We start from the raw sequence: 57,671 nt of genomic DNA on the forward strand, positions 1-57,671 counted from the left end.
ACTAACGCGGAGTTTTATCATGCCCACCGACATTTCACCGGCGCCAGCCGCCATCCCCTTGTTAACGCTCGACAACATCGGCAAGTCCTATGTCGGCCCCGTCCTCGGTGGCGTGGGCCTGCGCTTTGCCCCTGGCCAGGTGCTGGCGCTGACGGGCGAGAACGGCGCGGGCAAGAGCACGCTGTCGAAGATCATCTGCGGCCTGGAGCAAGCCACCACGGGCACGATGCTGCTTGACGGCAAGCCTTACCAGCCCGCCTCGCGCGGCGCCGCCGAAGCGCTGGGCATCCGCATGGTGATGCAGGAACTCAATCTGATTCCCACCCTGTCGATCGCGGAAAACCTGTATTTGAAAAACCTGCCGCAGCGTTTCGGTTTCATCGACCGTACGTGCCTGGAGCGCGACGCGCGCGAACAGATGGAGAAAGTGGGCCTGGGCGGCCTCGATCCGTGGACTTTGGTCGGCGAACTGGGCATCGGCCACCAGCAGATGATCGAGATCGCGCGCAATCTGATCGGCGCCTGCCGCCTGCTGGTGCTCGACGAGCCGACGGCCATGCTGACGCACCGCGAAGTGGAATTGCTGTTCCTGCAAATCGAACGCCTGAAAGCCGAAGGCGTGTGCATCATCTATATTTCCCACCGCCTGGAAGAACTCAAGCGCGTGGCCGACCGCATCGCCGTGCTGCGCGATGGCCAGCTCGTGTGCGACGACGATATCGCGGGCCACTCCGCCGCCGACCTGGTCAGCCTGATGGTGGGCCGCTCGGCCGACGATGCCGTCGACTTGAGCGGCCGCACCATCGGCGCGCCGCTGCTGCGCGTGCGGGGCCTGGCGCGCGGCAAGGTCGTCAACCCGACCTCGTTTGACTTGCGCGCCGGCGAGATCCTCGGCATCGCCGGCCTGATCGGCTCGGGCCGCACGGAATTGCTGCGCCTGATCTTTGGCGCCGACCGCGCCGATGCGGGCGAGGTGTTCCTCGGCGACAGCGCGACGGCCGCCGCCTTGCACTCGCCGCAGGCAGCAGTGAAAGCCGGCATCGCCATGATCACGGAAGACCGCAAGGGCCAGGGCTTGTTGCTGCGCCAGTCGATCGCCGTCAACACGACCCTGGCCTCGCTCGATACCGTCAGCGGCGCCGGCTGGCTCAACGATACGGCCGAAGCATCGGTGGCCGACGACTATATCCAACGCCTGGGCATCCGCTCGCGCAACAGCGCGCAAACGGTGGCCGAGCTGTCCGGCGGCAACCAGCAAAAGGTGGTGATCGCCCGCTGGCTGTACCGCGACTGCCCCGTGATGCTGTTCGACGAGCCCACGCGCGGCATCGATATCGGCGCCAAGTTTGATATTTATCAGGTGCTGGCCGAACAGGCGCGCCAGGGCAAGGGCCTCGTCATCGTCTCGAGCGACTTGCGCGAACTGATGCTGATCTGCGACCGCATCGCCGTCATGAGCGCGGGCAGCATCGTCGACACCTTCGAGCGCGGCGCCTGGAGCCAGGACGCCCTGCTGTCGGCCGCCTTCTCCGGCTATTTGACCCCCACTTCCACTCCAGCTGCGGCCTGATCGCCGGAAAGATTCCCATGACCACCAATTCCTCTCCTTCGTATCTGCAGCGCAGCCTGGCCGACCTGAAAAACTATGCGGGCCTGATCGGCGCCCTGGTCGCCATGTGCGTGCTGTTCTCGTTTGCCAGCGAAAACTTCTTTACCCTGGCCACCTTGAGCACCCTGTCGAACAACATCCCGACCCTGGTGGTGATGGCTGTCGGCATGACGTTCGTGCTGATCATCGGCGGCATCGATTTATCGGTCGGTTCCGTGATGGCGCTGGCCGCTTCCGTGCTGTCGCTGGCCGTCGTGCACTGGGGCTGGCCCGTGTGGAGCGCCGCCCTGCTGGGCATGTTCGTCGCCGCCCTGTGCGGCGCCACCACGGGCTTGATTTCCGTCGGCTGGCGCATTCCCTCGTTCATCGTTTCCCTGGGCGTGCTGGAAATGGCACGAGGCCTCGCGTATCAAGTGACGAATTCGCGCACGGAATACATCGGCAGCGCCGTTGACGGCATCAGTTCGCCGATCGCCTTTGGCCTGTCGCCCGCTTTCATCGCCTCGATCGCCATCGTTGTCATCGGCCACCTGGTGCTCACGCGCACGGTGCTGGGCCGCCACTGGATCGGCATCGGCACGAATGAAGAAGCCGTGCGTTTGTCCGGCATCAATACAAAACCGTCGAAAGTACTGGTGTTTGCCTTGATGGGCTTTCTCGCCGGCGTGGGCGCGCTGTTCCAGGTGTCGCGCCTGGAAGCGGCCGACCCGAACGGCGGCGTGGGCATGGAATTGCAAGTGATCGCCGCCGTCGTGATCGGCGGCACGAGCCTGATGGGTGGGCGCGGTTCCGTGATCAGCACCTTTATCGGCGTATTGATTATTTCCGTGCTGGAAGCGGGCCTGGCGCAAGTGGGCGTGTCCGAACCCGTGAAACGCATCGTCACGGGCCTGGTGATCGTCGCGGCCGTGGTGCTCGACACCTACCGCCGCCGCGGCGAACGCGCGTAAGCGCCACATCGCCCATGGCAACCATCAAGCAAGTGGCGCAGGCGGCGGGGGTGTCGTTTACCACCGTCTCGCACGTCCTCAACAATACCCGCCCCGTCAGCGACGAGGCGCGCCGCGCCGTGCTGGCGGCGGCGGAGCAATTGCATTACGTGCCCAGCGCGCTGGCGCGTTCCCTGCGCAGCCGCAGCACGGGCACCATCGGCCTGATCATTCCGAATAATACGAACCCGTATTTTTCGGAAGTGGCGCGCGGCATCGAGGATAGCTGCTACGCGGCCGGCTACAGCGTGATCCTGTGCAATTCCGATGACGACCCCGTCAAGCAGCGCGACTACCTGAACGTGCTCCTGACCAAGCGCTGCGACGGCCTGATCCTGTCCGCGCTGGCCGACAGCGATGGCGAATTGCTGCGCAAGATGAAGGTGCCGGCCGTGCTGCTCGACCGCGCGCCCAGCGACCTGTCCATCGATGCGGTGGCTGTCGACAACCGCGCCGGCGGCGTGCTGGCCGCGCGCCATCTGCTGGAGCTGGGACGCCGGCGCCTCGCCTGCATCGCCGGTCCCCGTGAAGTGAGCATCTCGAATGACCGCATAGCCGGCGTGCGCAGCGCCATGGCGGACGCGGGCGTGGCTCTGGCCGATACGCTGTGCCGCCATGGCGATTTTACGAGTGCGGGCGGCTATGCGGCCGCGCTGGACTTGCTGGCGCTGCCGCCAGGCCAGCGCCCGGACGCCTTGTTCTGCTGCAATGACTTGATGGCCTTCGGCGCCTTGCGCGCCGCCGCCGAGCGCGGGATTGCCGTGCCGGGCGAACTGGCCGTCGTCGGCTTCGACGATATCGACCTGGCCAGCTTCGTGCATCCGGCCTTGACCAGCGTGGCGCAAAATACGCGCGAACTGGGCCGCATCACGGCCGCCTGCCTGCTGGCGCGCATCGCCGATCCCGCCTTGCCGCGCCAGCAGCGCAGCATTGCGCCCGCACTGCACGTGCGCGGCTCCAGCGTGGCTGCCGCTGTAACTTCTTCCGCACCTACTTCTTCACCTGCAACTGAACTGATGGGAATGACATCATGATCGTGGTTATCGGCAGCATCAATATGGACCTGGTCTTGCGCGTGCCGCGCATGCCCCTCCCCGGCGAAACCCTGACGGGCGGCGCTTTTCGAACCATTCCTGGCGGCAAAGGCGCCAACCAGGCCGTCGCCTGCGCGCGCCTGAGCGGCAAAGTGGCGGGCGCCCAGCAAGTGGCCATGGTCGCTTGCGTGGGCGACGACGCGTTCGGTGTGACCTTGCGCGCGGCGCTGGTGGGCGACGGCATCATCGACAGCCACATCACCACCTTGCCGGGCGTGGCGTCCGGCATCGCTTCCATCCTGGTGGACGACAACGGCCAGAACAGCATCGTGATCGCCGGCGGCGCCAACGATCTGCTCAGCCCGGCGCACATCGACGCGGCGCAAGGCTTGATCGAACAGTCGGATATTGTCGTGCTGCAGCTGGAAACGCCGATGGCCACCGTCGTGCACGCGATCAAGCTGGCCCGTTCGCTGGGCAAGACCGTGGTGCTGAACCCGGCCCCGGCCGCCAGCCTGCCGGAAGGCGTGCTGGAACTGGTTGACTACCTGATCCCGAATGAAATCGAAGCGGCCATGCTGGCCGGCGTCAGCCCGGAAGGCGCGGATGCCAAGGCGCTGGCCGCCGCGCTGCAAAAGCTGGGCAGCGACAACGTCATCATCACCTTGGGCTCCAAAGGCGTGCACGCGGCCCTGTACGGCGGCGACTTCACCTTCCCCGCCGAAGTGGTGAAAGCCGTCGATACGACGGCCGCCGGCGACACCTTCATCGGCGGCTTTGTGGCAGGCCTGGCATCCGGCATGGACGAGGCGGAAGCCATCCAGCAAGGCCAGCGCGCGGCTGCCTGGAGCGTCACCAAGCCCGGCGCGCAAACGTCGATCCCCCACTTGCACGAGCTGTTCTAACGACACCACGCCCATGAAAAAATCACCGCTGCTCAATATCGCACTGTCGCAACTGATCGCGTCGCTGGGCCATGGCGACATGCTCGTCATCGGCGACGCGGGCTTGCCGTCGCAACCGGGCGTGCCCCTGATCGACCTGGCCCTGACGCGCGGCATCCCCGGCTTCATCGATACCGTCAACACGGTATTAAGCGAAATGCAGGTGGAATACCATTTGCTCGCCAGCGAGTTGCCGCAGCATAATCCGGCCATGGCGGCGCAGGTGGCGGCCCTGGCTTTGCCCGATGCGCGCCAGGTGACGCACGACGAGTTCAAGCAATTGAGCAAGGGCGCGCGCGCCATCGTGCGCACGGGCGAGTGCAGTCCGTACGCCAACGTGATTTTGGTGGCCGGCGTCGTGTTCTAGCGCAAACAAACGCGAAATTGTTTGCCAAAAACATCAACGCTATTGTCCTCACTGAAATAATTATCCATCGGCAAAAGGGGCGGCTACAATAGCCTTACCCCTGCCAGCTCGGCAGCTTCCTGTGGTGTTCCGCCATGCCGATGAAAGCCCCCGACGCTTTCCGCTTTGTCTTGCCGCTCGCCGGCAGGCTGGCGCACGGCTGGCGCGGCTTTTTCCTCCTGCTGCTGTGCCTGGCCACACCAGCCCGGGCGCTGGAACCCGTTACCCTGCAACTCAATTTCACACACCAGTTCCAGTTTGCCGGCTATTATGCGGCCATCGAGCAAGGCTATTACCGCGAGGCGGGGCTGGAGGTGAAGCTGGTCGAAGGCGGTGGCGGACGGCTGGCCGAGGCGGCCGTGCTGGCGGGCCAGGCCGAGTATGGCGTGGGCAACAGCACCTTGTTGCTCAGCCGGCTGGCGGGCAAGCCCGTGGTGGTGCTGGCCGTGGTGTTTCAGCATTCGCCCAGCGTGCTGCTGATGCGCCAGCATGGCGGCGCGCCCGACGTGCGCAAGCTGGTGGGGGCGCCCGTCATGATCGGTGCGGCCACCGACGTGGCGCTTGCGGCTGATGAAGTGTCGCTGTTCCTGGCGAAAATGGGCGTCGCGCCGCAACAGATGCGCCACTTGCCACCCAGCTACCGTATCGAGGATTTGATCGATGGCAAGGTCGATGCGATTGCCGCATATTCCACCAACGAACCGGATTACCTGGACCGGGCGGGCTTTTCCTACTACCAGTTTACGCCGCGCACGGCCGGCATCGATTTCTACGGCGACAACCTGTTTACCAGCGAGCACGAACTGCGCCGCCATCCCGAACGGGTCAAAGCGTTCCGCGCGGCCAGCTTGCGCGGCTGGCAATATGCGATGGCGCACCGCGAGGAAATGGCGCGCGTGATCCTTGCCAAGTACAGCCAGCGCCACGACCGCGCGCACCTGCTGTACGAGGCGCAGCAGATGGAATTGCTGCTGCAGCCCGTGCTGGTGGAGCTCGGCTACATGAATCCCCAGCGCTGGCAGCACATCGCCGACACGTATGCCAGCATGGGCGTGCTGCCGCGCAATGCCACGGACAGCCGCGTCTACAAGGGGTTTTTGTACCGTGCCGTGCCAGGCGCCGACCTGGGCTGGCTGTACCTGTCGCTGGGCCTGGCGGGCAGCTTGCTGGCCGTGTCGGCCGCCTTTCACTTCAACAACCTGGCGCGCGAGCGCCGCCGCACGGAGGACACCATCCGCCAGGGAGAATTGCGCTTTCGCACCATGTTCGAGGAAGCGCCCATGGGCATCGCCCTGATCGATACCGTGAGCGGACAGTTTCTCGACATCAATCCGCGCTACCTGGCCATCAGCGGGCGCAGCCTGGAACACATGAAGCAAACGAGCTGGATGGAAATCAGCCATCCCGACGATGTGGCCGGCGAGCAAGAGCAGGTGGCGCAGTTGCTGGCGCGCAGTCTGCAGGGCTTTCGCCATGCCAAGCGGATCGTGCGGCCCGATGGCGGCGTGGTGTGGGTCGACGCTTCCGTGACGGCCATCGCCACGGCGCGTCACGGCGGCCCGCACCACCTGTGCATGCTGGAAGACGTGACGGACAAGCGGCAAACGGAAGCGCTGATCTGGCAGCAAGCCAATTTCGATACCCTGACGCAATTGCCGAACCGGCGCATGTTCCACGAGCGCTTGCGCCAGGCGCTGGCCCAGGGGCGGCGCGATGCGAGCCGCGTGGCCATCCTGTTCATCGACCTCGACCACTTCAAGGAAGTCAACGACACCCTGGGCCACCACCAGGGCGATATCTTGCTGATCGAGGCGGCGCGGCGCATCCGCGTGGGCGTGCGCGAGACGGATACGGTGGCGCGCCTGGGCGGCGATGAATTCACGGTAATCCTGTCCGACCTTGATGATCTGCAGCAAGTTGACCGCATCGCGCGGCAGATACTCGACGGCTTGCTGGCGCCGTTTCTGCTGGGACAGGAGCAGGCGTTCGTCTCGGCCTCGATCGGCATCACCCTGTATCCGGACGACGCGGGCACGATCGAGGACTTGCTCAAGCAGGCGGACCAGGCCATGTATGTGTCGAAAGGGGCGGGGCGCAACCGCTACAGTTACTTTACGCCTGCCATGCAGGTGGCGGCCGTCAACCGCATGCGCATGGGGGCGGATTTGCGCACGGCCCTGCGGGAACAGCAGATGCAGCTGTATTACCAGCCCATCGTCGAGCTGCATAGCGGCAAGCTTGCCAAGGCGGAAGCCTTGCTGCGCTGGCACCATCCGCAGCGGGGTGTGGTCTGCCCGCCGGATTTCCTGGCGCTGGCCGAAAGCAGCGGCCTGATCGTGGAGATCGGCGACTGGGTGCTGCACACGGCGGCCGCGCAACTGCTGCACTGGCGCGCGCAGGGCCATGCCATCGGTTTGCCGGGCCTGCAACTGTGCCTGAACCAGTCGCCGCTGGAGCTGCAGCGCGAAGTGGAGGCGCCCGGCACCTGGCTGCGCCAACTGATGGCGCTCGATGTGCCGGCCTCGGCCATCGTGCTCGACATGCGCGAAGATGTACTTTTACCTAGCGGCAATAGCATGGCGCCCCGCCTGCAGCACTTGCGCGAAGCGGGCCTGCAGATCGCCCTCGACGACTTCGGCAGCGGCCATGCCTCGCTGACGCAGCTGCAGCAGTGCGGCATCGATTACCTGAAGCTCGATGGCGTGCTGGTGCGCAAGCTGGCGCCCGGTGCCAGCGAACTGGTGCTGTGCGAAGCCATCGTCACCATGGCCCACAAGCTGGGTTTGCAGGTCATTGCCGAAGGGGTGGAGACCGAAGAGCAGCGCGCGCGGCTGCTGGAGATCGGCTGCGATTTTGCGCAAGGCGAGCTGTTTGCGCCGCCGCTGACCATCGAAGCGTTCGATGCCCTGCTGCACGCACAGCGGCCCTTGCACCCTTGAAACAGGCGTCGCCGGCCACCAGATCTGACGCAAGCCTGCGGGACAGGGCTCCCGGCTTGAACGGGCTTATACTCGACGGGCTGGCGCCTGCGCCCGGCTTTGCTGTCACCGGTACCTACACCGGGTGCGCAGGCAATATTTCTTCCATTCACTCAACTCGAGGTGACCTCATGGGCATTTTCAGCAATATCTACAACAAGATCTTCCACCATTCGTCCGACGCTGCCCCGGCAGCCACGCCGGCCGCCGCCACGACAGCACCTGCCGCAGCACCGGCGGCCGCACCTGCACCTGCTGCGCCAGCGGCTGCCGTGCCCGTGGTGGACGTGGAAGTGGTGCTGGTCGACCTGGCCAGCAAGAACGCGGAAAAACTCAATTGGCGCACATCCATCGTCGACCTGATGAAACTGCTTCAACTCGACAGCAGCCTGGCTTCGCGCAAGGAACTGGCGCAAGAGCTGCATTTCACGGGTGACACCAATGATTCGGCCAGCATGAATATCTGGCTGCACCGCCAGGTGATGATCAAGCTGGCGGAAAACGGCGGCAAGGTACCGGACGAACTGAAGAACTAAACACCTGGCGGCGGCAGGGGTATCCACTGTCACCGCTATCCAATCCCGTGGGAACTGCCTATCATGGAGTTCCCATGGCGTCGTGATAGCTAAAACTAATTGAAACTATTGTGACAATCAATTTTGCATATGGAATAAAACCCCTTACACTAGGGTCTTACTGATTCACCACACGAGAGGAAATGACTATGTCGCTCATCAATACCCAAGTTAAACCATTCAAGGCAACCGCATTCCACAATGGCAAATTCGTCGACCTGACGGAAGCGTCGCTGAAAGGCAAGTGGTCGGTATTCGTGTTCTACCCAGCCGACTTCACCTTCGTTTGCCCAACCGAACTGGAAGATCTGGCCGATCACCACGCTGAATTCCAGAAGCTGGGCGTCGATGTCTACGGCATCTCGACCGATTCGCATTTCGCGCACAAAGCATGGCACGACACCTCGGACGCGATCAAGAAAGTGCAATACGCACTGATCGGCGACCCAACCGGTACCCTGTCGCGCAACTTCGAAGTCATGATCGAAGAAGAAGGCATGGCACTGCGCGGTACTTTCGTCATCAACCCGGACGGTTTCATCAAAGTACTGGAAGTGCATGACAACGGCATCGGCCGTGACGCATCGGAACTGTTGCGCAAAGTTAAGGCAGCTCAATACGTTGCCGCTCACCCAGGCGAAGTTTGCCCAGCCAAATGGACGGAAGGCGCAGCAACCCTGACCCCATCGCTGGACCTGGTTGGCAAGATCTAAGTCTCGATGCAGCACGTAGCAAACAAGTAGTTACCGCGATGCCGGACCGGGCGTCCGGCCCGGCATTCGCCTAAATATTTGTAAAGGAAGAAAAAATCATGTTAGATGCAACCCTCAAAACCCAACTGAAATCCTACCTGGAAAAAGTGGTGTATCCGCTTGAGCTGGTCGCCTCTCTCGATGACAGCGCAAAAGCCCGCGAGATGAAGGAATTGCTCCAGGAGATAGTCCTGTTGAGCGACAAGATCACGCTGGTCGAGCGCCTTGACGCTGGCGTACGGGCCCCGTCGTTCAGCATCAACCGTACCGGCTCCGACATCGGCGTGCGTTTCGCCGGTGTGCCGCTGGGCCACGAATTTACCTCGCTGGTGCTGGCGCTGCTGCAAGTGGGCGGCCACACCATCAAGTTCGACGACGCCGTGATCGAGCAGATCCGCAACCTCGACGGCGATTACGAGTTTGAAACATTTATTTCGCTCTCCTGCCATAACTGCCCGGAAGTGGTGCAGGCATTGAATGCCATGGCCGTGATCAACCCGCGCATCAAGGTCACCACCATCGATGGCGGCGTGTTTCCGAAAGAAGTGGAAGCGCGCCAGATCATGGCCGTGCCGATGATGTTCCTGAATGGCGAGCACTTTGGCCAGGGACGCACGAATGTCGAGGAAATCCTCGCCAAGCTCGACACCAACGCCGGTGCACGCCAGGCGGAAGCGTTGAACAAGAAAGACGTCTTTGATGTACTGATCGTCGGCGGCGGCCCTGCCGGCGCGGCAGCGGCCATCTACGCGGCCCGCAAAGGCATCAAGACGGGCGTGCTGGCCGAGCGTTTCGGCGGCCAGGTGCTCGACACCCTTGCCATCGAGAATTTTATTTCGGTCAAGGAAACGGATGGTCCGAAGTTCGCCATGGCGCTGGAACAGCACGTCAAGGAATACGAAGTCGACATCATGAATACCCAGCGCGCCGCGAAATTGACGCCAGGCAAGTTGGTGCAGATTGAAACGGCCAATGGCGCCATCTTGAAAGCCAAGACCGTCATTCTGGCCACGGGTGCCCGCTGGCGCGAAATCAACGTGCCGGGCGAGAAGGAATACCGCAACCACGGTGTCGCCTACTGCCCGCACTGCGATGGTCCGCTGTTCAAGGGCAAGCGCGTGGCCGTGATCGGCGGCGGCAACTCGGGCGTGGAAGCGGCGATCGACCTGGCCGGCCTGGTGAAGCACGTGACCCTGATCGAATTCGGCGCGGAACTGCGCGCCGATGCGGTGCTGCAACGCAAGTTGCACAGCTTGCCTAACGTGACCGTGATCACGTCGGCGCAAACCACCGAAATCCACGGCGACGGCAAGATCGTCAATGGCCTGAGCTACACGGACCGGGTCAGCGGCGAGTCGAAAAAGGTCGAGCTGGAAGGCGTCTTCGTGCAAATCGGCCTGGTGCCGAACACGGAGTGGCTGAAGGGCACGATAGCGTTGTCGCGCCACGGCGAAATCGAAGTCGATGCACGCGGTCAGACCTCGATCCCCGGCGTGTTTGCGGCCGGCGACGTCACCACGGTGCCGTACAAGCAGATCATCATCGCCACCGGCGAAGGCGCCAAGGCAGCTTTGTCCGCCTTTGACCACCTGATCCGCTCGGATGACGAGGAAGTGGTCGAAGAGTCTGCCGCCAAGGAAGCACTGACGGCGTAACTATTAGCCGTATCAAGAAAAACCGGAACTGCCGCAAGGTGGTTCCGGTTTTTTTATGCATAGAAGAAACTTAGCTGCCCGCGTACAGCGGGTTGCCGGCCACATACACTTGAATCCCATCGACGGGCATGTCCTTCGGCGCGATCTCGGCCAGGGCGAAGACGGTCTTGTTGCTGAAGGTTTGCACGTGCCACGTAAAACGCTGGCCGGCGCGCGCGATGGTGACGGTTTCGCCGTGCGTGACGTTGATGTGGCGCGTGTCGGGCTGCAGGTCGATGCTGCGCTGGGCGGCGGCGTGCGGGGCGCTGCTGCCATAGTCGGCGGCCGTGCCTGTCGGACCGGCCGCGATGGCCGAGGCGGCGAAGGCGGCGCACAAAATCGCCAGGGCGCTGCGGTGGGTGTTCAACATAGTAATCTCCAAGAATAAGCCTGGCGCGGTGAATAAGCGCGCCGTGTTATGGGTAATGGCTGCACCGGGATCGCCGGATTTTGCAACACGGCATCGTAAGCTGTCCTTGGTCGATCTGCAAAGCTGTATTTCCTGTCTATATTTCCACCGTGGCCGCCAGCGGCACGTCCGGCGCCAGGTGGCTGGTCAGCACGATACACTGGCGCGCCAGACGGGCCGGATCGGCCAGGCGCGCGCGCAGGTGCAGCATGGCCGCCGCATCGAGGCCGTTGAACGGTTCATCGATCAGCAGCAGGCGCACGGGCAAGGCCAGGGCCAGCGCCAGTTGCAGTTTTTTATGCTGGCCCAGGGACAAGGCGTTGATGCTTTGCTGCAAGGTCGACGTCATGGCAAACGCGCTCAGCTCGTCGTTCAGCAGGGCCTGGTCGCTGCCCGGATACAGGGCCAGGTGCAGGTCGAGAAACTCGTGCACTTGCAGCCAGGGCAGGGCGGGGGCGTCGCCGCCGCAATAGAACGCTTGCGCGCGGTAGGCCAGCGGCATGAAGCCGCTGTCGATACCGTCCAGGCGGATGGCGCCGCGCGCGGGCAGCAGGGCGCCGCCTGCCAGCTTCAGCAAGGTCGTCTTGCCGGCCCCGTTCGCGCCGCGCAGCCAGGTGATGCCGGAGTCGAATTGCTGGCTAAAACCTTGAAACACGCTGTGCGTGGGGAAGTGGAAATCGAGGTGTTCGATCTGCAGGGTGGGGGACGACAGGTTCAATTCCATAATTCGCTTCCGATGGCGCTCAAGGCAAGGATGGACAGGACGACGAGGGCGACTCGGCCACGCGCCGTGAGGCGGGGCAGGCCGACGATGGCCAGCAGGGCCAGGCTGGCGGTGATGGCGTACACGCTGGTGACGCGCTGCCGCAAGGCGGCGGGATCGGTGGCGTACAGCAAGACGGCGCCTGCCAGCAGCACGGCAAACGGCGGCAGCAGGCTGGCCGTGCAAGCCAGGCGCGCCAAGGCCGTGCTGGCCATGGGCCAGGCGTTCAGCGTGGGGCGCAGCACGGCGATCTGCTCGCGCACGGCCTTGTCGCCCCGGTCCGTCAGAATGACCAGGCTGGCGCTGGCCAGTAAACTCAGCAGTGGCGCGGGCACGAGCGGCGCGCGCAGCAGCCAGGCCAGCATGCTGGCGCCAGCCGTGGCCAGCAGCACGCTTTGCTGCAGGCCGATTACATTGTCATTGCGCCAGAACGGCAGCCAGAACAGCTGGCGCCACAGGAAAACGGTGCGCCAGCGGGGCCGTTGCGGCACATACGCAGTCATCGTTGGCGGGCGCGCCCCTGCTGCGGGCCGCGGCGCGCGCAGGCGCTGCGCCACGATGAGCGTTGTCAACAGCCAGGCCAGCAGCCAGACGGCGATGGTGGCAGCGATGCCGGGTGCGGCAATCGGGCGCAGCCAGGGAGGCGACTGCGCCAGCCAGATGCTGGCCGAGATGGCATAGGCGAGGCCCAGCGGCAGCATCAGCAGGCCGGCCACGGCGACGTCCGCTTGCCAGCGCAGGCGCGGCGGCAAGGGCAGCTGGCGCAGCCAGGCGGCGAGGGGGGCTGGCAACAATCGCTTGCGCAGCAACCAGGCGGGCAGGCATGTGAACAACGCTTGCCCGCCCAGCAGGCCCAGGGCGGCGGGCCAGGGCAGGCCCACGGCGAGAAAGCCGGGCAAGGCGATGACGCTGAGCAAGCCCAGCAAGACGGGGCCGGCCAGGAAAAAGAAGATTTCCATGGAACTGGTCAGGCTGGCGGCAAATTGCAGCAAAGCATGATGGGCCAGGCGCAGGCGCAGAGCGATATAGGGATGAGTACTACGGGGCAAGCGCATCGAGGCAGGAGCGGCAGAGTCAGCAGGAGCGCTGATTCTAGAGCATTTGTGGTCCCGGAATGGGAAAAGCCCTTCGGTTCTAGGAACCAAAGGGCTTTTCTTTTATTGGCGGAGCGGACGGGACTCGAACCCGCGACCCCCGACGTGACAGGCCGGTATTCTAACCAACTGAACTACCACTCCAAGCTCGTATGATCTGTGTTGCTGATCCATGAAGCACTGGATAATTTTCTGTATTGGTGGTGGGTGCTGAGAGGCTCGAACTCCCGACCTACGCCTTGTAAGGGCGCCGCTCTACCAACTGAGCTAAGCACCCGCATACCCAGAAAACTATCCCGACGTTTGTCACCACGTCTGGAAGAGGCACTATTATAGGGGGCGCTTTCCCCCTTGTGCAACTATTCTTATGGGATAAAAGCTTTTTTTTGCTGAAAAACGCAAAAATATTCGGGGCGAGGGAGGGCTGGCGCTTTTTCTGCTTCTGAAATGGGAAAAGCCCTTCGGTTCAGAGAACCAAAGGGCTTTTCTTTTATTGGCGGAGCGGACGGGACTCGAACCCGCGACCCCCGACGTGACAGGCCGGTATTCTAACCAACTGAACTACCACTCCAAGCTCGTATGATCTGTATTGCTGATCCATGAAGCACTGGACAGTTTTCTGATTTGGTGGGTGCTGAGAGGCTCGAACTCCCGACCTACGCCTTGTAAGGGCGCCGCTCTACCAACTGAGCTAAGCACCCGTTGCTTGTCTCAGAAAACCATCCCGACGTTTGTCACCACGTCTGGAAGAGGCGCTATTATAGGACGGGCGAAATCCTTCTGCAAGCGCTTTTTTTCACTTTACTCTGTAATACCCCATTGCGACAGCATCCACGCCATATTGAACGCATTCTCGGCGATGGCGTTATAGCGGCCCGAGGCGCCGCCGTGGCCGGCGCCCATATTCGTTTTCAGCAGCAGGGGATTGCCATCCGTTTTGTACGCGCGCAGCTTGGCCACATACTTGGCCGGTTCCCAGTACATGACCTGGCTGTCGTTGAGGCCCGTCGTCACCAGCATGGCTGGGTAATTCTTGCGCGCAATGTTGTCGTACGGCGAGTAGCTGAGCATGTAGTCGTAGGCCGCCTTCTGGTTCGGGTCGCCCCATTCCAGGTACTCGCCCGTCGTCAGCGGCAGGCTGGCGTCCATCATGGTGTTCATCACGTCGACAAACGGCACGGCCGCATGCACGGCGTGGAACAGGTCCGGGCGCATGTTGACGACGGCGCCCATCAGCAAGCCGCCCGCGCTGCCGCCCTGGATGATCAGGCGGTTCGGGCTGGTCCATTTTTCGCGCACCAGGTAGTCGGCGCTGTCGATGAAGTCATTGAAGGTGTTTTTCTTCTTCATCAGCATGCCGTCTTCATGCCAGGCTTCGCCCATGTCGGTGCCGCCGCGGATATGCGCCTGCGCATAGATGACGCCACGGTCCAGCAGGCTGATGCGGCTGATGGCAAAACTGGCTTCCGTGGAAATGCCATACGAACCATACGAGTACAGCAGCAGCGGCGCGGAACCGTCGAGCTTGACGCCTTTCTTGTAGACGATCCACAGCGGTACTTGCACGCCATCGCGCGCCTTCACCCACAGGCGCTGCGTGGTGTAGCGGCTGCCGTCAAAGCCGCCGACGATTTCCTGCTGCTTCAGCACCGTGCGCTTGCCGTCTTGCATGCTGACGTCGATGACGGTGGGCGGCGTGACGGGCGACTGGTAGGACATGCGAAATTGCGTGGAGGAAAATTCTGGCGTACCGACGGATGTCGCCAGGTAGACGGGGTCGTCGAACTGCACCGTTTTCCAGTTTTTATGCGCGAAATCAAGGATGCGCGCGCGGTTCAGGGCACGGGCCTTTTCCATCACCACCAGGTAGCCCTGGAAGACGTCGATGGACTGGATCACGGCATCCTTGTTGTGCGGCACGACGGGCTTCCAGTTCTGCGGCTGCGGCGCGGACAGCGGCGCGCTGACGACACGGAAATTCTTCGCCTCCTTGTTGGTCAGAATATACAGCTGGCCATCGCGGTGCTCGATGCCGTAGCGGTGGCCTTTTTCACGTTTCAGCACGGATTGAAAGGTGCCTTGCGGCGTGCTCGTTGGCAGCAGCAGCACTTCGCTCGTATCCGTGCTGCGCGCGGTAAGCACAAAGTAGCGATGGTCGCGCGTGCGGCTCACGCCGATGGCGAACTGTTCCACCGGCTCGTGATAGACCTGCTGCAAGGTGCCGCCCAGCGGCAGGCGGAACAATCGGTCCGCGCGCTTGGTGGTGGCGTCTTCCTGCGTCAGCATCAGGGTGGCATTGTCCGCCGCCCAGGCCAGGGACGTGACTCGAGGCATGGTATCGCCCAGCAACTTGCCCGTCTTCAAATCCTTGACATGCAGCTCGTACTGGCGGAAACCCGTCGTGTCGGTGGTGTAGGCCAGCAACTGTTCATTCGGGCTGATGCTGAATGCGCGCACGGCAAAGAACTTCTGGCCTTCGGCCAATTGATTCTGGTCCAGCAAGATTTCCTCAGCCGCCTGCGCATCGTAGGCGCCGTTCGTGCCGACGGGGCGGCGGCAGTGAATCGGGTATTGTTTGCCCGCTTCCGTGCGCGTGTAATAGTAGAAATTGCCCTGGCGCGCAGGCACGGACAGGTCCACTTCCTGCATGCGGCCCTTGACCTCCGCAGTCACCTTGTCGGCCAGCGGCTGGATCGGGGCCGTGACGGCGGCCGTGTAGGCGTTTTCCGCATTCAGGTAATCGATCACGGCAGGATCGGTTTTCTTTTGCAGCCAGCGGTAGTCGTCCGTGACGACCGTGCCGTGGCGCGTTTCCTGCCACGCCGTCTTGGCGGCGACAGGCGCGGTGGCGAGGGTGGCGGCAACGGTGGTGGTGGCGTCGGCCAGCGCGGATGGCGCCAGTGTGGACAGCAGCAGGGCCGGCAGGATGGATAACCAGGCGGACCGGCGGCGCGAAGCGTGATGGGCGATGGACAAGGCGATTCCCTTTCATAGTTGTGTCAGGATTGTAATCTTGCTATTGAGAAAAGCAACCGCCGTGCTTGTGCGTTTCAACTTGCATCCACGGACATTTGCAGTGATACTGTATATAATTACAGTATCCGACAGCATCCCGCCGCGAGGTGCCCTTGACCACATCTGCCCTTACATTGCCTGAAACCCGCCGCTGGATTGCCCACCTGGACATGGATGCCTTCTTTGCCTCGGTGGAACTATTAAAATATCCGGAACTGCGCGGCGAAGCAGTCGTCATCGGCGGCGGGCGCTTGCAGCAGCCCGTGCTGCAGGAAGACGGCACGCGGCAGTTTGCGCGCATGCGCGATTATGTGGGGCGCGGCGTCGTCACCACGTCGACCTATGCGGCGCGCGCGTTTGGCGTGTTTTCCGCCATGGGCATCATGAAGGCGGCCAAGCTGGCGCCCGACAGCATCCTGTTGCCGGCCGACTTCGAGGCTTACCGCGAGTATTCGGCGCGCTTCAAGCAGGCCGTGGCCCAGTTGTGCCCCATCATCCAGAACGTGGGTATCGATGAAATCTATGTCGACCTGACGGAGTATGGCGAGCAGGCGCCGGCCATGGCGGCGCGCCTGAAGGCGGCCGTGTCCGAGGCGACGGGCCTGTCGTGCTCGATTGGCCTGGCCCCCAACAAATTGCTGGCAAAAATCTGTTCCGACCTGGAAAAACCGGACGGTCTCACCATTTTGCAGCCCGAGGATATCGAAGCGCGCGTGTGGCCCTTGCCGGCGAAAAAGATCAATGGCATCGGCCCGAAGGCGACGGCCAAGCTGGAAGCGCTGGGAATAGTCACCATCGGCGAGCTGGCCCGGGCCGACATGGCCATGCTGCGCACGCAGTTTGGCGATTTGTACACGGGCTGGCTGCGCCAGGCGGCGCTGGGCATCGATGACCGGCCTGTACAGACGAGCCGGGAAACCAAGTCCGTCAGCCGCGAAACGACGTTCGAGCGCGACTTGCAGGTGGTGCGCGACCGCGCCACCCTGTCGGAAAAGCTGGAAAGCCTGTGCACGCGCGTGGCGGGCGACCTCGACAAGCAATCGCTGGCCGGGCGCACGGTGGGCATCAAGCTGCGCTTCGAGGATTTCAGCACCGTCACGCGCGACATCACCTTGCCCAGCGCCACGGCGGACGCGGCCGCCATCCTGCGCGCCAGCCGCGATTGCTTGCGGCGCGTGCCATTTGAAAAGAAAATCCGCCTGCTGGGCGTGCGTATCTCGACCTTGTCCGATCCGGCCATCGTGACGCGGCAGGCGCCGGCCCAGGCGGAGCTGTTTCCCGCCCTGTAGCGGCATTCCCCACGCATCAACAACACCGCGCCAGTCCGCGCTTTTGACGGCATTCCCGTGTCGAAAGTGTAGAATGGCGTTCCCCTGGCACTACTGAAACAAACGGAAGACAAAAACTATGTGGTTCAAGAATCTTCAGATTTACCGCCTGCCCGCACCATGGGCCTATACGCCAGAACAACTGGAAGAGGCCTTGTCCTCGAACAAATTTACGCCGGCGACCAGCATGGATCTGATGCGCCAGGGCTGGGATACGCCACGCCCGAACGGCGGCCTGGTCCATGTGGTCAACAAGCAGATGCTGATCTTGCTGGGCACGGAAAAGAAACTGCTGCCAGCGACCGTCATCAATCAGGTGGCCAAGGCCCGCGCTGCCGAGATGGAAGAAGCGCAAGGCTTTGCGCCTGGCAAGAAAGCCATGAAGGAATTGAAGGAACGCGTGGCCGACGAGTTGCTGCCGCGCGCTTTCAGCATCCGCAGCAACGTCTGGACGTGGATCGACCCCGTCAATGGCTGGCTGGTGGTCGATGCCGCCAGCCCGGCAAAGGCCGATGAAGTCATCAAGCTGCTGTTGAAAGCCGTCGACAAACTGCCGCTGGAAAGCCTGCGCGTGCAGCGCTCGCCCGTCGCGGTGATGACGGAATGGCTGCAGGCCGACGACGCGCCTGCCGGCTTCACGGTCGACATGGATACGGAATTGCGCGCCACGGGCGAAAGCAAGGCCACTGTGCGCTACGTGCGCCACACCCTGGAAGCGGACGACGTGCGCCGCCACATCGCGGCCGGCAAGCAGTGCACGCGCCTGGCCATGACGTGGAACGACAAGATTTCGTTTGTGCTGACGGAATCGCTGGCCATCAAGAGCGTCAAGCCGCTGGACGTGATCAAGGAAACGGAATCGAGCACGAAGAACGACGAAGAACGTTTCGACGGCGACGTGATGCTGATGACGGGCGAACTGAGCAAGCTGATGGCCGACGTGGTCGAAGCCCTGGGCGGCGAAGCGACGGCGTAAGCGCGGTCATGCTGTGACGAAAAAGGAGCTGCGGCTCCTTTTTTTTCGCCTGTGCAATATGTTGCAACATAAAAAAAGCGCCTTGCACGGTGAGGTGCAAGGCGCTTCTCAGACAAGCTAATTCAAAACGTCAAATTAGAACTTGTAGTTGCCGGTGATGTAGAACGAACGCATCATTGGATCGGCGTAGCGTGGGTCGAAACCAACCTGGTGGCCCGACGAAGCGCGCAGCGACAGCGGTGGAGCACGGTCGAACAGGTTCTTGATGCCTGCGCGGATCGTGGTTTGCTTGTCAAAGGCGAAACGTGCTTGCCAGTCGAACGTCGTGTACGACGGTACTTGCAGGCGGAAGTTTTTCTCTTCTTGCTGGGTCGCCAGGTTATACACGGTAGCGGCTGCATCGGTGTAGCCGTTACGGTAGTTGACGGTTACCGTGTTGCTCAGGCGGCCCGTGTCGAGGGTCGTCGTCAGCTTCATCAGGTTGCGGAACGTGACTTCGTTGGTGTCGCCGAAGAAGTTCATGTTGCTGGTGTAGATATTATCGCTACCGGCTTTGGTGTAGTTGGCGTGCAACATGTGCGTACCGCTCAATTGGGCCGTCAGCTTGCCGAAGGAAAACTTGTGGTTGGCCGACAGATCCCAGTCGATACCACGGTATTCCTTCTTGCCGATGTTGACCGACAGTTTCTTGAACGAGTAGTAGGTGATGCCGGTCGATGGCTCGGTATAAGTTCCGAAGCTCGACGCATACTTGACCGGATCGGCAAATGCCTGCTCTTCGGAAACTTCCGACACGGCATTGCGCAGTTTCACATCCCACAGGTCGGCGCCGAACGAGAAGGCCGAGCTAGGCTCTACGCGGAAACCCAGGGTGAACTGCTTCGATTTTTCCGATTGCAGATCTGGATTGCCTTGCGATACCGCGTTGTATTGCGTTGCTTCTGCGCGGCAAAGTGGCGAACCTGGGTATGGGCAATCAAATTTCTTGGCGGTAAAGCCGGCATTGACCAGTGGCTGAGCAATTTCCAGCATGCTTGGCGCCTTGAAACCCGTGCCGTACGAACCGCGGATCAGCACGGTCTGTACTGGCTGCCAGCGTGCCGATACCTTGTAGGTATTGGCGCTGTCTTTTTTGCCGACAGTTTTGTTGTTCAGCTTGTCATCGATTGCCTTGACAGCATCGTGACGGCCACCCACGGTCATTTCGAACGACTTGGTCAACGGTGCCAGCAACTCGACGAACGCGCCGTAGGTGTCGCGGCTCATGTCGTAGGCGGCCTTCGTGTTGAAGTTGTAGATGTCGTCGCCGGTGGCATTGCTGCCTGGCGATTGCTCATAGGTATAGGTGCGGTAGTCGCCACCGATACCCAGGCTGGCCTTGCCGCCTGGCAAGGAGAACAATTCACGCGAACCGTGCGTATCGACGCCGCGCATCGTGGTCGATGCGGTACGCACCGAACCGACGAATTGCGCGCCAGCGACTTGCGCTTGCACGGATGGCTTTTGCGTCGCTGCAAACGGGTTGAAGTCTGGATTGGCGAGGATGTTCTTGAACTCCTGGCTCTTCTGGTAACCGCCCGTGTAGCGCTCGTCGATCGAGTTTTGCGACCAGGTCAGGCCGCTTTCGAAGTTCCACGCGCCCAGTTCGCCTTCCACACCAACGACCATGTGTTTGGTTTCGGTGATGGTGTTGCTGGCGCGCAGGCCGAAGTCGGTGCTGCGGTAGTTGGCGGTGATCGACTTGATGTCGGCACGTTGCGCTGGCGTCAGGTAGGGCGATACATAGGTGTTGTACAGCGCGCTGCCCTTGGCGATCGAAATCGGGATCGGATTGGCGGCGATACGCGCCGTCAGGTCGTAGCGCGAGTAGGCCAGTTCGGCGAACGCGTTCAGGTTGTCGTTCAGCTTGTACGTAGCTTTGGAGAACAGGCTGTCGCGTTTCGATTGCGGTACGACTTCCACGGTGGAGCCCGTGTCGAAGCCGCAAGCGCGCGCGTTGCTGGTCGTCGTGTAGGAGTCTTCAGGGCACTTGCCATTCATCGCCAGGTAAGGCGTAAAGGCTGTCGATTTAGCACCGCTATTGTAGGCAACAGTGGCGCCTGCTGGCGAAGCCGAGGTGCTGGTGCGGTCCCATACGTAGTTGTTGCCGTTGCGGCTGAATGGCACATATGAGGTAGCGGCGAACTTGCGGTCGGTGGCGCTCAGTTTCGACTGCTCGTCGTGGCGGTACGACAGCAGCACGTTGAAGCGGTCTTCGTCCAGGTCGCCGAAACCGTAGGTGACGCTGGTATTCCAGGCGTTGCCGCCTTTGTCTTCCGGACCGCCATAGGTGGCTTCCAGGGTGGCACCTTGCTGGTTTTTCTTCAGGATGAAGTTCAGTACGCCGGCAATGGCGTCCGAGCCGTACAGGGCCGAAGCGCCGTCGGTCAGGATTTCGACGCGCTCAACGGCGCTCATCGGAATGGCGTTCAGGTTGACCGTGGTGCCGGAGCCTTGTGGCGCGATGCGGCGGCCGTTCAGCAGTACCAGGGTGTAGGACTCGCCGATACCGTGCAGCGATGCACTGGTATTGCCGCCCGAATCGGAGCCGGCAGCAACTGCGCCGATGGTGAAGCCTTGCATGGCTGGCAGGGCCTGGATCAGGTCGGCTACCGAAGTGGCGCCCGATTTGGCGATCGCTTCTTGCGACAGGCGTTGTACAGGCAGGGCGCCTTCGACGGCGATACGTTTGATACTCGAACCGGTAATTTCAACTTTTTGAATTGCTTCGTCCGCCATGGATTGGCCAGAGAACAAGACGCTACCTGCCAGTACGGTCAGGGCCAGGCGTACGCTGCGCACGCCAATTTTTTCTTTAAATGCCATTATAACAATTACTCCGTAGTAGTTTTAATAACGACAAGCAGTACACGAGCACCGCTCAAGCCATCGGATGGATGGCCAGCGGAGGCGTGTACGGTAGGCGGAACCACGTCTGGGGGAGGTGGAAGACTACTTAGCGCAATATTGTTATAAATGCACTTCTTACTTGTCGAGGCAAACATTATGTCGTCTCAGCAAGAAAAAATGCACCTCAACCGTGTCGGATTTGGCAATAAATTGTGGATACAGAAGAATATTTAATTTAACTGTTAAATTGCAGTTTTATATTTATATATATCGTCGTTTTTAAAAATGATCAATGGTGTTTTTTTACAACATAAAATTATTCTATTGGCAATTCGATGTTTTACCTACAATAATTCGAGAAAAACTATTGCTTTGCAGAATTTATGAAAGGTAAAAAAACGTAAAAAAAGCCCGTTAAAACGGGCTGGTGGAATTGTGACAGAGTGTCAGTCAGACCGTGTGCCGGTCCGCTTGCCGCGCCCCGTCTGCCAAACGCTTACAAGGGTTGGAACACGCCGGCGGCGCGATTCTTTTGCACATTGTCCCAGGCGAAGATCTGGCCATTCATGGCCACATATACGCCGGCTGGCAAGGTTTGCGCCACACCGCAGGCAAAGCCCAGGTTGAACAAGGCATCGGAGTTGTCGATTTCGTAGGGAATCATGGCGCCCGTCAAGATCACCGTTTGCTGCAGGTTCGCCGCGCCCAGCACTTGCGCCGTTTCGCGCATGGTGTCGGTGCCATGGATGATGACGATGGCTTTTTCCTGTGCCGCGCGGCATGAGGCCAGCACGCGCTGGCGGTCCGCATCTTGCATGTCGAGCGAATCGAGCAGGGGCAGTTGCTCCAGCGCCACGGGCGCCGTCATGCGCGCACGGGCAATCGCTGCCGGCAAATGACTGTCGGAAAAGCCCAGGGTACCGTTCAATTCGTTGTAGTGTTTGTCGAAAGTGCCGCCAGTGGCGAGTATGCGCAAAGTCATGATGTGGTCACGATGTCAGTGGAGAATGACGCGCATGATAGCGTGGATTGGCACCGTTGCGTGAATGCCGCCGCAGATGGGGCAGCGTGCCTGCCGCCCTGTGCCAGCACCGCATCTGGAAAATTTGGCCATCTGTGAGTACACTGGTTTCTTTGTTTGCCTGCCACCCCGACTCCGTATGAAAGCGCTCGCTCCCGGCACCGTCATTTTTCACCGCCACCGCGGCTACGGGGTGATTACGTCCGTCAATTTGCTGACGGGCTGGATCGCTGCCCGTTTCGGCAGCGAAGCGCGGACCCTGGACCTGAACCTATCGACCGACGACGTGCAATTCGCCGATGGCGAAGCGATCCTGTTTCGCCGCGCGCCGCCGGACCGCATGCCGCACGCGCGCCTGATGGCCATGGTGCGCGAGCTGCACCAGGCCGGCTATCAGAAGCTGTATCTGTATTCCTGGCCCAAGCCGTCCGGCCTGCACTGGCGCTGGCATTTGTTTGCGGGGCCGCGCGACTGGATGCAGCGGCCCTGGCGCGAAGGCTGGTACGGCTCGGGCGCCGATTACAACGTCAACCCCGTGATGGGCTGGGGCGATACGCCGGGCGCCACCACTGGCGAGCTGATCGATGCCCTGGCCCGTTTTGATCCGCAAGGCCTGGCGCAGGCGCTGGGGCGCGACGACGACCATAGCGACTGGTTTGCCCGCGTCTGCGATGCTTTATTGCCCAATTACATGTACAGCCTGGACATGCAGCGTACGCCAGGCGAGCCCTTGCAAGACATGCCGCCCGTGCCGGTCGTCGCCGTGCGCGCCGGCGTGGCACCGTACGGTGGGCCGGACATCGCCTGGCCACCCGGCTGGGCCGGCCTGTGGCGCGGCCGGCACGTGCTGCCCGCGCCCGCCATCCGCATCACGGGCGAGCCTGATTTGTTGAAGGGCTTTCAGCGCTCCTGAGGGGCTTGCCGCGCGTGTTGCAATGCCTCGGGATTGAGCAGGCGCGTGCATTGACCTTGCGTAAAATCGACGATGTTTTGCAAGGCGTAGCGGAAATACAGCTCATAGCTGTCACGCTCGACGTAGCCCAGGTGTGGCGTGGCCAGCACGTTCGGCAGCAGCAGCAATGGCGAGCCTGGCGGCAGCGGCTCGTCCGTGAACACGTCCAGCGCCGCGGCGCCCGGGCGTCCCTGCGGCAGTGCCGCTTCCAGTGCCCCATCGGCGACCAGTTCGGCGCGGCTGGTGTTGACGAACAGGGAAGTTGGTTTCATGCGCGCCAGGTCCTCTTTTGTGACCAGGCCGCGCGTCCTGTCGGACAGGCGCAGGTGCAAGCTCAGCACGTCTGCCTGCTCGAAGAAGGCTACACGCGATGCCGCCGCCGTATCGCCTGCCGCCACGGCTGCCGCGCGGCTCGCTTCGCTGCCCCACACGAGGACGGTCATGCCGAAGGCGCGGCCATAGCCGGCGATCAATTGACCGATCTTGCCGTAGCCCCAGATGGCCAGGGTGCGCCCTTTCAATACCGTGCCGAGCGTGTTGCGCGCCGGCGCGATGGATGACGTTTGCCACAGCCCTTCCTGTAAATGTTGCGCGTACGGCACGATCTTGCGCTGCGCCGCCATGATCAGCGCCCACGTCAGTTCAGCCGGCGCCGTGGGCGAGCCGATGCCTTCCGCGATGGCGATGCCCAGCTCGGTGGCGGCCGGCACATCGATGTGTCCGCTGACCTTGCCCGTTTGCGAAATCAGTTTCAGATTCGGCAGTTTCGACAGCAAGGCCCGGTTGAAACTGCTGCGTTCGCGGATCAGCACCAGCGCATCGAACGGCGCCAGGCGGATCGCCAGCTGGCCCAGGCCCCGCGCTGTATTGCTGAACACTTTGACCTCATGGCCATCGAGTAACTGGAAACAATCGAGGCTGCGCACGGCATCCTGGTAATCATCAAGTATGGCAATTTTCATGGTGGATGGCCGATTTTAGTGAGGATTTGGTAGGGAAATAACAGGATACGGGAAATGCTGAATAGCCTACTACATTAGTCAAGCTATTCTCCTACATTTTTGCGAGAATAGCTGTTTGGCGGGTGTACAATCGCCGGCACTTTTGAAGCTTCCTGATTATAGTTATAGCGCAAACTGTTCTTGCAGCCTGGGAGCATGATCCAGGTAAATGCCGCTGGCGCGAACGCCGCGGCTGACACGACACCAGAGCCCTGCCCGCGTGAACACGCCGCCCGCAGTGAGCCGCAGCCACCTCTCAACGATGCTGCCTGTCTTGCAGAACGACCAGAATTTCTTTTATTGGTATTGGAGGTAATATGAATCAGCCCGTCATGGGTGGCGTCGCCGCACTCAACGTCCCAGCTTATATTAAACAACAGAAACTGATCAACTGGGTGGCCGACATTGCTGCGCTGACCAAGCCAGAGCGCATCTACTGGTGCGATGGTTCGCAAGAAGAGTACGAGCGCCTGTGCGCCGAAATGGTTGCCAGTGGCACCATGAAAAAACTGAATGCGCAAAAGCGCCCGAATTCCTACCTGGCCTGCTCCGACCCGAGCGACGTGGCCCGCGTCGAAGACCGCACGTATATCTGCTCGGCAACGAAAGAAGCGGCCGGCCCGACGAATAACTGGACCGAACCAGGCGAAATGCGCCATACCTTGAACGGCCTGTTCGACGGCTGCATGCGCGGCCGCACCATGTACGTCGTGCCGTTCTCGATGGGCCCGCTGGGCTCGCCAATCGCGCACATCGGCGTGGAACTGTCCGATTCGCCTTATGTCGCCGTCAACATGAAGATCATGACCCGCATGGGCCGTGCCGTGTACGACGTGCTGGGCACCGATGGCGCATTCGTGCCATGCGTGCACAGCGTGGGCGCCCCGCTGGCTGCTGGCCAGGCCGACGTGAAATGGCCGTGCAACAGCACCAAGTACATCGTGCATTTCCCGGAAACGCGTGAAATCTGGTCTTTCGGTTCGGGCTACGGCGGCAACGCCTTGCTGGGCAAGAAATGTTTCGCCCTGCGCATCGCCTCGAACATGGGTTACCAGGAAGCGCAATCGGCCGATAACAATCCCGGCTGGCTGGCCGAACACATGCTGATCCTCGGCGTGGAATCGCCGGAAGGCAAGAAACACTACGTGGCGGCAGCGTTCCCGTCCGCTTGCGGCAAGACCAACTTCGCCATGCTGATCCCGCCGGCAAGTTTTAACGGCTGGAAAGTGACTACCATCGGCGACGATATCGCCTGGATCAAGCCGGGCGCCGATGGCCGCCTGTACGCCATCAACCCGGAAGCGGGCTACTTTGGCGTGGCGCCGGGCACGAACGAAAAAACCAATTACAACTGCATGGCCTCCATGCGCGACAACACGATCTTCACCAACGTGGCGCTGACGGACGATGGCGACGTGTGGTGGGAAGGCTTGACCAAGGAAGCGCCAAGCCACCTGATCGATTGGCAGGGCAAGGACTGGACGCCCGCGTCCGGCACCAAGGCGGCGCACCCGAACGCGCGCTTCACGGTTGCCGCTACGCAAAACCCCGTGATCGACGCAGCCTGGGACGATCCGGCCGGCGTGCCGATCTCGGCCTTCATCTTCGGCGGCCGCCGCTCGACCACCGTGCCGCTGGTCACGGAAGCGCGCAACTGGGTCGAGGGCGTCTACATGGCCGCCACCATGGGCTCGGAAACGACGGCCGCGGCCGTGGGCCAGATGGGCGTCGTGCGCCGCGATCCATTTGCCATGTTGCCGTTTATCGGCTATAACATGAGCGATTACTTCCAGCACTGGCTGGACATGGGCGTCAAGGTGGGCAAGGTCAACCCGGCTGCCCTGCCGAAGATCTACTGCGTCAACTGGTTCCGTACGGATGAGGCTGGCAAATTCGTCTGGCCTGGCTTTGGCGACAATATGCGCGTGCTGAAATGGATGCTCGAGCGTATCGAAGGCAAGGCGGGCGGCGTGGAAAACCTGTTCGGCACGACACCGCAGTATGGCGACCTGAACTGGGATGGCTTGCCATTCACGCAGGAACAGTTCGACACCATCACCTCGATCGACAAGGCCGCTTGGGTGGAAGAATTGAAATTGCATACGGAGTTGTTTGAAAAACTCGCGTATCATCTGCCGCAAGAATTGGCAGATAACAAGGCTGCGCTGGAAAAGCGGCTGAGTGTATAAGTAAGTTAACGTAAAGCGGCACCTGACAAGCGTAGCGAGCGGCAGTGATTTGTGGCTAAGAAGCGCAACCGTACTTTAGTACGGTGAGCATCGCAGGCCGCAAAGCGCGCCACGCAGTAGCTTGTCAGGTGTTGAGAGTTGTAGTGGGGGAGAAACACGCCGGCAAAGACTGGCGTGCGATAAATGACACGCCGGCAATGACTGGGGTGCTAGCAAAAAGAGAAACGGCGCGGATTGCATGAGCAATCCGCGCCGTTTTTTATTGCGCTGCCGTCGTTACTGCTTCAGCAGCGGTCCCAGGTATTTGCCCGTCACGCTGGCCGGATTCAGTGACACGTCTTCCGGCGTGCCCGTGGCGATGATCTGCCCGCCGCCGGCGCCGCCTTCCGGGCCCAGGTCGACGATCCAGTCGGCCGTCTTGATGACGTCGAGGTTGTGCTCGATGATGACGAGGGTGTTGCCCTGGTCGCGCAGGCGGTGGATGACTTTCAGCAGCAAGTCGATATCGTGGAAGTGCAAGCCCGTCGTCGGTTCATCGAGGATGTACAGGGTGCGGCCCGTGTCGCGCTTGGACAGTTCCAGCGACAATTTCACGCGCTGCGCTTCGCCGCCGGACAAGGTGGTGGCGCTCTGGCCCAGCTTGATGTAGCCGAGGCCCACGTCGAGCAGGGTTTGCAGCTTGCGCGCGATCAGTGGCACCGGCTTGAAGAATTCATGCGCCTCTTCCACCGTCATGCCCAGCACTTCCGTGATGTTCTTGCCCTTGTATTGCACTTCCAGCGTTTCGCGGTTGTAGCGCTTGCCGTGGCACACGTCGCATGGCACGTAGACGTCGGGCAAGAAATGCATCTCGACCTTGATCACGCCATCGCCCTGGCACGCTTCGCAGCGTCCGCCCTTGACGTTGAACGAGAAGCGGCCCGCGCTGTAACCGCGTTCCTTGGCTGTCGGCACGGTGGAGAACAGGTCGCGGATCGGCGTAAACAAGCCCGTGTAGGTGGCCGGATTCGAACGTGGCGTGCGGCCGATCGGTGCCTGGTCGACGGAAATGACCTTGTCGAAATGCTCCAGGCCGCTGATCGAATCGTGCGGCGCCGGCTCCGTCTGCGAACCATACAAATGACGCGACAGGGCAGGATACAGGGTATCGTTGACCAGCGACGATTTGCCTGAACCGGACACGCCCGTCACGCACGTCATCAAGCCCACCGGCAAGCTCAGCGACACCTTTTTCAGGTTGTTGCCCGTCGCGCCCGTGATCACCAGCTGCTTCTCCGGATTGCTGGCGTGGCGCTTGGCGGGCACGGCGATTTTCAGCTTGCCGTTCAGGTATTGCGCCGTCAGCGATTTCTTGTTCTTCAAGATCTCGGACAGGGTGCCTTCGGCGATGATTTCGCCGCCGTGCACGCCCGCGCCGATGCCCATGTCGACGATATAGTCGGCCGTGCGGATGGCGTCTTCGTCATGCTCGACCACCAGTACGCTGTTGCCGATGTCGCGCAAGTGTTTCAAGGTTTCGATCAGGCGGTCATTATCGCGCTGGTGCAAGCCGATCGACGGTTCATCGAGCACATACATGACGCCCGTCAAACCGGAGCCGATTTGCGATGCGAGGCGGATGCGCTGTGCTTCGCCGCCGGAAAGCGTGTCGGCGCTGCGGTCCAGCGACAGGTAGTCGAGGCCCACGTTGTTGAGAAATTTCAGGCGCGAAATGATTTCCTTGACGACCCTGTCGGCGATCTCTTTCTTGGCGCCCGTCAGTTTCAGTTTTTCAAAGAATTCCAGCGTCTCGCGCAGTGGCTTTTCCGCCACTTCATAGATGGCCCGTTGCTGCTTGCCCGTGCCGACCTTGACGAAGCGCGCTTCCACGCGCAGGCGCGCGCCATCGCATGAGGGGCAGCATTTTTCATTGATGAACTTGGCCAGCTCTTCCTTGACGGCCATCGAATCCGTCTCGCGGTAGCGGCGCTGCAGATTGTTGACCACCCCTTCGAACGTGTGTTCCTTGATGACGGTGCGGCCCCGTTCGTTGACATAGCTAAACGGAATCACTTGCTTGCCGGAACCGTACAACACGGCTTGCTGTGAGTTCAAGTCCAGTTGTTCGAACGGCATGTCCAGGTCGAACTCGTAATACGCGGCCAGGTTCGACAGCATCTGGAAGTAAAACTGGTTGCGGCGGTCCCAGCCCTTGACGGCGCCGGAAGCGAGCGACAGGTTCGGGAACGCGACGATGCGTTTCGGGTCAAAGAATTCAATGTGTCCCAGGCCGTCGCATTCGGGGCAGGCGCCCATGGGGTTGTTGAACGAGAACAGACGCGGTTCCAGTTCCTGCAGGGAATAGCCACACACATTGCAGGCGAACTTGTTGGAGTACACGTGTTCCTGGGCGGTATCCATTTCGTAGGCAATGGCGCGGCCATCGGCCAGGCGCAGGGCCGTCTCGAAACTTTCCGCCAGGCGCTGCTTGATCTCCTGGTTCACCTTGACCCTGTCGATGACGACGTCGATCGTGTGTTTTTCCGTTTTCTTCAGTTTCGGGAGGTCATCGACTTCATAGATCTTGGCCGCATGCGTGCCGCTCTGTACGCGAAAGCGCACGAAGCCCTGCGCCTGCATCTGCTCGAACAGGTCGACATGTTCGCCCTTGCGGTTGGCGACGACGGGCGCCAGTATCATCAGCTTGGTGTCTTCCGGCATGGCCAGCACGGCATCGACCATTTGCGATACGGACTGGGCCGCCAGCGCGTTTTCCGGGTGGTCGGGGCAGTAGGGCGTGCCCACGCGCGCATACAGCAGGCGCAGATAATCGTGGATTTCCGTCACGGTGCCCACCGTCGAGCGCGGGTTGTGCGAAGTTGCCTTCTGTTCGATGGAGATGGCGGGGGATAGGCCCTCGATCAGGTCGACGTCGGGTTTTTCCATCAATTGCAGGAACTGGCGCGCATAGGCCGACAGCGACTCGACATAGCGGCGCTGCCCTTCCGCGTACAAGGTGTCGAAGGCCAGCGAAGACTTGCCGGAGCCGGACAAGCCGGTAATCACGATCAGCTTATTGCGCGGCAAATCGAGATTGATATTCTTGAGGTTATGCGTGCGAGCGCCGCGAATGCGGATCTGTTCCATGTGATTGCCTTGCTTTCAGTGAGTGGTGCGGCCGGCGCATTGTGCCTGGGTGCGGATGAGGAGCCACAACGGGTCAACCTGTAACTATAGCCGGGTTTTGCTCTGCATGCCTGGGGCAGCCACGGGCGGATTGCGCCGCCAGGCGAACGTGCCCTGACAAAGTTTGATACAGATGCGTGCAGACGTTTAAACACTGTATATAATACCAGTATTCAAGTTTCTTGTTTTCACCTGCCGTGAAAAAAACGTGCTGCCGCACGGGAGAGGGCGTCCGCCAGAAAGCGGGTGCTTTGCGCCGCGTGGTCGCTTATAATCCTCGTTTAGTACACTAAACTAACGCGCGGGACATCGGCTCCCGCCGTAGTTCATCAGGAGTTATTCATGGCATCAGTCAACAAAGTCATCATCGTCGGCAATCTGGGCCGTGACCCGGAAATCCGCTACATGCCTAGCGGCGACGCGATCGCCAACATCGCCGTGGCCACTTCGTACAAATCGAAGGACCGCAACACGGGCGAACAAAAAGAATTGACAGAGTGGCACCGTATCTCGTTCTTCGGCCGCCTGGCGGAAATCGTCGGCCAATACCTGAAAAAAGGTTCGTCCGTCTACGTCGAAGGCCGTCTGCAAACCCGTAAATACACGGACAAGGACGGAGTCGAGAAGTACGCAACCGACATCATCGCGGAACAGATGCAAATGCTGGGCGGCCGTTCCGGCATGGGCGGCGACGCCGGCGGTGGCGATGACAGCTACGGTGGTGGTGGCGGCTACGAAGCCCCGGCCCCGCGCCAGGCACCGGCTCCGCGCCCAGCCCCGGCACCGGCGCCACGCCCGGCACCGAAGCCAGCACCGAACTTCTCGGATATGGATGACGACATCCCGTTCTGAGACCTAGCATTTCTGATTCTGTAAACTACGCCCTGCAAGTCTTTGATTTGTAGGGCGTTTTCCATTGTTTACTTCTTATGTTGACAGTCTACGGTTTTCTCTTATAACCTAGAATCAACGAATGTAAACAAGGGGGCAGGTTTGGCTGCACGATACGCTGTTCGAAACGTCGATATGGGCAATGGCGAGCGCATGCCTCTGCTAATTGATGTATCAACAGGATTCGGGGTATTCGAGCCCACCGCTTGGGCCCTATCGCTTCGCTCTGCCCTTCTTGAGGTCAACACCATTGCCTTGGCACTGAGCGCCGTTTCCTTCCTGTATGAGACCCTTGCCCAGTCCGGCGTAAATCTTATGGATAGGGTGCGTGACAATGACCTGCTTTCGCTGGCTGAAGTCGAAGGATTAGTGGCCCGTTGTAAATACGATAAAGTTTCTTTGCGTGTCGCAGACGAACTCGCGGATGCCTCTAATGTATCGCCTCATCGTAATGTGTTGGCAAAGAACAAGGCAGCGCACTATGACGTAGAGACTGTTATGAGCAGCACTGCTGAAAAGCGACTGCTTTACATCGCCAAGTATCTTGATTGGCTGGCTGACTATGCATTTTTATCGCGTATTCCGCCCAATCGCAAAGAGTTTCGTGGAGTTGCAGCGCTTGTCGTCGGTGCGATTCGGGCACGCACGCCCAATGCACCTCCTCCCAAAAAGAAAAAGGGCCTGACGAAACAAAGCGAAGAGCGACTCTTGGCAGTCATTGAACCCACTGCGCCTGAAAATCCTTGGAAGAACTCCTCCATTCGGAAACGAAGCCGCCTAATCGTTCGTTTGCTGCGTGATTTAGGCATCCGGAAGGGCGAATTGCTGGGGGTGAAAATTGAAGATATCAACTTCGCCGATAACACGTTGTTCATTGCAAGGCGACCCGACGACCCGGAAGACCCTCGGAATCGCCAACCTGAAGCGAAAACGTTGGAGCGAACGCTGCCGATGGGGGATGACTTGGTCGAATTACTGCGGAACTACGTCGACGAAGACCGGGCGGATATTCCAGGTGCACGCCTCCATCCGTTCTTGGTCGTGGGTCGCGGCGGGATGCCGTTGGCTCTAAACTCCGTTGACCTTATGTTTAAGACATTGCGGGAAAAATTTCCCGAATTAGGGCCAGTTTCCGCCCATATATTGCGGCATACCTGGAATGACTCGTTCTCTGATTTTGCAAAAGGAAGGATGTCCGGGGATGAAGAACGAAAAATTCGGAACTATCTAATGGGCTGGTCGAAGAATTCCAAAATGGCGGCTAACTATACAGCGCGATTTGTGGAAGAGGAAGGTCGGAAGGCATCGCTGACAATGCAGAACGCTATCTACAGAAAGGTGAATAAGTGAGTCAGAGCGAATTCGAATTCTTGGATACTGCGTCAGAAGAGGCTGCTTCAGCACGACATCGGCAAGAGGCCTGGGCAAAACTCGAAGAGGAGTTGCCTGCGGTAATAACTCTGAAAAGCAAAGCACGCTTTGACCCTCGTCCGATGAAGTGGTTTTTTGTGGATGGCGTGTCGCAGATATCGATGAACTTCGAGACTCTACCCCCTAATCTGCTTCCGCTCGTGTTGAGTCTAAAGCGAGTTTTGATTCACGTACTTGAGGAAAATTCTCCTTCGTACGCGCGAAATCTATTCCGTAGTTTCCGTCAGTTAGCCTTAACGATTGCTGAAACGGCAACCGAGCCTGTTTTCGTAATCACAGAATGGCACATTTCCAGTTTCATTGGCAAATATGGCTTAAAAGACGAGCAAGGTTCGGCCTCACAGCTCGGTGCGCTTATCGGGAAATGGTCAAAATTACAATACGAAGGGGTGTCTCCGGATGCTGCTCGATTATTGGCTAACACCAAGAAGAAGGGCAATTCAAAGGGTAAATCGGTTCGAACGCTAGACCCTGTAGATGGGCCTTTTACTGAGTATGAACTTCAGCAAATCGTGAGTGCCCTGAACAACGCGTATGCCTCTAGCCTCATCGAGGAACAGTATTTTTTCCTGACTTGGTTGGCCATCCTGACTGGCCAACGTATTTCACAATACTGCGCGCTGAAAGTGAAAGACTTGGTTCGTCATGTGGACGAATTTGGCGATATTTCTTATGAACTTAGCATACCCAAGGCCAAACAGCGTGGAGAAGTCATTCGCGATTCGTTTTTGGTACGTGGGTTGGTAATACAGTTCGGCGAAGCGCTGTGGAATTATGCACAAGGCGTGAAAGCTATGTTCTACCTTGACGGAGAAGCGCCATTGTTCTCGTCTGACGTAAAACATCGCCCGGGGTATCAAATTGGTACCGGTTTTGAGTGTCACTGGAATTCCACTGAACTTGCTGCATATTTTAGCGCGGCGGTAAGTGCAATTGCTCCCGTTAGCCCAAGGACCATGGAGCCCATGAGGCTCGCTGTGGGGCGCTTCCGCGATACGCTCGGGACACGCGCCGCTCAAGAGGGGTTTGGCGAGTTAGTGATTGCGGAAATCTTGGGGCACAGCGATACGCAAAACATTAAAGCGTATGTAGCTGTAATTCCGGAGATTACCTCAAGGCTGGATAAGCTGCTCGGCGGCGACCTTGCGCCAATCGCGAACGCATTTATGGGCCGAGTTCTGCCCAAACACGAAGATGCAACTCGTGCCGACGACCCGTCCAGCACAATCAAGGATTACCGCCACAGCAAAGAAGGCTTTGGTAGCTGTGGAAGCAAATACGACTGTAAATTTAGAGCTCCTATAGCGTGCTATACCTGCTTCTCTTTTGAAGCGTGGCTCGACGGGCCGCACGAGAAATTACTGGAGCACCTGGAAAAAGAACGTGAGCGTTTGTTCGTGACGTCTGGCCCCAGAGTGGCGGCCGTGAACGACCTAACGATAGCGGCGATGCGTTCAGTCATTCGTGAATGCAATCGCATGAAGTCCGAAATGAGTAAGGAGACTACAGGTGAGTGAAGATACGGTCTTCGTATTTGTCCCCCGGGCAGAGCTCGACAAGCGGGAGAACCTGAATTTGTTCGTTCAGCATTGTCGCACTGAGCTGAGCACGTTTGGTGCAAACCTACCCTTCGAGGAACCAATCTGGGACATTAGCGATACCGTAAAGCTGAAAGGGCGGACCAAAGCAGTTCGTGTGATTTTTTCCAGCTATCCGGCTGCGAGAAAAAAAGCGGAGTTGCCAACTATATCCCCTTTATTCTTGCCATTCGCAAAGGCCTATTTTCGATATTCGTATAGCCGTCGCCCATCAGCAGCTTGGGCCAATAGGCTCACGGCATTGCGGGTGGTAGACCAAATTTTGGGAACGCGAGGGCTTTGGGGCCAGGTTCACCTCATCACGCATGACATACTTGACGATGCTCGCAAGCTCCTTATTGCAGACTACAGCAACGATGTGGCAGCCCAATGTGCCGGTGAAATTGAATATCTTAATGATTTTTTGATTGAACACGAATTTACACAAGTAAATACTAAGTGGCATAAGGGCATCAAACGAAACCGTGACAATATTGCACGCGTAGGTGCAGTTGCCGACCTGGCCCGCAAAGAGAAAATGCCCTCGGCTCGCGCCATAGAAGCCATGGCGCACGTTTTTGCCAATGCAAGCCAACCTGATGAGTTGTACATCGGGTCTACTCTAGCGCTCCTGCACTGCGCACCGCAACGCATCAACGAAACGGTGCGGCTTGCCGCCAGTTGTGCGGTAGAGGCACTCGATTCCAACAACGTTCCACAATTCGGCCTTCGCCTCCCGCCCTCCAAAGAATTTGAAGATGGGATTCGTTGGGTTGTGCCGACTATGGCTGAGATTGCGAAAAAGGCAGTTTCCAATCTAATTGAGGTTTCGGCTGAAGCTCGCAAGATTGCTTTGTGGTACGAATCTCACCGTACTAAGGTCTACCTTCCTAGACGCTTTGAGCATCTCAGGGCAAAGGAATTATTAACCCTATCGGAGATAAGCCAAATCCTGTGGGGACTCGATAACCCCGTTAATGCCAAAAGCTGGTGCAACGGTGCAAAAATCAAGGTGGTCGGCTCTCGCACGGGACTCTACTCATTCGCGGCGGTTGAGGCAGCTATTGTCTCAAGGCTGCCTGTAGGTTTCCCCTATGCCCAGCCAGGTTTGCTGTTTAGTGAGTCTTTGTTCTGCTGCCGCCGGTTTGAGCTGGACGCGACCCTAAACACCTACCAGTGCCTCATTGACTATGTAACTTCGGACCAAATCTCCGCGCGAATTGGTGAAAGCGGGAGTGTGGTCGCTACAATTTTTGAGCGTTTCCAACTATCTGAAGACGACGGGACGCCGCTTACTATCCGTTCGCACCAGATGAGGCATTATTTGAACACCCTTGCACAGTCGAACGGTGCGAGCCAGCTCGATATAGCAATGTGGTCAGGCCGTGCTGACGTCAGTCAAAACACCACTTATGACCATGTATCGAGTGAGGAGCTTCTCGCAAAGGTACGTGAAATATCTGCGAGCGCGCAGGCTGATGTGTTTGGCGGAGATTTGAATGTCAGAAAAATCCGGGTTGTAGTTCGCCGAGACGACATCACCGGAATCCTGCGAACCAAATCTGCCCATATCTCGGACTACGGCATGTGTACGCACGACTATGCGTCTTCGCCATGCGAGATTCATTTGGATTGTCTTAACTGCAACGAGCTGGTTTGCGTCAAGGGCGATAACGTAAAGCTCGCTAACCTTATTCGCTTCAGGGATGAAACGCAAATTCTTGTTGCTAACGCTGAAGAGGCCGAGAAAGACTTTATTTACGGCGCTTCCCGTTGGGTGGTGCATCAGCGCCAGACTTTGAGTCACGCGGAGAAGTTAATACAGGTTTTGACGGATTCGAACATTGCCGACGGCGCAATAGTGAAGTTAACCGGGCTGCGGCCAGCATCGCGAATTGACCAAGCGGCGGCGGCTCGTGCTGAAGCGAAGGTGGTTTCGATTTCTCCTCGGATGAACAAATTGCTGGATAAGGTGAAAAATCGTGGCTAAGCCAAGGGGCAGGGTTATCGATGGCGGTGTCATCGAGGTTATTGAGCACATTCTGGACAAATGGTCCGGAAAGCTGACATGGGATTTGCTGATTGCAGCCGTCAAGGCTGCTATTGCAACTGAGTACACACGGCAGGCCCTGTTGAACCATATGCGAATCGCCGAAGCATTTTCGCTTCGGAAGATTTCGCTCGCCAAAGAGCTAGGGCGGCCAGAACCTCAGGATGCGCGGACTCAGGCGCTTTTGAAGACCATCGATACGCTTAAAGCCGAAAACACACGGCTCGAAAACGAATGTGCTGGGTACCGGGCGAAATTTGTGCGCTGGACGCAAAATGCCGTGATTAAAGGCCTGACTGAGGCGCAGCTGGATGCCCCCTTACCACCTGCGGCTCGTGACTCCACTGAAAAGAAAGTTATGTCGCTGAGTAGAGGCAGGAAGGCAAGGATTGACAAGTAAAGGCAATGGCCAGCAAATAGCTGACCCTTGCCGTCAACCTTCGCGTTCAATCTGTTCGCAGCCAGAATCCCTTTGGCCGTAGCGGCTGTATTTTCGTTGGAACTGAAATCAACGACAAGGGGGACATCGTTGATGCCAAATCCTATTTTGTCGTCAGGGCCAAGCGATTCGTGCGCTCGGTGGAGCTCCACCATCATTACTGGCGGTGGAGCTTCAGGATGACGAAGTGGCTCAACTACGAAATGCCGACCAGGTGCTGGCTGCGCTTCTTCGTGCTTGTCTCATTAAGTTTATAACTTGTCGCACGGTCGTATCTCTTCCCACATATTGCAGCAAACTTCGAAGGAAATATGAGTTTTTGTTATTGAGATAAAAGAAAAAAGAGGCCAACTTCCTGATGTAATCTCCTCTTTTCTAGAGCCTATTACATCGACAACTTCGACAGAAAATATTGCCCTTCTTGCCTGTTTCATCAAGTTTATAACTTGTGGTACGGGGGTGTTAACGTCAAGCCCGGAAAAATTACAAAAGTCAGCTATCAACATATTGTGGATGCGAGTTTGCTTTCTTTCTTCAGCATATTTAATTGTGGCATTCATTACTGCCTTCGCTTGGGACGAAATTCCTGCAGTATAAAGCTTATATGTGGTTTTTATGGTCATTGTTGCAATTTACTCGGCCGATCGTCCGCATCTGGTTGATGCTTTAGCGGGCAACTATATTGCTTGGAATTTGCGGCCTTAACGATAAGACACGTCCCTGCTGGGACTGTTGATAAATGCAATGGCTCCTACCGAATGCCTCGCCGTTAGAGTTCAGAAATGCGTTGAGTGAGAAGAGCGCATCCAAGTTAGAAAATGAAATGTCAATTCTACGTTTTTCGTAGAGATTTTTCAAGCTGATCCTACGATTATCGTAGGATGGTGATGAAGCAACCGTCGACAGTATTCGGCAAACGATTGAAAAGCGCACGGCAGAGACTCGGTATCCCTCAGGACCGGCTTGGATGGGCGATTGGATTGGACGAGCACACAGCCAGCGCTCGTATGAGTCGGTACGAAACTGGTATCCACGAGCCCCCCTACTCTTTGGCACAAAAACTGGCAGAAGCTTTGGGTTTGCAGGTTGCGTATTTTTATGCAGATGATGATGCGCTTGCTGAGTTAATTCTGAGGTGGGGGACGTTAGGACAGATTGAGCGTACGCGACTGATGAGTTTGCTCAACACAGAGTTTGGTGACTGTGATGATTAACTGGCTTGCTTTCGACTCTTGCGACACCGTTCTGCGTTTTTATCCATAAATCTTGTATTTAAGGCATTCTAAGAGATCGGCAGCGATCACCTTTGACAACCTATTGCCCCCGTCATTGCTGGCTAGTCTAAAGCACAAGTTCCACGGTAAGCCCCCCACGCCACTCACATACAGCTCTTTATTCTCGCTATTGAAGGCTGCAAACAAATAATTGTAGGCAGCGATCCAGTTGACAATCGACGTCATTTCACCTCAGCAGGCTCAGCCTCCAGCATGTCCGGCTGCTGCACGGCGATGGGCTCAATGAACCTGCTCAGTTCTATCTGTTGTTCCACAAGGAATGGAGCATCTTTCACCTTGTCGTAAAGCTTCAAGAGACGCTGTTCAGCGCGACTCAAGATAATGCTGTACAACAGGGGCTGAATCCTCACCTTGTCGTTGTCTTCGGTGCGGGTGCCGCCTTCACCAGCCTCAATCTGATCACCAAGGACGAAGCCATCCACCCGCGTTTCAGGCTGGATATATCCCTTCTTCTTCAACTCTTTCACATACTTCCAAATCTGTTCCTTTTCCTTGGAGCCCAGTGAAAGCTTGGTGGTCTTCAAATCAACGATGACCAGGTGCCCCACGCCCACTTCTTCATGTTCCTCGTTGTAGGAAGGCAGAGAGTAAAAGCCGATACTGCCGTCACCGCGGATCACAAAGTCTGGCCGATTCAACGAAGCCTTTTCAGCCGTACCGTCAAACAACTCACGGATCACGGTGGTCATGCCCTTATTGGACGTGAAGTGGATGGATTCAAACTTATCTCCAAACATCCAAAGGCCCTTGGCAAAGAGCGGCTGGAGTTCTTTGACTTCATCGATTCCAGCAACCTGAATCTTGATCCTCAACTCGTTGATGACTTTGAGCCGGCCCTGAATTTCGTCAAGAACGACCTTTGCCATGCCAATGGTCCACTGGCTCAAAACTTCGTGAAGGGCATCCAGGTCATGCGGATCTTGGTTGTGAAGGATTTCAAGCAGCCCATACTGAGACTTGCTCTTTTCCAGCTTCGCCAGAATGTCTGTCAGCTGCACAATCTCTTGCTCACCAAAATTAGGGCAAGAATCCACGACTTCATTAACGAACGTGGTAACGCGATCCTTACTCAAAAGTGGCAGGGCATTAACCGATTGCCCCACTCGCTCAAGAACAGCAGTACGCTTATCTTCGCGTTCTGCTTTGCTGGAATCAAAAATGATTTTGCGAATGCAGTCCTGGGCCGCCTCGCGGGTTTTCGTCCATGCCTGGTTGTCGTCCTTAAAACCACTCCAGTCACTCAGCACTGCATCTTGAGTATTCAGGTAGTCAGCTTTAACGATGAAGGTAAACCGTTTGGCTTCCGAGGTTCGTCCATCAAGAATGCGTTCGTAGTCACTTCGACTCCATTTGCAATCACCGACAGCACGCCCTTGCACCCACCATGCCAGCCCATGCTGCTTTGTCGTTTTATCAGCCTTCTTGGTGTCGATGTGAAGGATCGTAATCTCACCATATCCCGGTACAACGACCACACTCCTTGAGAGCAAATTAGAGATGTCGTTGAACGTGATTTCACTGCCATTCAGCTTCACCTTGAACGCTGGGTTTGCAAGGAAGCGACTGCCGATTAATTCACGAGCTTTATCTTTCGAGAACATGAGCCGTGGGATATCGCCATTCCCGACAATTTCCGTTCCATGACCAACGACACCTTTATCCGTAAAGGAGACTTCCTCAAGGACCAGTGGATCAGTTGGTGTTCGGTGAACACGGCAGACGAACTCCTGCCCGTTCTTCCTGGAAGTGATCAGGTACTCAGTGGAAAAGCAAAAACTGGCAAAACGTCCTTTACCGTTTTTGCCGAACACAGCTCGCGGCAATCCTTGAACATCGGCCGGCGGCAGCGAAGTACCATCACCAGCGCTGAGTCGGTTGTATGCGATGGTCCGCCAAATGTGCTGGAATTCTTCACGGGTCATTCCATGCCCATTGTCCACAATCTTGAATTGTCTTTCAAGCTCGTGATCAGGCCATGTGATTTTCACTTCCGTTGCATAGGCATCCCAGCAGTTGGCGACAAGTTCAACGATGGCTGTGGCGGGATCAGTGATGATGGAGCCAGCGTAGCTTTCCAAGAAGCGTTCATCGTAAAGAAGTGTTCTTTGCTCCATTTGATTCCCTTACTGATTCTTATTTGAAACCCGAAAAATCCAGGCTTACCGCAACCGTCTCTAGACTAATTTTCTTCTAACCGGATCGGGCCGCTGTTGGCCGACAGCGGCCTTCTGATATCCTTTTTAGCGCATTTAATCAATGCCCGCTTCATCCAACCAAGATGCAAGTCCAAGCTCTTTTGCGGTTTGGATAAAGCAGTTTTTTCCTCGACGGAAGATTATTTCAACTCCGCTGAAATCTTTTCGAGTGCCGCGACATCCTCCTCCGAGGTGTCGCCGGCTTGATTATCTATATATTGTGTGGTGAATATTATGGCGCGTGCAAGTGTTTTGATATGACTCTCTGTGAATCGAAAAATATGCTCATCGGCGTCCGTCTTTGGCCGCTAGCGGCCCATGAGCATAACGAATTAGCAAGCGAGAAAAGTCACGAATTGTCACGGCAACGCGAGTGGCGGCTTCTGCCTAAAGCGGAAGTCGTCCCTGGAAGATTGTATCGTATGGGGTAACAGCCTTACTCGAAATTTTGGATGATCCGGCTGTTCCGAATAGCGCCGTCGTCCAGTTGATGCCTGCGGATATTCCATCCAGATTGGAGCATGCCGCACAGGCCCGTGCGTTGCTGTTTTCTCCCATGGGTATACCCATCAGCGAGCCTTGGCGCTTGTCGCGCCAGTGTTTCGTCCCCGGAAGGTTGGAATCTTAGAGGGCTACAATTCTTCTGAAACTTCTTAGCTGGCTTGGAAAATGCGGCCGCCCGCTAATTGGCCTAGGCTCAGTACTCTGCTACCATACCTGCCATACCTCTTGCGGAGCGATCACTTGACCACCAAGCAGCAGCCGATGTGGGTTTTACCCGCCGAGATCCCTTTCGCTAACCTGAAAGCGGGAGACCTCGAAGAGTGCGTCTATTGGTTATTGGATGCCATGGGGGCTCGCGACCTGGAATGGCGTACGGGCAGTGCCGGCGCAGGCGCCGCGGATGGTGGTCGAGATCTAGAGGCGACGTTTTACCAGTCATCGCCTGATGGCAACATGGAACCTCAACGCTGGTGGGTTGAATGTAAAGGCCGGAGCAAGACCGTTGAGCGCGATGCGGTACAAGCTGCGGTCGTCAATGCGCAGGCGAGACAAGGTCTCGCATATATTGTGATCGTCACAAATTCAGCTTTTTCCAATCCTACGCGCGATTGGGTGAGTGATTGGCAAATCAGTCACCCGATGCCGAAAGTCAAACTATGGGATCGATCAACACTTGAACGCCTTTGCTCGGAGCAGCCTAGTGTAGTTCTCCGCCTATTTTCTAAGGCATTAAGCGTTGAAGGGCAGCTCCAGGCCGCGCGCGAAAGATTTTGGCAGAAGGTCGAATATGTGCAGGTCAAAGCCCTTGAAGAATTTTGGGCGCAACGGGAAAAACTGGAAATCGGTCCTTTCGAACGCATCGCCTTGATCGCCAACGAACTTGCCAACGGTAGTCTGATCGAGCGTCCATGGGGAGCGCACGCGAATTCGGAAGAGCTGCACGATGCGCTTCAGTTTGTTCTACTCAATCTGCCATACCTCTTAGCGCGTCTGATACATGCCGGCGCGGACCAGGAAGCCATCATAGGCATGGCGGCCCATTTGGTCATGCGGTCTCTGCAAGAATGCTCGGCCAATTCGATCGCCACACTCATGCATCTCTGCGCTTCCCCCAAAGGCAAACTGTTATCGGAAGATGTGCTCGATGTTCTATGGCAACCTATTTTGAATCAAATTTGGGCTGAGCTACAGGACGTATGCACCGCAGACTGCGATCGATTTCACGCAAATAGCCGGCAGGTATTGGTAGCTGGTCGAGATCCGGTTGATACTTACTGGCTCCGATTCGATAACAAGGGAGCTCCACCGGATAAAGGCGATGAACGCTGGGTCCGCCTGGAAAATACCAGGGCTGCGTGCAAAGTTGGGTTCCAAATAGAGGCTGGCTGTAGCTGTCCGCTCTTCGAAATCGATCCCCAGATAAGCAATTTGACGAGCACCCTCGATACGGTAGAACGCATCATCGACTTTCGAGTACGCACTTAAATAGCAATGTTAAAAATCCGATTTGACCGCAGCTTAAAGGCATGGACAGGTCGATAGCAGGGGTTGCTGTTTCACTCAGACCAGGGGAGCCAGTACGCCAGCCGAAAATTCCGTCAGCGTTTGTGGCGCTATCGGATACGACAGAGTATGAGCCGTCGGGGAAATTGTTGGGATAATGCCCGGATGGAGCGCCTGTTCCGCAGCTTCAAAACGGAATGGCTGCCGTCAACCGGTTACATGACGGCACAAGAGGCACAACGGGACATCAGCCATTACCTGATGCACCGATATAACTGGATACGGCCACATCAGTTCAATCAAGGATTGGCACCAGCCGTCGCCGAAGAAAAACTTAACGTAGTGTCCGGAATGGGTTGACCACTACAGTTAAAACCGCTTCGAAGTAGCCATCGCTGGTCCACCGCGGAGGTGATTCAAGTATCCCAAAGAGACCTCATCAAACTCCTGTGGTGGAGCGGCGATGGCCTGTGCCTGCTGGCCAAGCGGCTTGAGCGTGGTCGCTTCATCTGGCCGCAGGCTACCAACGGTTCGGTGGCGTTGACGCAGGCGCAGCTGTCGATGCTGCTTGAAGGCATCGACTGGCGGCGGCCGGAACGGACCTGGAGACCAACGTCGGCCTTGTAAACGACACAAGGCTCACGTAAACTTGGCACATGCTCAGCCCAGCCGACCTGCCCAACGACATCGCCGCCTTGAAGGTGCTGCTGCTCGCTCAAAACGAGGTGGTTGAAGGGCTGCGCGAACAGCTGAACACGCGCGCCGTCGAGATCGAGCACCTCAAGCTGCAGATCGCCAAATTGCGGCGCATGCAGTTCGGCCGCAAATCGGAAAAGCTGGATCATCAAATCGAGCAGCTGGAGCTGCAACTGGAAGACCTGCAAGCCGACGAGGCCGAGGCGGCGCGCGAGATGCCGGCGGCCGACCAGGCGCCGCGAAAGAAGTCTGTGCGCCGGCCGTTGCCCGATCATTTGCCGCGAGACGAAAAGGTGTATGCGCCGCCGGCCGATGCTTGCCCGGCTTGTGGCGGCGGCCTGCGGCCGCTGGGCGAGGACGTGGCCGAGCAACTGGAGTTCGTGCCGGCCAGCTTCCGCGTGATCCGCCATGTTCGTCCGAAACTGGCGTGCTCCTGCTGCGACGCCATCGTCCAGGCGCCGGCGCCAAGCCGGCCGATTGAGCGCGGCATCGCCGGCCCCGGCCTGCTGGCGCATGTGCTGGTTGCGAAGTTCGCCGATCATCTGCCGCTGTACCGCCAGGCCGTCATTTACGCCCGCGAAGGCGTCGACCTCGATCGTGCGCTGCTGGCGGACTGGGTCGGCGCCGCTAGCGCATTGCTGCGTCCGTTGGTCGATGCCATTCGCCGCCACGTGCTGACGGCGTCGAAGCTGCATGCCGACGACACGCCGATCCCGGTGCTGGCGCCCGGCAATGGCAAAACCAAGACGGCCCGTCTGTGGACTTACGTGCGCGATGACCGGCCCGCCGGCGACACCACGCCAGCGGCGGTTTGGTTTGGCTACACGCCCGACCGCAAGGGCATCCATCCGCAAACCCACTTGGCCAAGTTCGAGGGCGTGCTGCAAGCCGATGCCTACGCTGGCTTCAACGCTTTGTTCGAAGACGGCACGATCCAGGAAGCGGCTTGCTGGGCGCACGCGCGGCGCAAATTCCACGACCTGCACGCGGCGCGCGCGACGCCGCTGACCACCGAGGCGCTGCGCCGGATCGCCGAGCTCTATGTGATCGAGGCCGAGATCCGGGGCAAGCCGCCCGACGAACGACGACAAGTTCGGCAAGCCCGCTCGCGCCCGCTGCTCGAGGACTTGGAGCACTGGCTGCGCTCCACGCTCGATACGCTGTCGCGCAAGTCCGACACGGCGGCGGCGATCCTGTACGCGCTCAAGCTCTGGCCGGCGCTGCTGCGCTACTGCGACGACGGCGCCATCGAGATTGACAACTCGGCGGTCGAACGCGCCTTGCGTGGTGTCGCCATTGGTCGGCGCAACTATCTGTTCGCCGGCGCCGACAGCGGCGGCGAACGGGCCGCCGCGATCTACTCGTTGATCGGCACGGCCAAGCTGAACGGTGTCGCACCCGAAACCTGGTTGCGTCACGTGCTGACGCATATCACCGATCATCCCGTCAACCGGGTTGATGACTTCTTGCCTTGGAACTGCAAGCTGCCAGCAGCCCTTTGAGATCACGCCGCTTCCCAGCGGTGTTGTGACTTTCTGAAATAAACGCGACGAAGGGTATTGCGGCACAGGGCTAGGCCAACTTGATTTTGCTAAAAGCTGCGACTAATCCAAAGGGATAACGAAATGGCTGCGAACGACGTCGTCCCTGAACTGACAACTTCCGTAACGCCACCAGCAGAGGCAGGGAGCGGCTGGTTCCGCCCCAGGCTGGGTGAAAATTCCAAATCTCAAAATATTCGTGGGTAGGGTTACCATTCCCGCCACCGAGAAAACGGGGTAGCGCTCGTTTTGAGAGGCCGATTTTTGAAGAACCAGAATTTTTCTGCGTTTCCACACAGCCTGGCCTCAAAGCAGAAGTTCAGCTTGGCGGCAGAGGTCTCCCTAAGCGCACCCTCCCCACACTGTCATTTTCGAAATGTTGAGTGATGAGGAATCCATATATACCTAGAGATCGGAGAATGTAGTGTAGGACGGGAGCGATTCGCATAGCAAAACTAATATGCGGTTTACTTGCACACAGGACACAGATATAGTCTAGGCAACAAATTAGTGCGGACCTGATTGGAGCATTTAGGCATGAACTCATCTTATACCCGTCCCATCAGGCCTGTAATCCTTGTCGTGGACGACACGCCGGATAATCTTCTGTTGATGGCCAACTTGCTCAAGGATAGTTATACGGTCAAAGCAGCGAATAACGGCGAGAAAGCACTGCGCATCGCGCGCGATGCACCGCCGCCCGACCTCATCCTGCTTGACATCATGATGCCTGGGATGACCGGCCACGAAGTGGCGCAGGCACTGCAGGGCGACCCGGCCACGCGCGACATACCCATCATCTTCTTGACCGCTATGGCCTCCAGCGAGGACGAGACGCACGGTCTGGAGCTGGGCGCGGCCGATTACATCACCAAACCGATCAGCCCGCCCGTGGTGCTGGCGCGCGTACGCACCCAACTCAAGGTCAAAGACGCGGCTGACTTCCTGCGCGACAAGAACGAGTACCTGGAACAGGAAGTCCAGCGCCGCACGCGCGAGCTGGGCGCGATCCAGGATGTCACGATCCACGCCATGGCCTCGCTGGCCGAGACGCGTGACAACGAGACCGGCAACCACATCCGCCGCACCCAGCACTACGTCAAGGTGCTGGCCGAACATCTGAGCGAGCATCCGCGCTTCCGCGCTTTCCTCGACCCCGACACCATCAAGCTCTTGTTCAAGTCGGCGCCGTTGCACGACATCGGCAAGATCGGCATCCCCGACCGCATCTTGCTCAAGCCTGGCCGCTTCGAACCCGAGGAATTCGAGATCATGAAGACCCACACCACGCTCGGGCGCGACGCCATCGCCCACGCCGAGCAACAACTGGGCATGGATGTCTACTTCCTGCGCCTGGCTAAGGAGATCGCCTACTCACACCAGGAAAAATGGGACGGTAGCGGCTACCCCGAAGGCCTGGCCGGCGATGCCATCCCGATTTCGGCGCGCCTGATGGCGCTGGCCGACGTCTACGACGCCCTGATCAGCCGCCGCGTCTACAAGGAAGGCATGTCGCATGAAAAAGCGGTTCAGATCATCGTCGAGGGGCGCGGCTCGCACTTCGATCCCGACGTCTGCGACGCCTTCCTGGCCAATCTGCAGGTGTTCCAGCAGATCGCCGCGCGCTACGCCGACAGCGACCACGACATGGCCAAGCAGGCCGCCGCCATCGCGCACACCCTGCCTGCAAAGTGAGCACCGGCATGCGTTCGCCCCTGGCCTATGTTGAACGGCTGCGCCTGCGCCAGAAGCTGGCGGCCGGTTTCTGCGCGGTGCTGTTGCTGGCCTTGGCGCTGGGCGTGCAAAGCCTGCGCACCCAGGACCAGCTAAGCGGCGACATGCAGCACCTGCTCAGCGAGGGCATGATCGGCATCGTGCAAGTCAAGGAAGCCCGCATCCAGCTCACCCGCTTCGAGCTAATGCTGCACAAGGTGGCCAACGCCCCGGACCCTGTTGCCGTCGACGAGGCGCTGGAACAGCTCGACAAGGCGCGCGAGCAGTTGCATTTCGCTGCCGGCGAGGCCCGCGCCACGTTGCTGCGTACCGACAATCAGCAACGCTATGCCATCTTCGAAACCATGCTGGCGCGCGCCGAACGCATCGCCGACGAGGCCATGGAGCTGACGCGCGAGAATCGCAATGCCGAGGCCAACGCCTTGCTCAACAGCGAACGCTTCCAGCAGGCCATGCGCACGGCCGACCTGCAGATGGCCGAGATCGCCGCCGTCAAGGACTCCAACGCCCGCAGCACCATTTACCATATCCGCCAGTTCGCGCTCACCAGCAGCACCCTCACCTACGCCCTGCTGATCGGCGGCCTGGCGGTGGCGCTGCTATGCGCCTGGTGGATCAGCCTGTCGATCAGGCGCCCGGTCAACCGCCTGCGCGAGGCGGTCGATGCGCTGGCCGCCGGCCAGCTCGACAGCGTGATCCCGCACACCGACTACCAGAACGAAACCGGCGACCTGGCCCGCGCCATCGCCAAGCTGCAGGTCGAATCGCGCCAGCTCGACATGCAGCGCTGGATCAAGTCGCAGGAAGCCTCGATCCAGGCCGAACTGCAGCAGGCGGCCAGCCTGGACCAGGCCGCGCAGCGCCTGTTGACGCTACTCGCGCCGCTGGTGCAGGCTGGCCAGGGCGCGCTCTACCTGCTTGACGAAGACGCCGCCGCACTGCGCCTGGCCGCCAGCTACGCCACCGATCCGGACCATCCGCCGGCGCCGCAACTGGCGCTGGGTAGCGGCCTGCTGGGCCAGTGCGCGCAGGACCGCCAGCCGCTCCGGCTCGACGCCCTGCCGGACGACTACGCGCAGATTCTCTCGCAGCTGGGGCGGTCGCGCCCACGCCACCTGCAGGTACTGCCACTGCTGCACGGCGAGCGCCTGATGGGCGTGCTGGAGCTGGCCGGCTTCGACGCTCCCAGCGAATCGGGTCGCGTGCTGATGGACGAGCTGCTGCCCAAGCTGGCGATGTCGCTGGAAATCAAGGCGCGCAGCCACGCGGTGCAGACCATGGCCGCCGAACTCGAAGCGCAGCAGGTGGCGCTGAAAGCCACCGAGGCCTGGTATCGCGGCATCATCGAGGCGGCACCCGACGGCATGCTGGTGATCGACGCCCAGGGCCTGATCATGATGACCAACCCGCAGCTCGACCAGCTGTTCGGCTACCAGGCCGGCGAGCTGGCCGGCCTGCCGATCGAAGTCCTGGTGCCGCCGGAGGCGCACGGGCGCCACGTCGGCTCGCGCGACGGCTTCATCGCGCACGGTACTGCGCGCCAGATGGGCACGGTCGGCGCCGACCTGCACGGCATGCGCAAGGACGGCAGCCGCTTCTCGGTCGAGATCGGCCTGTCGCGGCTACCGGCCATCGCCGAGCGCGGCGTGTGCGTGTGCGCCTCGGTGCGCGACATCAGCGACCGCAAGCTGGCCGAGGCCGAAGTGCTGCGCGCCAAGGAGATCGCCGAGGACGCCACCCGCGCCAAGAGTGACTTCCTGGCCAATATGAGCCACGAAATCCGCACGCCGATGAACGCCATCATCGGCATGAGCCACCTGGCGCTGCGCACCGATCTCGACAAAAAACAGCGCAACTACATCGAGAAGGTGCACCGCTCGGCCGAGAACCTGCTGGGCATCATCAACGACATCCTCGACTTCTCCAAGATCGAAGCGGGCAAGATGAGCATCGAGCAGGCGCCGTTCCGGCTGGAGGACGTGCTGGAAAACTTCGCCAACATGATCGGCCTGAAGGCCGAGGACAAGGGCCTGGAACTGTTGTTCGCCACTCCGGCCGACCTCCCCACGGCGCTGGTGGGAGATTCGCTACGGCTGGGCCAGGTGCTGGTCAACCTCGGCAACAACGCCGCCAAGTTCACCGAGCGCGGCGAGATCGTGGTCGGGGTCGAGCTGGCGGCCGAGGCCGGGGAACAGGTCGAGCTGCACTTCTGGGTGCGCGACAGCGGCATCGGCATGACGCTCGAACAGTGCGAGCGCCTGTTCCAGTCCTTCAGCCAGGCCGACAGCTCAACCACGCGCAAGTACGGCGGCACCGGGCTGGGCCTGGCCATCTCCAAGAAGCTGGTGGAGCTGATGGATGGCCGGATCTGGGTCGAGAGCATGCCGGGCGAGGGCTCGACCTTCCACTTCAGCGCCCGTTTCGGACGCCAGACCGAGGTGCAGCCGCGCCGCATGTTCCACGCCGACGAGCTGCTCGGCCTGCGCGTGCTGGTGGTCGACGACAACGCCAGCGCGCGCGAAATCTTGTCGACCATGGCGCGCAGTTTCGGCTTGGAGGTGGACCTCGCCGACAGCGGCCACAGCGCGCTGCGCACCATGGTCGAGGCTGAGCGCAAAAGCCTGCCCTACGACTTGGTGCTACTGGACTGGCGCATGCCGGGCATGGACGGCGTCGAAACGCTGCAGCGCATGCAGAGCGGCGCCGTGACTCACATCCCTTCTGTCATTATGGTGACTGCCTTCGGCCGGGACGACGCTCAGGAAGCGGCGGCGCTCCAGCAGGTGGCGCTGCCAGCCGTGCTGACCAAGCCAGTCACCCCGTCGACGCTGCTCGAAGCAATCGGCGAGGTACTGGGCAAGGGCGTGGTGGCCGAAACGCGCCAGGCAGAGCGACAGGACCGCAGCGCGGCCGACCAGGCCCGCATGGCCGGCGCCCGCCTGCTGCTGGCCGAGGACAACGATATGAACCAGGAGCTAGCGCGCGAGCTGCTTGAAAGCGCTGGCATCGTGCTCACCATCGTAGGCGATGGGCAACAGGCGCTGGACCTACTGGCTCAAGCCGGGCCCGTCGCCTTCGACGGCGTGCTGATGGACTGCCAGATGCCAGTGATGGATGGCTACGAAGCCACCCGCCGCCTGCGCGCCCAACCCCGCTACGCTCAGCTGCCGATCATCGCCATGACCGCCAACGCCATGGCCGGCGACCGCGAAATGGCGTTGACTGCCGGCATGAATGACCACATCTCCAAGCCGCTGAACGTCACCGCCATGTTCGCCACCATGAGCAAGTGGATCCGCCCGGCGCAGTCGGCATTAGCAGCGCCCCCAGCGGGGCAGCCAGATTCCGCAGGCAAAGTGGTTGCGGCCCTACCTGCCGAACTCCCCGGTATCGACCAGCGCGCCGGCCTGGCGACCAGCATGGGCCGGCAGGACCTTTACCTGCGCATGCTGGTGCGCTTCCGCGACGGCCACGCTAGACTGCGGGGGGAATTTGAGGCTGCGCGGCAAAGCGATGACCCCACAGCGGCGGCGCGGGTAGCCCACACCTTGCGCGGCACCGCCGGCAACGTCGGTGCCAAAGGCGTGGCGGCGACAGCTACCGCACTGGAACTGGCATGCAAAGCTGGTGTAGCCGAAGCCGAACTGGCTGTGCTGCTGACGGCGGTCGAAAACGAACTGGCGCCGGTGCTGCTCGGCCTGGCGGCACTGGGCAACTATACTGCAGCGGCAGAGAACACCCGGGCCGGGGCCATCGCAGCGGCTCCCGCCCTGCCGCCGGACGCGGCCGCCACACTTGCCCAGCTGCGCAAGCTGCTGGCCGACAGCGACACCGCCGCGCTGGATGTGCTGGAGACATTGGAATCGCAAGCCGCCGGCCACCCGCTGGCGCGACAGCTGCGCAAAGTCAGCCAGGCAATTGAACGCTTCGACTTCGACGCTGCGCTGGAAGCGCTTGATGCCGTGGTGCAGCCAGCCTGACAAGCAAGGCCGCCGCGCGATTCGCCTTAGGCCGGGGGCGGCACCGACGGCAGGCTGACAATCAGGGTGGTGGTCTGGAGCTCGTCATCGACGGCGAAGGCCACGTCGCCGTATTGCGCGCGCGCCAGCAGGCGTGCCGAATACGTGCCCAGGCCGGTGCCGCCGGACTTACCGTCGGTGACGAACTTGTCAAAGAAGCGTTCGCGTATCGGTTCCGGGATCACACCCTTGTTGACTATCTCGATGCGCAACGGGCTTCCGGCGTACAGCGTGGCAATGACACGGGTGCGCTCTGGCGCTGCCTCGCAGGCGTTCTTGATCAGATTATTCAGCAGCGAATAGGTCAGCATGGCATCGCCCAGTGCCAGCGGGGCGTCGATGCCGACATCGAAATCGGTGTCGACCGCCAACACCAGCTGCTTACCCGCGTAAGTGGCACGTGCCGTCTCAACCACCCGCCGCAACATGTCGCTGATGGGCAGCGGCGCTGCATGGAGCACGTATTTTCCCGTCTCGATCTTGTACAGCTCGGTGGACAGGTTGACCATGTCGGTCACCTGCAGCATGGCCTGCTCGGCCAGCCGCAAATTCTCAAGCTGTCGGCGGTCCATGTCGGCGGCGTCGATCAGCGACTGCACTATGCCGATGGCGCCGGCTAGCGGTCCCTTGAGGTCGTGCCGCGTCATGGCCTCGACGTCATCGCGCAGGCGGGCGATGGCGAGCATGTTGTCGTAATCGGCTTGCAGGTGGCGGCGCAGCTCGACGTAACGCATGAAGTTGTCGACCCGCAGCTTCAGCTGGGCCGGGTCGATTGGCTTGGTAATGAAGTCCACCGCACCCAACTCCATGCCTTGCAGGCGCGCGGCGTCGTCGGTAAGGGCGGTGACGAAGATGATGGGTACATTTTCTGCGCTGGGATGCTCGCGCATGCGGCGCGCCACTTCAAAACCGTCCATGGCGGGCATCATCACGTCCAGCAGCACTAGGTCTGGCGGCGTGTCGCCACAGCACAAGGCCAGTGCTTTCTCGCCGTTGTGCGCTGCCTTGATGCGGTAGCGGCCCTTGAACACATTGGCCAGCACGTACAAGTTGTCAGCGGTGTCGTCGACCAGGAGCAATGTCGGAGGCAACGGTTCCCTTGATTGTAAATGGACCGCCACCGGTGGCTTGACGATCACATCGTCCACGGGTGTGGCGGCCTGCGGCGCGTCGATGTTCGTTTCCTTATCCGGCGCCGGTGCTGCAACCTGATGCGCCATCGCCCGCTTGATGCTGGTGGCCAGCCGGCCCGCCGTGTAGGGTTTGACTAGCAGGTCGCTGACACCGCTGCTGATGGCCGTTTCGATGCGGCTGCGCTCGGCCTCGGCGGTGATCATAATGAACGGCATGTGCACATGGCGCGGACTGGAACGAATCATCTGCAGTAGGGCGATGCCGGTCAACGCCGGCATATTCCAGTCGGAGATCACCAAATCATAACGCTTGCGCTCAATCATGCGCCAAGCTTCAGAGCCATCGGCTGCGAGATCCACCGATCCGTAGCCAAGCGAGGCCAGTTGGCCAGCCGTGACCTTGCGCATTGTTTCAACATCATCAACCACCAGTATTCTCAGCACTTGTGCCATGTCTCCCCCATGTGAGGCCTGCTACGTGGGGTAGCACACCGTTTCATTTATTATGCGGCATTTTTTTATCGATTTGAAACGAAAGCATTTCAAGCCGTCAAGGTCGGCTTCTGGCCCAGGCTGTATAAAAACGTCAATCGCTGTGACGCCATCATCGATCAAATCCCGCAACTAGCCAAGACGTCACTGGGCAGACGCTTACGCTTCGCCGAATGGTCGAACGTGTTCGGCGACGCCAAGATGACCACGGCGCTGCTGGACCGGCTGACCCACCATTGCCACATCGTGGAGACCGGTAACGAGTCGTACCGCTTCCAGCACAGCAGCATGGCGGCGAAGGGCAGGATCAAGGCGCGGGAACAGAAGCGCAAAGCGGACAAGGCAGACCCGAACGCCGCTGGGGAGGATGAAAGCGAGTAAAAACGAATAATGAACTAAATCGTTTATATCGTTAAATAAAGCGCGAAAGCGGAAGTGGAATTCGTTCCGGGCTTCGCCCTCCACGAATTCACTTTCCATATTTTTGGTACACTTATCCACAGCTACCACTCAAAAAAGCAGCACCCCGCCCTGGGTCAAATTTGGATCGGCGCGGTGGGTCAATTTTAGGTCGGCGCCAACAAGCCGGCAAGCTGCCCGACGACGGCATGCTGCGATACCTGTCGCCGCTGGGCTGGGAGCACATCAACCTGACCGGCGATTACGTTTGGCGGCAGAGCAGGAACGTTGAAGATGGAAAATTCCGGCCGCTTCGGACTGGCGAAAATCCTTAACGTACTATTTTTTCCGAATTCTGTGGGCATCCCAGGAGTGTCTACGATGGTCGTGGCGATTTACACCACGCCATTTGCATGCGGCTGCTTACTGGGCTTTTGGGTGCCTTGGGTAGCCGTGCTTGAGCAACTCTGAGAAGCTAGGTTGGTTGTGCTCCTTCAAAAACTTTAGTGCCTGTTGGATCGAAGGGACATGCTGCCCAGATGCTGCCTGTCCCCATCCGTCTACTATATACAAATTGGGACTACCATTTGGACGCAGTTTGCTATCAACAAACTCGAACTCTTCCACTTGATGCAAATGAGGCCCAGCATACCCGGCATTGTCGATCACCCAAGAAAACTGCAGATACTTCTTTCCGCCCCGAGTTATAACCGAGAAATCGTTGGCGAACGTAGTGCTTTCCGTCGTTCCTGAAATCGCATCCTGCATTACGGCGGTGGTCTTGTATGCGCTATATGGGCCCAGAAGCTCGATCAAAAACCCAGGAATATCACGGGGGTACGGGGTGCGAGCAAGCAGCTGTCCGAGTGGACTATAGATTAAAACATTTACCTGGCCGTCGGGGTGCAGGCTATATATTTGGTTCGTAAGGGTCAGCACTATCTCGCTAACACCGTCCCCGTCCAAATCAACGACCTGATTGTCAACCGCAGTCGATAAGAAAAAGTCTGCTAAGGGAAACGTTGGTGGATATTCCTTGAATCGCTGGTCTTTCGCTTGATGGTAAATTTCTAAGGTTTTTTTAGGCTGCCTATCAAGCAAAATCGTTACAACATCCGATTTATTAGCAGTTGGATCAGGGTTCTGTTCCCATTCTGCCACCGTCCGTCGGTTTGCCTTCAACTCGACTGCAACAGGTTTTTCGAGTTCCTCATATACAGCCATCTTCTCGGCAAGAGGCTTAAACGCATCTTGGAAAAGGCCTGCGCCAAGGCCTATAACGGACAGGACAGCAAGCGTAGCAGTCACGGGCTGCCATACATGATGACGGCAGAACAAAAAACGAGTTGAATTCTGGCACCGCTTAAATTTTTTGGTCTTCCCACAACATTGCATAGCTATCTAACCCTCATCAAGGAATGAACTGTCGACCTGGGAAAGCATTGTACACAACGAATATTTCTAATAGATAACGATGGAAGTAACAGTGCTGCCGGTCATATAATTGGCACCAATGTCGCGTCAGATGGTTACTCGACTAGTCCGCGTGTTCCACTATCTCGAGATATGGACGCCACCCGCGGAATTTCTTCGATTGCTGGTGAGCCAGAGGCAGCGGGCATAGGCGTAGTTCTTCAGGAAGTACTCATCCATTTCCGACAGGTTGTAGGCGGAAATTGACCCACTTTCCCCACGAATTTTCAAGGGAATCTGACTCACGTGAGTAGCACAATTCCACCTGTCTTATCGGAAGGAGATCGGAGTGATTAGCGTGGCACTACTCGGTATCCTCCGGTTGCATAGTGAACATCCTGAATACGAATGAATTTTACAACCTATTTGTAGTGGACCTTAGTTAAAAGACCGATTACTATTCACGGGTCGCTATGCGGCATTGCTTAAGTTTTATTCATTTCTCCACTACCTCTTGCAGCTCGCCTCTTGACCAAGTCGTCTACTTGGACTGACCCCGAACAGTTCGTCTTGCAGTATGTGTATGGCGATGTCCGCCCACCCCATTCCTCTGTACAGACATGCACCGAGTGACGGCGAAACATAAATTGCATCAGACCGCTATTGTCACTTGCTAGCCACAACCTTCACCTGTTTTCTACTGCCTGAATTTTGCTGTCGGCTGACTTCGCTCTCAGACATGGTCGTGTCTCAGGGGGAGAACGTGTGCTGATGTGCCAGAGCGTGAAGTTGCACAATGATCTCGGCAATTAGAGAAAAAATGTAAACAACTGCGTGAAAAAAGGCTATTTGTTGACATTTTTTTGTCTATGATTTCGCAGGAGCCTTTAGTGTAGAGGCTTACAAGGCTGTTTACACTTTTTGTTGCGCATAACCATTTTGATCGGAACACATCATGTCATCAGCAATGCCCTGCACATCCTTGATGTGCAGGGCATTTTTCTTTGGCGCGGCACAAGCGCGCACGTCCAGCGCACAGGCCGAAGCGCACTATTGTTTGAGGGAGCCAAAACCGCTGTCGATACAGTTTACTGCCCGGTGGTGACAAAACGAGAGAATGTCGTAGATGAAAGCTTATAAAATAATCTACGCCGCCCTTTGCCGGTGGCCGGAAGCGTGCATTTTTTGCGGTTCCGAGCGCAGGTCCATCACTCAAGGAGAAACTTATGATTAGTAACACTCAAGTGGTTCATGGTACCGGGTCTTTCAATACCTCTGGCTATTCCCTGAAACGCGCCAGCCGCGATATCGCTCCTGCCAGCAATGTCGCCGTTGCCGCACTGGATATTGCCGCGCTGGAAAACAGCCGCATGCACGGCGCCGCTCCGAAATGCTCGCGCAACAACCTCGAGTGCATCGTTGGCCCGAGCACCGTACTGTCGTCGATGTAATCACTGACTGTGCCCAAGGTGGTGCTAGGCCTAGCCCACCTTGGGCTTTATCCGAGGGAAGCTCAATGAATCGAGAATTAATTGTAGTAACGACCCATGGAACATCCAGTTTTGACATCGGCGAAGACGAGCGCGTGCTCGATGCCCTGGCGCGCAATCATGTGCCCTGGACGGCGGTGGCGACCTATCTGCGCGACCCATCCGGCGCCTATACCCTTTTTCCCTGCCTGAGTGAAACTGGCAGTTCGATTCCGCCGGACCGGCAAGTCTTTGCATTTTTTCAAAGAAATATTGATCCTTTTCTGCACACCAACAACACCTTGCAGGTTTCCCCGCCAGCCAACAATGAAGAAGCCGTTGCTGAATATATCTACGCCAACGGCGCGGCAAAGGGTGGCCCGAATATCCTGAAACGCCTCTCGTCGAACGAGTGCAAGCTGGCCGTGCGCGATGCCGTGGCACAAACGCTGCGCGACACCCTGTCGCCTGGCGACAAGCTGGTGGTCGGCGTGAGTGGCGGAGGCGACAGCAATGCCCTGCTGTATGCCCTGTCGCAATTTGACGAGTTCCCGATTGACATCCATCCGGTCATTATCGAAGGACCGGGCGAGTGGAATTCCGGCGTTCCGCGCGCGCGCGAGCTGGCGCAGGCCTACAATCTGCCGCTGACCGTGGTATCGGAAGAAGAATCGAAAGCGATACTCGGCGCCAGTGCTGGCGGCCTGGGCATCACCGACCGTTTTGCCCGGGAATTTCCCGACGATGACTTCGAATTCCTCGGCACCCTGATCATCCGGCGCGTACTGACGAGCGTGGCCAAATCGCTGGACGCGAAATTCATCGCCACCGGCCTGAATTTCGAAGACTTGCTGGGCGAGATGTTCGCGATCATGGCGACCGAGCGCCGGTTGTTGCCGCTGCCGGCCCGCCCGATCGGCGATGTCACCCTGGTCTATCCCCTGTGGATGACGCCCAAGAAAATCATCGACGGCTGCTTCCCCAAATATTCGTTCTCGAATTACGCCGACCGTTATCCGGGCTATGCGGAGGGGCGCAACGCGTATTATTCGATGGCGTACTGGATGGCGTCGGCATTTCCCGGCCTGCCCGAGAAAATGTTGCGCTGGGCGGCAAAGGAAGGTTCTGCCGGGGAGACGGTGTTCCCTGTGGATGAGGTGCTGGGCTATGAGACGCTCGAGCCCGTGAACTGGGCACTGAGGGAGCGCTTCCTCAGGATGTTGCGCACCACCGCCTAGCCTGCCGGACAACCGCTGGCGCGCCTTGCCCTGGGCATCCTTCGCATTGCCGCGCGCCACGGTTGTTCAGATGCTGTTGATACTCCATTAGCTACCGTTGGGAATGATATGTCCGTCATCAAAGAACACACGGCACACCTGGCTGCCGCCGCCCACGCCCTTGCGGCCATCCGGAACGCCTCGGCGTATGCGTTGATTACGGAACGCGAGGTGGCTGGCAAGATCGCGTGGTCCATGACCTTGCATGCGGCGCAGCAGGCACTGTCGACGGTACAGGATTGCTGCCAGAGCTTTGCCCTGGGCGAAGCGCCCGGCGCCCCGCATTGCGGGGATGAGGGCGTGCACATCGACGCGCATTTCGCTACCCTCCGGCACAGCATGCAGGCGCTCGCCTCGCTCGGCTTGTGGGCCAAGAGCGAGCTGGCGGCACAGAAGGTCCTGTGGTTACTGCCTGCCATGCAGAGCGGTTGCCAGCGCCTCGAAGGCCAGGTGCTGCCGGCGCAGTGGGATTGTCCCGAGCTGCCCGGGCGACCCGAGCAGCTGGAGATCGTCGACTACGTGCGCTATGAGCTGGACCGTGATTATCCGCGCAGGAAATTGCACCAGCAGATTTTCAATGTGGAAGTATGCGCCGGCGAAGTGTGCGCCATGCTGGTGCTGCGATTCCCGGAGTTGCCGGGCGCCGTGGCCGAATCGCTGACCTTGCAGTGCGCGGAAGAATTCCGCCACGCGCAGCTGTTGCTGGGCGCATTGGCGAATGAGGGGGGCCGCATCGGCGAAACGCCGGTATCCCTGGGCATCTGGAAAAGCTGCCGGGCGGCGCAGAATGCGGCAGACTGCATCGGCCTCGAGCAAGTGATCGGCGAAGGCTTTTCGCTGGGTGCCGACCTGTACTATGCGGAGCTGTACCGTGCCATCGGGCGCGCTGATATTTCCCTGCTGCATGAATGCATTTATATCGACGAGGTCAACCACGTGAAGAATGGCCTGGCCAGTTTTCATACCCTGCTCGGTGCGCAGGCCGTGCAGCGTTTGCGCACCTTGGAAGAGTCGTCCAAGGTGAGCGTGATCGGCGGGCGGTTTTTCAATGCCGCCGCGCGCCAGTATGTCGGTTTCAGCGCGACGGAAATCGAACGCCAGCGGGACCGTTCGCAAGCGGTGGAGTTACCTGATCTGCAGGGGATGATGGAATGAATTTCGACGCAGCCCGCCAGTTGGTGGAACAACACATCCTGCCCGCCTATCCGCATGCCCAGGCGGCGATCATCGGCGGTTCCATCGCGCGCGGCCAGGGAACGGCCACATCGGATATCGACCTTCTGGTCCTGTTCGAGAACGTGCCGCATGCCTGGCGCGAGACGCTCAAGCTGGGCCGGCAGACGGTGGAATTGTATGGCCATGACTTGCGCTCCTTCGATTACTTTTGCCGCAAGATGGACCGTCCCGGTGGCCGGATCCCGATGGCGATGATGGTCATCGAGGGCAGGAATCTCTTGCCGCAGACGAGCGCGTCCGCCGCCCTGTACCAGCTGGCGCAAGCCATTTACGATGAAGGCCCGCCAGCGCTGACGCCCGATGCCCTGGCCAGCCGGCGCTATGAAATCACGACCTTGCTGGAAGACCTCGTTGACAGCACGGTAGCCGAGGAAACACTGGCGATCGCCACCAAGCTGTATGACGTGCTGGCCAATTTCGTGCTGCGTGCCGGGGGCGCGTGGAGTGGCGTCGGCAAGCATCTGGCGCGCCGGCTCAGGGCCCATAGCCCAGCGATTGCGGATGACCTGCATGCCGCCATGCGCGCGATCCTGCTCGACCCACCCGCCGGCAGGCAGGCGTTTGGCGACCTGGTCGCGCGTGCGCTGCAGCCGT

The 57,671-nt window shown here is 59.1% G+C and carries 40 protein-coding genes, 4 tRNA genes and 1 pseudogene (1 of these 45 running past the window's edge); 30 read left to right on the top strand and 15 right to left on the bottom strand.

The features are described from left to right. Positions 1–19 precede the first annotated feature (19 nt). The 9 genes from CSQ91_RS27190 (at position 20) to ahpF (ending at position 10,942) form a co-directional block, all read left to right on the top strand. Positions 20–1,570: a sugar ABC transporter ATP-binding protein gene (locus CSQ91_RS27190; RefSeq protein ID WP_099390136.1), complete on the top strand. Its 1,551-nt coding sequence runs from the start codon at positions 20–22 to the stop codon at positions 1,568–1,570. 17 nt (positions 1,571–1,587) lie between these two features. Beyond that, the gene (locus CSQ91_RS27195; RefSeq protein ID WP_034780885.1) at positions 1,588–2,559 is read left to right on the top strand and encodes an ABC transporter permease; all 972 of its coding nucleotides are present in this window, start codon (positions 1,588–1,590) and stop codon (positions 2,557–2,559) included. A gap of 14 nt (positions 2,560–2,573) precedes the next feature. Continuing rightward, the gene (locus CSQ91_RS27200) at positions 2,574–3,632 is read left to right on the top strand and encodes a LacI family DNA-binding transcriptional regulator (protein ID WP_099390137.1); all 1,059 of its coding nucleotides are present in this window, start codon (positions 2,574–2,576) and stop codon (positions 3,630–3,632) included. Beyond that, positions 3,629–4,537: a ribokinase gene (rbsK, locus tag CSQ91_RS27205; protein WP_099390138.1), complete on the top strand. Its 909-nt coding sequence runs from the start codon at positions 3,629–3,631 to the stop codon at positions 4,535–4,537. Before CSQ91_RS27200 ends, rbsK begins: the two co-directional genes overlap by 4 nt. A 13-nt stretch (positions 4,538–4,550) precedes the next feature. Beyond that, positions 4,551–4,943 (top strand): D-ribose pyranase, encoded by a 393-nt coding sequence (rbsD, locus tag CSQ91_RS27210; protein WP_034780878.1) that lies wholly within the window; start codon positions 4,551–4,553, stop codon positions 4,941–4,943. Between the two features lie 134 nt (positions 4,944–5,077). Beyond that, positions 5,078–7,921, top strand: a complete 2,844-nt coding sequence (locus tag CSQ91_RS27215; RefSeq protein WP_257217497.1) for an EAL domain-containing protein — start codon at positions 5,078–5,080, stop codon at positions 7,919–7,921. Between the two features lie 170 nt (positions 7,922–8,091). Then, positions 8,092–8,496: a DUF3597 domain-containing protein gene (locus CSQ91_RS27220; RefSeq protein ID WP_034780875.1), complete on the top strand. Its 405-nt coding sequence runs from the start codon at positions 8,092–8,094 to the stop codon at positions 8,494–8,496. A 188-nt stretch (positions 8,497–8,684) separates the two neighbouring features. After that, positions 8,685–9,248, top strand: a complete 564-nt coding sequence (gene ahpC, locus CSQ91_RS27225) for an alkyl hydroperoxide reductase subunit C (RefSeq protein ID WP_034780873.1) — start codon at positions 8,685–8,687, stop codon at positions 9,246–9,248. A 98-nt stretch (positions 9,249–9,346) separates the two neighbouring features. Then, positions 9,347–10,942 carry an alkyl hydroperoxide reductase subunit F gene (gene ahpF, locus CSQ91_RS27230; RefSeq protein WP_099390139.1) on the top strand — a complete coding sequence of 532 codons (1,596 nt, stop codon included), beginning with the start codon at positions 9,347–9,349 and terminating at the stop codon, positions 10,940–10,942. Between the two features lie 70 nt (positions 10,943–11,012). Here the strand turns inward: ahpF and CSQ91_RS27235 are convergent, their stop codons facing one another. The 8 genes from CSQ91_RS27235 to CSQ91_RS27270 all read right to left on the bottom strand — a co-directional run bounded on the left by CSQ91_RS27235 (position 11,013) and on the right by CSQ91_RS27270 (position 16,223). Further along, entirely contained in the window at positions 11,013–11,351 is a 339-nt protein-coding gene (locus CSQ91_RS27235; RefSeq protein ID WP_070257814.1) for a CzcE family metal-binding protein, read from the bottom strand. Between the two features lie 136 nt (positions 11,352–11,487). Then, positions 11,488–12,114, bottom strand: coding sequence for an ATP-binding cassette domain-containing protein (locus tag CSQ91_RS27240; protein ID WP_099390140.1), 627 nt, complete (start codon positions 12,112–12,114; stop codon positions 11,488–11,490). Continuing rightward, positions 12,105–13,202, bottom strand: coding sequence for a hypothetical protein (locus CSQ91_RS27245; RefSeq protein WP_257217498.1), 1,098 nt, complete (start codon positions 13,200–13,202; stop codon positions 12,105–12,107). The genes CSQ91_RS27240 and CSQ91_RS27245 overlap by 10 nt, the downstream gene beginning before the upstream one ends. 112 nt (positions 13,203–13,314) lie before the next feature. Next, a tRNA-Asp gene (locus tag CSQ91_RS27250) sits at positions 13,315–13,391 on the bottom strand. 57 nt (positions 13,392–13,448) lie between these two features. Then, positions 13,449–13,524: transfer RNA gene (locus CSQ91_RS27255), tRNA-Val, on the bottom strand. 217 nt (positions 13,525–13,741) lie between these two features. Further along, a tRNA-Asp gene (locus tag CSQ91_RS27260) sits at positions 13,742–13,818 on the bottom strand. Between the two features lie 54 nt (positions 13,819–13,872). Next, a tRNA-Val gene (locus tag CSQ91_RS27265) sits at positions 13,873–13,948 on the bottom strand. Positions 13,949–14,048: 100 nt separating this feature from the next. Next, on the bottom strand, positions 14,049–16,223 hold the full coding sequence (locus CSQ91_RS27270; RefSeq protein ID WP_099390141.1) for a S9 family peptidase: 2,175 nt from the start codon (positions 16,221–16,223) through the stop codon (positions 14,049–14,051). A 173-nt stretch (positions 16,224–16,396) separates the two neighbouring features. Between CSQ91_RS27270 and dinB the strand changes: the two genes are divergently transcribed. Then, positions 16,397–17,551 (top strand): DNA polymerase IV, encoded by a 1,155-nt coding sequence (dinB, locus tag CSQ91_RS27275; RefSeq protein WP_034781190.1) that lies wholly within the window; start codon positions 16,397–16,399, stop codon positions 17,549–17,551. A gap of 118 nt (positions 17,552–17,669) precedes the next feature. Beyond that, positions 17,670–18,566, top strand: coding sequence for a recombination-associated protein RdgC (locus CSQ91_RS27280; RefSeq protein ID WP_034754435.1), 897 nt, complete (start codon positions 17,670–17,672; stop codon positions 18,564–18,566). A 135-nt stretch (positions 18,567–18,701) separates the two neighbouring features. Here CSQ91_RS27280 and CSQ91_RS27285 read toward each other — a convergent pair whose 3' ends face one another. Both CSQ91_RS27285 and CSQ91_RS27290 read right to left on the bottom strand, forming a co-directional pair. Beyond that, the gene (locus tag CSQ91_RS27285; RefSeq protein WP_099390142.1) at positions 18,702–21,431 is read right to left on the bottom strand and encodes a TonB-dependent receptor; all 2,730 of its coding nucleotides are present in this window, start codon (positions 21,429–21,431) and stop codon (positions 18,702–18,704) included. Between the two features lie 520 nt (positions 21,432–21,951). After that, positions 21,952–22,437: an asparaginase domain-containing protein gene (locus tag CSQ91_RS27290; RefSeq protein ID WP_034781194.1), complete on the bottom strand. Its 486-nt coding sequence runs from the start codon at positions 22,435–22,437 to the stop codon at positions 21,952–21,954. Between the two features lie 178 nt (positions 22,438–22,615). Here CSQ91_RS27290 and CSQ91_RS27295 point away from each other — a divergent pair, with 178 nt between their 5' ends. After that, entirely contained in the window at positions 22,616–23,389 is a 774-nt protein-coding gene (locus CSQ91_RS27295) for an L-asparaginase (protein WP_099390143.1), read from the top strand. On the opposite strand, the gene CSQ91_RS27300 is transcribed toward CSQ91_RS27295, so the two are convergent. Further along, positions 23,377–24,390, bottom strand: a complete 1,014-nt coding sequence (locus CSQ91_RS27300; RefSeq protein WP_099390144.1) for a D-2-hydroxyacid dehydrogenase family protein — start codon at positions 24,388–24,390, stop codon at positions 23,377–23,379. The two genes, CSQ91_RS27295 and CSQ91_RS27300, sit on opposite strands and share 13 nt — an antisense overlap. 356 nt (positions 24,391–24,746) lie before the next feature. Between CSQ91_RS27300 and CSQ91_RS27305 the strand changes: the two genes are divergently transcribed. Next, positions 24,747–26,618: a phosphoenolpyruvate carboxykinase (GTP) gene (locus CSQ91_RS27305; protein ID WP_099390145.1), complete on the top strand. Its 1,872-nt coding sequence runs from the start codon at positions 24,747–24,749 to the stop codon at positions 26,616–26,618. 276 nt (positions 26,619–26,894) lie between these two features. Here the strand turns inward: CSQ91_RS27305 and uvrA are convergent, their stop codons facing one another. Further along, on the bottom strand, positions 26,895–29,744 hold the full coding sequence (gene uvrA, locus CSQ91_RS27310) for an excinuclease ABC subunit UvrA (protein WP_099390146.1): 2,850 nt from the start codon (positions 29,742–29,744) through the stop codon (positions 26,895–26,897). A 381-nt stretch (positions 29,745–30,125) separates the two neighbouring features. Here uvrA and ssb point away from each other — a divergent pair, with 381 nt between their 5' ends. The 6 genes from ssb to CSQ91_RS27340 all read left to right on the top strand — a co-directional run bounded on the left by ssb (position 30,126) and on the right by CSQ91_RS27340 (position 37,385). Next, the gene (gene ssb / locus CSQ91_RS27315) at positions 30,126–30,635 is read left to right on the top strand and encodes a single-stranded DNA-binding protein (RefSeq protein ID WP_034781209.1); all 510 of its coding nucleotides are present in this window, start codon (positions 30,126–30,128) and stop codon (positions 30,633–30,635) included. 192 nt (positions 30,636–30,827) lie between these two features. Then, the gene (locus CSQ91_RS27320) at positions 30,828–32,024 is read left to right on the top strand and encodes a tyrosine-type recombinase/integrase (protein ID WP_180278526.1); all 1,197 of its coding nucleotides are present in this window, start codon (positions 30,828–30,830) and stop codon (positions 32,022–32,024) included. Continuing rightward, positions 32,021–33,622, top strand: coding sequence for a site-specific integrase (locus CSQ91_RS27325; RefSeq protein WP_143451106.1), 1,602 nt, complete (start codon positions 32,021–32,023; stop codon positions 33,620–33,622). Before CSQ91_RS27320 ends, CSQ91_RS27325 begins: the two co-directional genes overlap by 4 nt. Next, positions 33,615–35,672: a hypothetical protein gene (locus tag CSQ91_RS27330; protein WP_099390149.1), complete on the top strand. Its 2,058-nt coding sequence runs from the start codon at positions 33,615–33,617 to the stop codon at positions 35,670–35,672. Before CSQ91_RS27325 ends, CSQ91_RS27330 begins: the two co-directional genes overlap by 8 nt. Then, positions 35,665–36,132 carry a hypothetical protein gene (locus tag CSQ91_RS27335; protein WP_099390150.1) on the top strand — a complete coding sequence of 156 codons (468 nt, stop codon included), beginning with the start codon at positions 35,665–35,667 and terminating at the stop codon, positions 36,130–36,132. The genes CSQ91_RS27330 and CSQ91_RS27335 overlap by 8 nt, the downstream gene beginning before the upstream one ends. A gap of 926 nt (positions 36,133–37,058) precedes the next feature. Continuing rightward, positions 37,059–37,385: a helix-turn-helix domain-containing protein gene (locus CSQ91_RS27340; RefSeq protein ID WP_306508875.1), complete on the top strand. Its 327-nt coding sequence runs from the start codon at positions 37,059–37,061 to the stop codon at positions 37,383–37,385. Between the two features lie 242 nt (positions 37,386–37,627). Here the strand turns inward: CSQ91_RS27340 and CSQ91_RS27350 are convergent, their stop codons facing one another. After that, entirely contained in the window at positions 37,628–39,580 is a 1,953-nt protein-coding gene (locus tag CSQ91_RS27350; RefSeq protein ID WP_099390153.1) for an ATP-binding protein, read from the bottom strand. A gap of 825 nt (positions 39,581–40,405) precedes the next feature. On the opposite strand from CSQ91_RS27350, the gene CSQ91_RS27360 reads away from it, so the two are divergent. The 6 genes and pseudogenes from CSQ91_RS27360 (at position 40,406) to CSQ91_RS27385 (ending at position 49,619) form a co-directional block, all read left to right on the top strand. Then, positions 40,406–41,650 (top strand): restriction endonuclease, encoded by a 1,245-nt coding sequence (locus CSQ91_RS27360; protein ID WP_180278527.1) that lies wholly within the window; start codon positions 40,406–40,408, stop codon positions 41,648–41,650. A gap of 60 nt (positions 41,651–41,710) precedes the next feature. Further along, positions 41,711–42,028, top strand: a pseudogene (locus CSQ91_RS27365) (integrase core domain-containing protein); the annotation flags it as partial. 51 nt (positions 42,029–42,079) lie between these two features. Continuing rightward, positions 42,080–42,295 carry an IS66 family insertion sequence element accessory protein TnpB gene (gene tnpB / locus CSQ91_RS27370; protein ID WP_099390156.1) on the top strand — a complete coding sequence of 72 codons (216 nt, stop codon included), beginning with the start codon at positions 42,080–42,082 and terminating at the stop codon, positions 42,293–42,295. Positions 42,296–42,324: 29 nt separating this feature from the next. Continuing rightward, a complete protein-coding gene (tnpC, locus tag CSQ91_RS27375; RefSeq protein WP_099390157.1) occupies positions 42,325–43,866 on the top strand; it encodes an IS66 family transposase in 1,542 nt (513 codons plus the stop codon). A gap of 576 nt (positions 43,867–44,442) precedes the next feature. Continuing rightward, a complete protein-coding gene (locus CSQ91_RS27380) occupies positions 44,443–45,600 on the top strand; it encodes a response regulator (RefSeq protein WP_099390158.1) in 1,158 nt (385 codons plus the stop codon). 8 nt (positions 45,601–45,608) lie between these two features. Further along, entirely contained in the window at positions 45,609–49,619 is a 4,011-nt protein-coding gene (locus CSQ91_RS27385) for a response regulator (protein WP_099390210.1), read from the top strand. A 26-nt stretch (positions 49,620–49,645) separates the two neighbouring features. Here CSQ91_RS27385 and CSQ91_RS27390 read toward each other — a convergent pair whose 3' ends face one another. Further along, positions 49,646–51,244: an ATP-binding response regulator gene (locus CSQ91_RS27390; protein ID WP_099390159.1), complete on the bottom strand. Its 1,599-nt coding sequence runs from the start codon at positions 51,242–51,244 to the stop codon at positions 49,646–49,648. Positions 51,245–51,394: 150 nt separating this feature from the next. Here CSQ91_RS27390 and CSQ91_RS27395 point away from each other — a divergent pair, with 150 nt between their 5' ends. Then, on the top strand, positions 51,395–51,664 hold the full coding sequence (locus tag CSQ91_RS27395; protein WP_257217502.1) for an ATP-binding protein: 270 nt from the start codon (positions 51,395–51,397) through the stop codon (positions 51,662–51,664). Positions 51,665–52,105: 441 nt separating this feature from the next. On the opposite strand, the gene CSQ91_RS27405 is transcribed toward CSQ91_RS27395, so the two are convergent. Continuing rightward, on the bottom strand, positions 52,106–52,990 hold the full coding sequence (locus CSQ91_RS27405) for a hypothetical protein (RefSeq protein ID WP_099390161.1): 885 nt from the start codon (positions 52,988–52,990) through the stop codon (positions 52,106–52,108). Positions 52,991–54,321: 1,331 nt separating this feature from the next. Here CSQ91_RS27405 and CSQ91_RS27410 point away from each other — a divergent pair. From CSQ91_RS27410 to CSQ91_RS28815, 4 genes are all read left to right on the top strand, one after another. Beyond that, on the top strand, positions 54,322–54,546 hold the full coding sequence (locus CSQ91_RS27410) for a hypothetical protein (RefSeq protein ID WP_131688859.1): 225 nt from the start codon (positions 54,322–54,324) through the stop codon (positions 54,544–54,546). Between the two features lie 65 nt (positions 54,547–54,611). Beyond that, a complete protein-coding gene (locus CSQ91_RS27415) occupies positions 54,612–55,802 on the top strand; it encodes a hypothetical protein (RefSeq protein ID WP_139144537.1) in 1,191 nt (396 codons plus the stop codon). Between the two features lie 108 nt (positions 55,803–55,910). After that, positions 55,911–56,996, top strand: coding sequence for a DUF455 family protein (locus CSQ91_RS27420; protein WP_099390162.1), 1,086 nt, complete (start codon positions 55,911–55,913; stop codon positions 56,994–56,996). After that, positions 56,993–57,671, top strand: partial view of a nucleotidyltransferase domain-containing protein gene (locus tag CSQ91_RS28815; protein ID WP_143451107.1) — the 5' portion only. 80 nt of this gene lie beyond the right edge of the window; 679 of the gene's 759 nt are visible here — the first part of the coding sequence; the start codon lies at positions 56,993–56,995; its stop codon lies beyond the right edge, outside the window. Before CSQ91_RS27420 ends, CSQ91_RS28815 begins: the two co-directional genes overlap by 4 nt.

The organism is Janthinobacterium sp. BJB301 (assembly GCF_002735685.1).
Classification (GTDB): Bacteria; Pseudomonadota; Gammaproteobacteria; order Burkholderiales; family Burkholderiaceae_D; genus Janthinobacterium; species Janthinobacterium lividum.

Coding starts and splice junctions, on each gene's coding strand:
- CSQ91_RS27190 (WP_099390136.1), top strand. CDS start 20: ATGCCCACCGACATTTCACCGGCGCCAGCCGCCATCCCCTTGTTAACG.
- CSQ91_RS27195 (WP_034780885.1), top strand. CDS start 1,588: ATGACCACCAATTCCTCTCCTTCGTATCTGCAGCGCAGCCTGGCCGAC.
- CSQ91_RS27200 (WP_099390137.1), top strand. CDS start 2,574: ATGGCAACCATCAAGCAAGTGGCGCAGGCGGCGGGGGTGTCGTTTACC.
- rbsK (WP_099390138.1), top strand. CDS start 3,629: ATGATCGTGGTTATCGGCAGCATCAATATGGACCTGGTCTTGCGCGTG.
- rbsD (WP_034780878.1), top strand. CDS start 4,551: ATGAAAAAATCACCGCTGCTCAATATCGCACTGTCGCAACTGATCGCG.
- CSQ91_RS27215 (WP_257217497.1), top strand. CDS start 5,078: ATGCCGATGAAAGCCCCCGACGCTTTCCGCTTTGTCTTGCCGCTCGCC.
- CSQ91_RS27220 (WP_034780875.1), top strand. CDS start 8,092: ATGGGCATTTTCAGCAATATCTACAACAAGATCTTCCACCATTCGTCC.
- ahpC (WP_034780873.1), top strand. CDS start 8,685: ATGTCGCTCATCAATACCCAAGTTAAACCATTCAAGGCAACCGCATTC.
- ahpF (WP_099390139.1), top strand. CDS start 9,347: ATGTTAGATGCAACCCTCAAAACCCAACTGAAATCCTACCTGGAAAAA.
- CSQ91_RS27235 (WP_070257814.1), bottom strand. CDS start 11,351: ATGTTGAACACCCACCGCAGCGCCCTGGCGATTTTGTGCGCCGCCTTC.
- CSQ91_RS27240 (WP_099390140.1), bottom strand. CDS start 12,114: ATGGAATTGAACCTGTCGTCCCCCACCCTGCAGATCGAACACCTCGAT.
- CSQ91_RS27280 (WP_034754435.1), top strand. CDS start 17,670: ATGTGGTTCAAGAATCTTCAGATTTACCGCCTGCCCGCACCATGGGCC.
- CSQ91_RS27285 (WP_099390142.1), bottom strand. CDS start 21,431: ATGGCATTTAAAGAAAAAATTGGCGTGCGCAGCGTACGCCTGGCCCTG.
- CSQ91_RS27290 (WP_034781194.1), bottom strand. CDS start 22,437: ATGACTTTGCGCATACTCGCCACTGGCGGCACTTTCGACAAACACTAC.
- CSQ91_RS27295 (WP_099390143.1), top strand. CDS start 22,616: ATGAAAGCGCTCGCTCCCGGCACCGTCATTTTTCACCGCCACCGCGGC.
- CSQ91_RS27300 (WP_099390144.1), bottom strand. CDS start 24,390: ATGAAAATTGCCATACTTGATGATTACCAGGATGCCGTGCGCAGCCTC.
- CSQ91_RS27305 (WP_099390145.1), top strand. CDS start 24,747: ATGAATCAGCCCGTCATGGGTGGCGTCGCCGCACTCAACGTCCCAGCT.
- uvrA (WP_099390146.1), bottom strand. CDS start 29,744: ATGGAACAGATCCGCATTCGCGGCGCTCGCACGCATAACCTCAAGAAT.
- ssb (WP_034781209.1), top strand. CDS start 30,126: ATGGCATCAGTCAACAAAGTCATCATCGTCGGCAATCTGGGCCGTGAC.
- CSQ91_RS27320 (WP_180278526.1), top strand. CDS start 30,828: ATGCCTCTGCTAATTGATGTATCAACAGGATTCGGGGTATTCGAGCCC.
- CSQ91_RS27340 (WP_306508875.1), top strand. CDS start 37,059: ATGAAGCAACCGTCGACAGTATTCGGCAAACGATTGAAAAGCGCACGG.
- CSQ91_RS27350 (WP_099390153.1), bottom strand. CDS start 39,580: ATGGAGCAAAGAACACTTCTTTACGATGAACGCTTCTTGGAAAGCTAC.
- tnpC (WP_099390157.1), top strand. CDS start 42,325: ATGCTCAGCCCAGCCGACCTGCCCAACGACATCGCCGCCTTGAAGGTG.
- CSQ91_RS27380 (WP_099390158.1), top strand. CDS start 44,443: ATGAACTCATCTTATACCCGTCCCATCAGGCCTGTAATCCTTGTCGTG.
- CSQ91_RS27385 (WP_099390210.1), top strand. CDS start 45,609: ATGCGTTCGCCCCTGGCCTATGTTGAACGGCTGCGCCTGCGCCAGAAG.
- CSQ91_RS27390 (WP_099390159.1), bottom strand. CDS start 51,244: ATGGCACAAGTGCTGAGAATACTGGTGGTTGATGATGTTGAAACAATG.
- CSQ91_RS27410 (WP_131688859.1), top strand. CDS start 54,322: ATGATTAGTAACACTCAAGTGGTTCATGGTACCGGGTCTTTCAATACC.
- CSQ91_RS27415 (WP_139144537.1), top strand. CDS start 54,612: ATGAATCGAGAATTAATTGTAGTAACGACCCATGGAACATCCAGTTTT.
- CSQ91_RS27420 (WP_099390162.1), top strand. CDS start 55,911: ATGTCCGTCATCAAAGAACACACGGCACACCTGGCTGCCGCCGCCCAC.